The organism is Paenibacillus diazotrophicus (assembly GCF_042610465.1).
On sequence record NZ_JBGJZN010000010.1, the window covers coordinates 57,672 to 115,342 of the forward strand.

A 57,671-nucleotide genomic window follows, 5' to 3' on the forward strand; every position below is an offset into this window, starting at 1 on the left:
GACAAAATAATCCTGTCTTGTTCTAAGCGGCAAATATTTAGAACTCAGATAGTCTCCTGGTTCTCTCTTTCGTCCCAATCCCATAATGCTAAATGTAATACATGAGCTAATAATTACCAAAATTAAGGAATGAATATGGTGCTTAAATAGATCAGGAATAATCTTATTGTAGGCTTCGATGTTTGGTGAAAAGGTGAACTGACCTATTATTCTTGTAGCAGCAAAAGCATCTGCGTCCATCTCGAGTACTTGACTCTCTAAAGGAGGTAATTGATTTTCACTTGAATTCAGGAAAAGGGATAATCCCTGGGCTCCTGTTTTAAAAGTCTGATAATAATCTAAGTGGCCATTATAAATATGGCCTAATTCGTGGAAAATGATTAATCTTGTCGAGATTGCATGCATTAAATCTAAATATAAGTTTGCTTTTTCACTGTTATATGTCTTTTCACCGCCAGAGATGATCCTATAGAAATTAATGTTCTCTTTGTACAATAATGTGTTTAAGATATGAAATGTTTTCTCGAAGACCTCAGAATTCATTTTCAATTTATAAGTTTTATCATCAAATACGCTACTATTCGCGTTAAATTCCATACTATCAATAATGGAATAGTCTATGCTTAGCTCGTTCCCCTTAAAAACCTTTAAATCTCCATTACAATAATGAACTGAACCTTCAATATGTTCATAACAATTTTCCTTATACTTTTCAGAAAGCATACAATTTATCTCCCTCTAACTATTTAAATGAAACGATACACACTTTGTGTCTTTAGACTACTTTTCAGGGATATTATTCTTAATTGATAAATTTCGGCATTTATCTCTATAAGTCCTCCAAGAACTACATTTGGGGAATGGTCAGAGACATATATTGATACACATAGCAGAAACCGCGACAGCAATAGCTGTCACGGTTTCTATCATCCTTATGCGAAATTCTTACTTATTATACAGTCTGTAGAGGAACACTGCAGCTTCTGCTTTGGTTGTGTTTCCAGTCGGATTGACTTTGTTGCCGCTGCCTTCGATCAACCCTTCCTTAACCATCGCAGCTACGCTGTTCACCGCATAGGAGGCAACTTCGGACTTGTCGGAGAATCTCTCCAAATCCGCAGCCTCACCCTGGTTATTCAACTTCTTCTCAAGTTTCAAGGCTCTTTCGGTCAACACCATCATGTCCTGTCTTGTGATCTTAGAGGTGCTGCCGAATCTGTCATTGTCTATGCCATTCGTAATACCAAGAGCTTTGGCAATTGCAATTTCATTATAGTAATAAGTACTCTTCTGTACATCGCTGAAATTCCCATTTACTCTTGCAGTCAAGTCAAGTGCTCTGACAAGGGAGTACAGGAAATCTGCCCTTGTGATATCGGTTGACGGATTGAATACATGACCCTCTGTCTTGAGAATATCCTTTGACACAAGTACTTCGGCCGCGTTCTTGGCCCATACAGCCGTTCCGAGATCTGTAAATGTCCTGGACACGTAAGCTACTGCGTAGTTGCTGAAATGAGTTGTTGTGAAGGTAACCATACCGGTCTTGGGAGCATAACGTCCACTCGGTACTGTTAGAACATCCCCGCTTCCGTCAATGCACCAGACAACAATCATTTCGGGATTCTTCAATTCATCCGCAGACGGCATGTAAGGAACGGATACGGTTACAGGTGCACTGGGATTGCTCCAGACCGTTTCTTTTCCATCCACCTTAAGACTAAGCTGTATGATCGGCCTATCGCCAAGAGCCGCCTTCACTTCCGCAGGGAGCTTGGACTTGTCGCCTTTTCCAATCTCCAGCGCTACTTCCTTGCTGCTGCTTTCAGTTGTGCCCGTCAACATGTTACCGGGTATTACTACCTTACCCAGCACAGTGGAAATCGTGAGTTTGTCATCCTTAGTTCCGCTTGTCAGTGCTGCAGTTGGCAAGCCTACCGAGTATGAATTCACTCCTTGCGCCACTGGTATGTCTAGGGTAACATTTTTCTCCATAAATTCCTTTACTTTCGCCTGATCCAGCGCCTTAACAAATGCGGTTCCATTCTCCACCGTTGTCTGCATGGTTACTTTTTGATCCTGAACAACTGGTGCTACAGGTGCAGGCGTTGAAGATGGTGTTACGGAACCGGGGGTGGACGGAGTCTCTGTCTTGCTATTGGTTACTTTTAGGGTGTATGTCTTGACCCTGCCGTCTGCACCTGTTACCTCAACCTTTATATCCGTTCTTGTACCTGGTGTAAGCGCTATAGCTCCGGAAGCTGTACCGCTGGCAACCCCCGTGCCGTTCACTTTGATGGATGATCTGCTGTCTGCCGCCGCCGCTGTCACGGTAATGCTGCCAGCATCCTGCAGGGAAACATCGTATTCGGTGGTTGCTGCGTTGAACGCCGGCTGGAGTGTTCCCGCACTCAGAGTCAAGCTGCTGAGGTCCGCATTCACACTGCCGGGTCTATAGACTCCAAGATCGCCAAGGTCAATGGCATCGTTCCGGATTGTCTCATATTCGCCTGCAAAGTAACCATCCAGATACGAATGTCCAAGAATGAATCTGTCCGGATTCATAGCGCCATAGTAGCCGGCATTAGCATTGCTCTGACCGTCAAACAGGACATAGCTTCCCTGCCATCCTGAACCTGATACGCCCCAACTGATGATGTGATCGATATACGGGGCGAACTTGTTGAACATTTTGTACAGCAGCGCGTACTCATAACCAAGAGCATCCGACTGTCTGACATTAAGCACAGCAGGAGCGGTCGCGCCTCCTCCGGGAGCATCAGTCGGCACCTTAAGGTCAAGCTCAGAATAGGTAATACCAGATAGCAGGCCCCGGTCAATGAGAGAGGCATAGAGGGCCATCGCATATTGGTTATCGCTTGCAAGAGTCTTACCCACCGCGTCATGTCCCTGGATACCGATGTCTTCGATCAGGGGTCTTCCGTCATACAGCGGATCGGAGCGCCATGCGGTATTTAATTCGAGAACCATGTTGTAGACGGTCCTCGCTTTACTGCGGGTCGCGAGTCCGTAATCGTTGTAGGTCAGCTTCGGAGGATTGTCAACGATGTAAGCGTCAATACTGCCGTTGTTGTCGTGCCCGTCGAGCTTCATGTACTCTGGAAGGTTCGCGTAATTGGCCTTGTAAGCTGCTGCCATCTTGGCGTTGGGAGCAGCGATGTGTGCGTTTTTGAAGAGCAGGTATACGTAATGCTCCGTGATGTCGCCGCCAATTTGATCATCCGACATTGCAGCAAGCCAGTTGGTGTGTTTCAGGCTCGTTCTCCAGCTGTTCGCATTCGTGGGGATGAGTTCGCTGTGGCGGCTTTCGTGAACCTCTTCGTTGAGTACATCCCATGAATTGAAGGGGATGACTCCACGGGATACGCTTGAGCCGTACTTCGTATCTGTGGTCAGGAAGTGCCGCATCACATACATGGTGTGGTTAAACTGCACTCTTCTCGCCATTTCTTTGTCTACCTTAACTGTAGTTGTAACGCCGTTGCCCAGTCCGTAGAAATCGGTCGAGCCATTATACCCGGAGGAAAGGTTCGCGGGAATAATCTGCGTCATCCATCCAGGGGCCTGATTGTACCATGCCAGAACATGGCCGTGAGACTTGTACTGTCCGGGAGTTCCGGAATCCCTGATCGCCTGATAAGCGTTGGTCGGGAAGCTGTATTCCGCTAAGCCAGGGGTAGTAGTTGCGCCGCTCAGGGCCTCGCCGTTAACGCTTTTCAGCCATTCGGGGCCCCGGGGATGCGTTCCATCGGCCTTCAGATTGTTGCCGTCGACAAAGATTTCATAGTGATTGGCTCTGGTTCCGGTTACGGCTCCGGTTCCGATCGCACCGACCATGAACAGGCCATTCTCCTTATTGTATACACTCTTTAGAGGCGCTACGGCACTCTGGTGTTCCTTGTTGACTACGTCGGGAAGCGCAATGCCGTTAGGATCAGGTGCAGTAATCTGGATGTTGGCGACAAGCAGCATTCCGGTTTCCGCAGGACGGGCATTCTCGCCATGAAGCTCAAGAATAAAGTTCGAGGAATTGCCCGTTGAGGCGGTAATGCTGTGATGAGCCTTCAACCAGGATTCACCGTTGTAGCTGCCAACCCAGTCAGGATTCAGGTTGTTGTACTGGTAATCCCTGAGGTAGGTATCGAGGTTAGTGTTAGTATTTCTGATTCTCCACCTCATGTATTTGCCCTGCGCGCTCTTGGGATAGTAGACATCGAATTCAATCGTTGAACCCTCTGTGATATTTACGGCCGGGGACAACGGAGATTCAATACTTATGCCGCCGAACGTGCTTTTTCCGCTATGGGCGTAATTAATCTGGAGCACTTCAGCTTTGCCCTGGGAATCTGCAAAAGGATACGGAATCATTTTGAATGTGCCACCGGCAAAGTCGGCGGGGACACGATTGTCAAGCGGAGTTCTTGCAGTCCAGTTATTAGTGGGCGAAGTAACTTTCACAGGAACTTTACCAGGACCCGGATCAAGACGGAAATAGGGATCGGAACCGTCTGATTTGATCTTTCCAGTAAAAACCACGATTGCTTCTTTAAGAATCGCTATAGCTTCGGCGGTGGGAGTGTCCGCTTTGCGCGCGAACTCCAGAGCATTATTAAGAGCTTGGAGTTCGTCGACATGCACCCAAGGAAAAGCTCGGTTCACATCGGAACCATAGACGGATCCATAGACAGACTGACTGACTTGGAGCGGGAATTCCTGATTGCCGGTTTTTAACGCTTCGGCTTGAGCAATGAGGTCGTTCAGTTCAACTGACAGTTCGTCTCCGGCCGCAGCAGCTGGGACGGGAGCATATGTGAATACGGAGAACAACATGATGACGATGAGGAGGCGGGAGATGTTGATTACACATTTTCGACTGTTCATCTTAGTTTGACTCCTTTTCTTAAGGAAACCTCTAAAGTCTCGTTTTAGAGTCACCCCAATTAATATGTTGTTTTGGATGAAGATATCGTATTTCCTAATATTCACTCCTCTGGTTACGTCAGGTCTGGCTTAACGGTCAATACAAACACCTCCCTCCGAATATAAATGGCAGACAAGGTTTGAAAACGCATTCACAATAGCGGACGGGTAGAAGACCTCGATTATTTACAGCCGTGACATTTGATGCAGCCTTGCATCTGCTGACCACACTAATCCGCCAATTACTTGCTGTAACAGCTTTCATAATAACAACAGGAAGGGAAAGTCTAAATATGGGTAATGCACGAATGATTTTAATATAATACGAAAATAGACAACTTCTCATCTGATCCTACATATCCGGCCGATTTCACATGAGGTCATTCCCCGGCCATTTGATTAATCAACAAAGCTACATACTCCACATATGTGGAATAAGCAACGTCAACACATCTTGCCTATTTAATGGAATCCCTGATGGGCAATCATAGCAAAAAATTATTCAGCATTACAAAGTGGCAATTAGGGATTGTGTATATATGTGGAAGTATATTGTCAATATTTGTTTCTTGATAAGCAGCTCGGGGGTAATATATAGAGCGGCATCCGCATACATAACGGTCTGTTATTGGCATAAAGGACAATACGGTTGTCCTCCTGTGGATGATAAGCGCAATTATTACAGAATAGGAGAACATAAATGAATAATCAAACCCAGGATACATATCGTTTTCAGGTCAACTTAAGCGGTATGATCAACATTTTGTCTAACCATTTGTATAGCAGCCCGAAGGTATTCTTGAGGGAGCTGCTGCAAAATGGCGTAGACGCGATTACTGCACGGCAGGCTTATTCTCAGGGTGGATACGATGGCAGGATTCATGTCGAGGTAAGCGAGACTTCAACCGGGGCGACCTTATTAGTAGAAGATAACGGGATAGGATTAGACGAGTCGGAAATTCATGAGTTCCTGGCTATGATCGGACAATCCTCCAAGCGGGGCGAGGACTTTCTCCAGACCAACACCTCTTTTATCGGGCGGTTTGGCATCGGGCTCTTGTCTTGCTTTATGGTGAGTGACGATATCGTCATGGTTACACAATCCGCCAAGGGCGGACCTGCACTGGAATGGCGCGGGAAGCCGGATGGAACCTATACGATCCGCAAGCTCGAAGGGATACATGCTCCGGGAACCAAAGTTTTTTTGCGTTGCAAAGAAGGCTCCGAACCGTACTTCAAGGAAGGCAATCTTCAAGAATGGCTGTTCCATTATGGAGCCCTGCTGCCTTATCCCATCCAATTGGTGTCCAATCACACCACTCGCTTGATTAATCCGCCTTCCCCGCCTTGGGTCAAAGATCCGCAGCTGGCCCGGAAGCATCGCAGCGAGGTGCTGGCCTTTGGTAAGCAGGTGCTTGGGGAGACGTTCCGGGATTTCATTCCTCTGCATACCTCCTCCGGCCGGACGGGAGGCATCGCCTTCATCCTGCCGCATGCAGTGAACTTGGGCGCCAAACGCAATCACCGGGTGTACTTGAAGCACATGCTGGTCTCCGAAGCCGCCGATAATGTCCTGCCGGACTGGGCGTTCTTCGTCAAATGCATGATCTGGACCGATGATCTACAGCCGACCGCTTCCCGGGAGCATTTCTATGAGAACGTCCAGCTGGAGCAGGTGCGTGAAGAGCTGGGGAACACCATTCGTCAGGAATTGATGCGGATGGCAGAGTATGATCCGGATCGCCTGCAATCCATCATTTCCCTGCATGCCTTATCCATGAAGGCCCTCGCGGTGGAAGATTCGTCCTTCTACTCGATTATTCACGAGTGGCTCCCGTTTGAGAGCACGTTTGGCACGAAGCCGCTTGGCGAGCTGAAGCAGCAATCCCCTCTTTACTTTACTGCTACGCTGGACGAGTACCGCCAGATTACCCATGTGGCTGCGGCCCAATCCATGCTGGTGGTGAATGGCGGGTATATTTATGATGCCGAGCTGCTGTCCCTGCTGCCCCTAATTGATCCGGACGTGCAGACAGAACGGCTACTGCCGGAGGAGGTGTCGTTATCTTTTACCGATATTACACCCCAAGAGCGGCTTGACTACTATGAATCCGTAAGATTGGCAGATAGTGTGCTGCAGAAATTCCGCTGCCAGGTGCAGCTTCGCCGCTTCAAGCCAGAGGAGATTCCTGTACTCTACACGCTGTCTCAGGAGTCCGCTCAATGGCGGGTTATGGAGGCAACCAAAGAAGTGAGCACCGACGCTCTGTCCTCCGTTCTGGGCAGCCTGGGCGCTTCGTTAAAAGATACAGCGTACGCAACGCTTTATTTTAACCTGAACAATCCTGTCATTGAGCGGGCATTTCATCCGGCACACAAGGCAATGCTGCCTTCCATTATCGAGATGCTGTACTGTAATGCGCTGATGATGGGACATTATCCGATGAACCGCCTAGAGACAATGCTTCTGAACAAAGGCATTATTCAATTTATTGATTGGGGTATGACGGCCAGTCATTCAACAGGAGGAGACGAATAGATGAACCTTACCGGGATGAGTTTTGAAGAGCTGATAGACGAAGCCTATGACATGCCAGGCGGAAAGGCTAAGCTGGAACTGCTGGAGCAGGCGGTACGGGTGGCAGATGCCGCAGGAGATCTCGATCAGGGTTTTGAGGCACGCAGCGAAATCGTAGAGACGGGCAGCTTCTACGGTTATCCAATGAAGGCGCTGGTCGCCTTTTCCTGGCAATTGGGACAGTATGACAAAAATCCGGACCAGTTTGATAGCTTCACCCTGCTGTGGTCCTACAAGTGGGTTCTGGATCGCATCACCTCTTTTGCAGATATTAGCCGTGTTCAGATCGAGAACCTGCTGGAGGACATGAAGATACGTTTTGCAGCCGAAGGCTATAGCAGCCGTTCCTATCACTACTACCGGGCGCACATCTTCGCGGAGTTTGGAGAACTGGACCATTCTCAGGCAGAATGGGATATCGTGCAAGCCATGGATCGGGATGAGATGAGCGATTGTCCGGCCTGTGAGCAAAACCGCCTTGTCGAGTTTCTGGCGAAGCGGGGAGACGACGAAGGAACCGTGAAGGCGGCCGAACCGATTCTCAAAGGTAAAATGAGCTGCGGCGAGGTGCCTCATGTGACCATCACGAAGGTGCTGTTCCCTCTCCTGCGGCTGGGCCGTCAGCAGGAAGCAGATAAGCTTCAGAAGAAAGGCTTACAATTGGTAAGGGGTAACCGCGATTTTCTGTATCATCAGGGAGAGCACATCGGTTACCTGACCTTGACTGATCCAATCAAGGCGCTGGAGGTCTTTGAAGAGTATATTGCCTCCTCTCTCGATCATGAGAACCCGGTCGACCGGATGATATTCAACGCCTATTCGGCCAAGCTGTTCCGCCAGCTGGCGGGAGAATCCATCCGGTTCCAGGTCAAGCTTCCGGCAGGACACCCGTGTGAACACCAGTCCGGGGAGGTAACGCTGCTTGCGAAGCACTTCCAGCAAGACGCTCTCGCCACAGCGGAAAAACTGGATAACCGAAACGGTAACGATTACTATACCGCACTCCTGCAACGATTGTAGACTATGTTCCTGTTCCAGTTTCACACTTTTATTATAGGCACAGTGTTAGACGCGATGATGCCTTATCCTAACCGTTGATGCGCTTATCGTAGCGCTTGCTGTCCAATAAAAACAATAGACCGCACTGCCGGCAAAGGCATGCGGTCTATTTGATTCCGGTACTCAAAAATCCTTATAAATTAAGGAGCAAACAGCCTCTACATGGGGTGAGTGCTGGTCACTGTAATCGGGTTTGTCTCCGTTCGCATGATACTTGATCGTAAAGTCGTCAATAACCTCCGACTTCTTCTCCTTGACACCGTTTGATGGTTCAGGTCGCAATTATCGGTTTCCATTGACGCTCCTGCTCTCACACATGCAGCACAGCATACTCATGGCAAAAAACGATAGACGTCCCGATGACTCCTTCCGCAAAAGCCGGCTTTCTGGGCTCTCCGTTACCGTGTGGAGGCAGCGTGTCCTTGTATTTGTTGAAAGTTATCGAATGGGCGGCCGCGTTTGATGTAATCTCGATCCGAAGCTCGTCTTCCGTAAGCGAAACTCCCGTGATGACGCTTCCTTTTAAAATGCCGGAAAGATCGTCCCACTGGTTCTTTTCACTTTCGCCGGCCCATTGAGAAATCCAGGGATGGTACGCCTCGTTATAGTTAATATGACACTCGATGACCCGATCGTCGATCGTAATGTACTCCCCCGACGCCCATACCGTGTAGACCAGATATTCCCGAGCTCCGTCTCTTTCCATCAGCAAACCGAAAAATCCCGGACCGCCCATGCCGTACGAACCCAGATGGGACGAGAAATCGAGGATCGTTTTGCCTACCAGGCTGTCCGGCTCGATATCGAGGAGGGTCGCAGGCTTACCGAGCAGCACCGTTTCGCCAGCTTCCGCGTAGTACTCGAAATCCGTAAACGACTTATCCTCGACCCATCCTTTATTCGTCCATTCCGCTAGTTCCTCTTCGGGGACGATCATCAAATATTCTTTGATTAGGCTCATGTTGAATCTCCTTTCTGGAAGGAAATCGATAGAACTTTTAACCATATGTATTATTATATGGATCTTTGAATAAATGCTCAAATTAACGGGTGGACCCTGCTTTTAAATGAAACTGTGGGATTCTCTTCGGCATGATCGGCTTCCGCAAGCTCCAATACATTCCGGGCAAACCCAATAATCATATGCTGGAAGCCTCCGCAAGTGCCCAGAAAAGGCAAACTGCTTTCCCGTGCAAATCGGATACCGTTTAACGCGCCCCGCATATCCGTGGAAGAGCCAAAAAACCGGGGCCAAAAACTGTAGTTTTCAGCCCCGGTTTTTGTTCAATTCCGTTCCAAAAACCACAATATTTTGTGGTCTAACCTCTAATTGTCTTATCTAAACCACAATACGTCATCATTACCACCGACTCCACATGGGGTGCGTGCTGGTCACTAGAATAGAAAATGACCTTATTTTACTAGTACTTATCCGATAGGTAGAACCTCTTGAACCTTTGTCCTTTGAAAACAGAAAAATTAATACTACTACGATGGAGTCCTATCCTCACGACATTATTCTTCTTCAAAATTGATCTTATGTACATCCGATAAAGGAAGCCAATGGGGGTCACGCACATCATCGTCATTGGGTTTCCTAACAAACTGTATGCAACGTTCTTCGCATGCCCCGAACTCTATAAAGTTTTTCTGCCCTTGTCTTAATGATACTTTATTTGCCCCACCCTCATAGTCTGGATCGTCAAACTGCACACCATCATCTTCCCAAAAACAAATTTTACATATTTCATAAGTACCAGTTGGCTGTTCATCTAAAGTCATGTATCCACAACAAGGACAAGTATACTTTTTCATCTCATCACCCTATTTTACAGTCTTCATCTTGTTCCAGTCCCTATAGACCCCTACTCTTATTAAGCCACTCTTCGATATTCCACACTACAGTCTTTGCTCCTACCGATTGAATTTGTAACTGTAGATCGTTGGAATGCAAAAATGCCATTCTGAACAAGTAGTCTCCAAGAATTATTTTGGATAATGTCTACCACATGGTATGCAGTGTCTTTATCTCGTTCATTGAATTTGTCGAAGTTTTTGAAGACTAATACAAAGCCTTCATTATTAGGAATAATATCGGAAAGGCAATCATTAAATGCATCTAGGTTTTTACCATAGTAATCTGGGAACTCAAGAGTATTACCTAATTCCAAAAGACAAGTGTTCTTATCCCATGACTCACAATCAAAGAGATATACGTCAAATCCTTCTTCTCTTATATTTTCAATATACTTCTCTAATATGCTTTGTCTCCAAAACATAACAATAGAACCGTTCATCATCAACGACTTCCATAATACTTCTCGCTCCATTTATTTAACCCCCAGACAGCTTTCATCATAACAATAACCTAAACCTATTGTACCGTATATTGGTATTCATCTCTTCGTATCGTTAAATTTCTTGGTCTGGTTGCTGAGAAGCTGTGTACTACCCAATATTGAGAACAGAGACATTCAATTAGCTGTAAACCACTCCCGAGTGTTCGATAGCATCCAATTTCCGCTTCCTTGTGAAGCCAAAAAAATACCCTCTCAATGAAGAGAGGGCAATCCCACATTAACTTCTCATTCGTTATTTCCGTTCCAAACCAATAGTGAACAGCACTCCACATGCACCGTATGCGGGAACATGTGGGAGTTGTTTGTATTCTGTATTAGTTGGTTAAAACCTTTGATTTATAAGGATTTTAACCAATTGAAATTGTCCCTTTCGTTTGCGTTTTATTGCTTGTTGACGATGTTCGTCAACAATGTGTCAACAATTTATGTTTTCCCTTCAAAGCTAAGTTAGTGGAAGAGTGCGTAGTTTGGTTGTAATCAGTAATACTTTGCTAAAGTTTGTCATGAAAGTATCCGCAATAATTGTTAGTCCAAATCAATTGCAAAGGACCTACAATTCCATTTAAAGTGGAAAAGCAGGCCTTTTTGAATATGAAACATTAACTTTAAGTGAGACGAAAAATCATACATAGAGTTACAAGTCAGCCTCTTCTCACCCATCGTTTGTGCTGTTTGTATTTTTTTAATCTAAATTGTCAATCAACCTTAAAATAACTACTCATTATTTCTAATGTATATTGTATTTGCAACATAGTTAATTGTCTGAGCTGTTTCACTGTAAGGGAAACAAGCAGCTAAACCAATAATTCTCTGATCCAAACTTTTAATTGCCGGTTTCTTCCCATCAACTGCAAATTTATCTGTAATTATTAATGGATATACTAACAATAACGCATTAGTTACTGGTCTCAACGCCCTTAAAGTTTTTATTTTTCTTGATGCTTCTTGTTGAATATCAATGTCAAGAAACTCATCTCCTTGACTTAACAGTGTACCTATTGATATTATTCCATCAATTCTGTTGAGGTATTGCCGGCTTGCCGGATTACAAATAAGATTGCTAGTAACTTTGAAACTATGCTCGTTTTCTTGCTGATTGGACATCAAAGCAACAGTCCAATTAGTTAATTCATTCTGCTGTAATTGCTCTTTTATGTAATCTGACCATAAATTGGTTTTCACAGTTAATGCATTTTCAGGAGTAGAAAACTTATTTAAATACTCAAGTACAGTTTCTGGTTTTACATGCCACAGATAATTCCCATTCTTTGGGTCTTGGGGCTTTCCTAACTCATTAATAAATGATTGGGTGGCATAGTAATTCCCCTCAATGATCTCCTTTTTCTCTTCAAAAACAACAGTCTGTGAGGTCGAGCCTGAAAAAGATAATGATTCGGCAATTTCAACCGCATCCTTCATTTTAAGCAGACTGGTGACCTGTAGATCAGGATGTGATAAAATCTTCAAACCAAAACTAGTAGGTGCCTTTCCCCATACTTCCATTAGCTTAAGATTTTCCCTTAACTCATTGCTTGCTTTCGCAATATATCGATAGTTTTCAATGAGAATAGGTGACGTATAAATTCTACACAGATCAACATACCCATCTCTATACCCAAACCATCTACCCATTTGCATTAGCGTATCATACATATTACTCGATCTTAAATAATAACTAGTTGTAAGTCCTTCTAAAGTCAATCCCCTTGAAAGCTTATCGCCACCAATTGCTATTACATATAGTCCGTTTTCAACATTTTCTTTATAATTTAAACTATCAGTAGATTGGCCATTTATCATTTGAATAGTAATTTTTTGAATTACTTCATGTAGTATTTGGTTGATATCACCCCAATTATTCTCGTTATTCGATCCACAAATTGTTGTTGTCGTCTTTATAAAGTCATCTTCCCATAAACCTTTCAACTCATCAATTATTCTATCCTTTTGTTCTTTATTGTCATCATATTTAAAGTAAATTTTAATCTGTTCTAACTCCTCGTGAACCAGCCTAGTCAGAACCTTTTGGAAATTAACTGATCGATTTATATGTACCAACATTGAATTATGTTCATAGGTTTGTCCACGCAAAACTCTTATTGCTGTTGATAAAACAAACGATTTCAAAGCCTTTTGCAAAGAGTTTGGCAAACTGGTAGGCAGACCTTCTTCATTCATATTAAATTGTATCTCATCCTTAGTTTCCCTAAGAATTGGATACCCATCAATCCCAAATATAGTATTTGGCCCAACATAATTCGGTGGTGTTATCAGAGAAACAATAAAATCCTTGGGGAATAAATCAGGTCCATACTTGTCATGTGATAATTGATGATCGATCAGCACATTTGCAAAAGGAGTCGCCGTATACCCTGTATAAACTCTCTGTTTAAACTGCATCAAAATTTCACGTATTAAAGCATTGATAGTAGTAGGGTTATATTCCTCATTCTCAGTGCTTTCTGGGTTATTTGTGTCAATCGACGCCTGATCAGCCTCGTCATCTATCATTAGCATTGAAATACCGGAAGTTTTATTCTTAAAATAGTCTCTTATTGCTTCTAGTATATACTTGTTCTTTTTAACAACTAAGATAAGCGGATTTCCTTCAGTTGGATAAACACCTACCCGACTTAATAAGTTGCTGTTTACATCTCCTCCTTCATCACGTGATGTTAAGCACTGGATTTGTAGTTCTTCAATAAGTCCGACGCCAATTAAGCCCTTACTTTGCTCTCCCGATTTTCTACCTATCACTTCTTCATCAAGCCTAATTTGTGTCTGACTTCTAAGATCATCATGAATACCTGTTAATACTATAACTAAGTTATAACCTAGATCTAGAGACTTACAAATCAATCCCGTATAATTTGACGTCTTACCCGATTGTACTTCCCCTACCACAAGACCCCTTATACCAAAATCCTCTTTAAATTTAGGGTGTTCAAATCTTCTTAAAATTCCCTCTGTAGAAATATCAAGTCCGTCAACTGTTCTACTATCCCACTTTTTTGTTTCTAACAAATATTTTCTATATCTATTCCAAAACTTCCAAGTAATATTGCTATATTCTGAGGTATACCACGGTGTCGGCTCTGAATCCTTGTTTTTGATTATTACATTGCTGCTAGTACTTGAAGAATTATAGTAGTCAAGCATACGTTCTTGCACTTTGATAAAATCAACTTTTGAAAATTTGGGTATAGATTTCAAAACTTCTACAGCTTCATTTATCCCGAAAACAGCACCATACTTTATTACATGATCTTCGTCAATTAAATTTTCTGCAGCTCCTATTGCCTTTTTGAATAACTCAGTATTGACTTCAGCCTCTTGAGTGTTTAGGTCATTTTTCAATATTGTATATATTTTCTCAACCCATTCTAATGGTGATAGCTTTATAGCTGGAAAGTTTATGAAGACATTGTTTAATATAAATTGCTCTTTTTGTTCCGAGGTCCAGTCAGCCACTTTGAAAGCCTCAAGAGAATTAACAACAATATTTTTATAAGATATATCATTATTTTCAACAAAAGTGTCTAAAGCCTCTTTTATAGACCCCATATCTTGATTGAAATAAGACAAAAGAAAGTCTTGCAATTCCTCATACCAATCAATTTGCTCCATTTAAATACTCCTTTACCAAGTAGGATACCCTGTATAAATAAAACCATCATTCCCCGTACGACGTAACACTACCAATATATTATTCAAACTATCAAATGACGTGTTTCCTCGCAAAATTCCCCGACCATTTATATCTGTAGCTCTATGCACAATAGTTGTTTGAAATTTCCCTGGTCTGTTTTTTAACCAATTTTCTATTTTTTGCTGGTTTGATATCAATAATTCTCTAACTACGTTTTCTGCCGTATTTAGATCATTAAATCGAGAAGCACCACTAATTTCAGGTTCATCAGTTAGTCTCTGAGTTAAGTCTAAATCTGTTACACTGACGTGCTTCTTTATCAAATGACCCCCCATATCTTCGTGCTCTTGAAGCCCTTTCGGTAATGGAATAGTTGTGTTTGAATATAAAGCCATTAAGTATCACCCCTAAAAAATGTGCTGACAAGCAAAATATATGTAGAATATGTACATTATTTTATTTCAAATTCGTTTTTTATTAATTGAATCAAAAACAACGCTGTTTCCTCATCAAACTGCAGTGACTGACTTATTTTGTTTGGTATTTCCCTGTCATCCGAGCCATAAGTATCTATCTGAAAATACTTTCCACCGCAACTATCTCTGAAAACCGAATACGTCCCCCGAACAGTCTGATGAATGCTGATTTTTGTTTTATCTATTTTAGTCATTTGTTTATGACATAATAGAGCCATATCATCACCTACCAAATTAGTATAAAAGTCCCCCATACACTCAGTATTCTACATCAATTTCCCATTTCCTTCTTTTTCCTCCTGTGGAAGATTACAAATATATTGTATATAGGCATGAGAAAAGGAGGTTCTTTTTTGTGAGCACAAAAAGAACCTCCCTACGTTCGTGAATGCTCATACTCTCCAACTGAAGTCCAAGTCACGATATAAATTTTAGACAGTACTCGGATAATGGGCACTCTCTTATATGTGGATTTTTAGCGGTGCATATTAGGCCTGCAAGGTCGAGCACTGCTAAATTAGCTTCTCTTGTGCTTTCCATACCTTCGAAATGAGCTCTTATTTTAGATGCTAACTCTTTATCCATTGGAGGTCTAGAACTTTTCGATGTATAACCAAAATACCTTGTAAAAAGCCGAATAACATTCGTATCAATTGGAACGACCGGCTGGTCAAAAGCATAGCAAAGTATAGCATTTGCAATATAATCGCCAATTCCAGGCAGCTGTCTTAACTTATTATAATCATTCGGAACCTTACCATCATGATGGTTGCAGATCATCTCAGCTGTTTTTATTAATCATGATGCACGGTATATTAGTCCAATTGGGGCTATGATTGCTTCCAATGATATAATACTCGCCTTCGCTAATTCGCTTATATTGGGGTAATTAATCAACAGCTGTTCATATACTTCTTCGACTTTGCGTACATGGGTCTGCTGTAGCAGAAACTCAGCTATCAACACATGATAAGGGTCTTTTGTATTACGCCAAGGAAATTGATGATGCCCATACTCGGTATACCATGTTAACAGTTCGGCCCAAAAGTAAGAATCTTTACTCATCCCATCACCCATTTAATGTTCTCTGTATTCTTATATTCTTACCCTTTTAGCCGGCATACATAATTTTCAGCTAATAAATCAACTCGTTTGCAGATCCCTTCGCAAATAAAAAACACTCAATACCCGCCTATTAGAACGGTAGTTGAATGTTTTAATTAATAAAGCAGTAAGCCCTTCTAATCATAATTAGATGATATTACTCAACTGCTTCGTATACCCATCCTTGAACTGCACCCAACATGCTTCCTGTTTAGCCCATTGGGTTACGTTTCTATCGCCTGCAGATTCACGAAGGAAGTACAATGCCTTGTTAGCAATAACCATTATCGCTTCATCCCATTTATCAGATAATGCTTGACGATTCCATACATCAATTAAATCTATTTTGTTTCCATAAATATGATGAAGCATAGCCACTGTATAATAAATTACATTTGCTCTATACCCCTGCAGTCTCATGGATTCCACAATATTAGTCACATGGAAATTAATAATCGTCCTTGCTATTAGTTGTTGATAGACTTCAAGGGTGACTTCACTCAGTGGAATGACTTCATCATTATCATCCTTATCGTATTTCCAATATTGTTTGTTTTGCTCCATAAACCGCTTAAAGGCTTCTTCTCCACCTTTACTTGAAACGTGAGGAAAACCTTCACATGACATGAAATATTTAGCTAAGTCAACTTTGATAATAGCCTTTTCAGATGGGTAGTGCTTTTTAAATTCATTCTGTTCCTTACCACGTTTTCGTCTATTTAAATCGACTGCATATTGACCTCTCGCACGTTCAAAATACCATTTACTCTCTGATTTTCTCCCATCATTTGATGGAATCCATGTATTCCTCGACAACTTTTCTAGTTCGGACATAAATCTAGAATTGGCCAACAAGTCAGACTTGTTAATTTTATTCTGAGTATTGGCATACTCCGAAATACTTGATACCATCTCATCTTCAAGAAGCTGCTGATCCTTTTCTTGGTTTGCTTCAACATGCAGAATAGTCAATTTAGCCTGAACATACACATCCGTTAAATCTACATTACTCTTATATGCCTGGTGAATGGATGCTGTCGTCTGTCCACCATTCACAATTTGCCATCCAGTCAACCCTTTAATACGGTAAAGGTTAACATTCCCATTTATTCTCTCGATGTCACCTGAACGGGCCACACTAGAGACTCCATTATTATAACTGACAAACATGCGCCGTTCTTTCGGGTCCTTTAGAGTCTTCAGTATCCCCTTATTAGTTCCACCTTTAGCCTGCAGGAAGGATCTTACATTTCGCTCAACGAGTTTGGAACCCCATTGGTCATAAGCTTTTGCCAATAAGCCTGCAGGTATAAATCCTACATAACATGTAAAATAACTCTGTTCGCCTTCATATTGAGAACCGGGGACAAACATCATATCAAACGACTGTCCCAAATCCTGCTCAAAATCAATATGGATCGTTTGGACTCCTTGTTCAGCCAAAATGATTTGAAGTATGCGATCTATGTCCCACACCTGAACATTTACCGTTTCTATTCCAGGGATCGATAGCTCAATTGGTTTATTAGCATTATAGAACATATTGGTCAGCACAAAAATATTTACTTCATCGATAGCATTAATATTTTCTGATATCAATACAGCCAATTCTCTAGCTTGCAGAGATTGATCAATAGTGTGAGCTAATGTTTTAGCATTCGTAATAAAGCGTTTAGCTTGATTGGCTAATTCCGTCAGCATCGTCATATTTATTGAAAGTAAATCCCGTTCATTTTGTTCAAAGTTATAATCAGCTACATATAGATCAAGAACGTGCTGACTTTCGTCATATGTGTAAGCATTCACAGCAATTTTTTTTGAGGTATCTATATATGGAGGAATTAATATATCGGGATCATCATCCCTTTCCATATACTGAAGCATCTTTTCAAGAAAAGGGACCCGATATACCCCTGTTTTTGCCGCTTTTTCTTCTACTTCTTCAAGAAATTCCTTCAGGAATTCACTTCTCTGTCTATTCTCTAACATTTAAATGATCCCCCATTACAAATCAAATACCTCATCAACTTCTCTTTTGAATTCCATACAATGTGTAAGATCTATGCTGTAACTAACATGAGAAATCCCTTTTGGCAAATCCTCCTGCAAAATCCTTGGGAAGTTCGTCGCGGCTTCGTATACCTCTACTTTATCTACAAAAAAGAAATCATCCGTATAATGTTCTTCTTTAAATCTTAAATCCTCTAACAGATCATTAAACTTTAATAGCATTCGGTCGGAACGACTTGCAATATGGTTTCGAACCTCGTTTACAAGTGCTTGTAAAGAAACACCATGAGTCTTACTTGATTCTATAAAGCATACATAGAGATAAATACTCGATACTGCATTTGTAAGCCTTAACTGATTTTCATTTGAAATTTTAATTGTTTTGGTTAACTTATTTATTGCCGTCTTAATCTCTACGCCGCGATTAGAATGCTTAAAATCAATTCGCCCACTGGTTGGTCCTTCCCACTGTTCTATAATAAGTGGGGGAACCGTGGGAAAACGATTAAGCCAGTCTTGTATATACCACAATTCGCCGAAAAGTCCCCGCTGCTGTTCCTCAGTTAGTTTACGGTAACCACCTTTTTGAAAAAACACGCGCCATCTGTCAAGTACCTTGTATACTACTGTAAATACCGATTCATTCTGTTCCCTGGCTATCAAATGATCCACAACATTCTGCAGTACAACCTCAAAAATATCTGTACCATGTTCTGACTCTTGTCGTAAAACCAGATAATAATGCCCTTTAAGTAATGCCAGTTTTTCATAATACTCAATTTTGATAGATAAACCTCGCCACTTTGGAAGTGCCTTAAGCTGGTCCGGTTCCCAAGGTTCAAATCCCAAATCGATATACAGTTGCCTATTCATATTCACAGTATCTATTCCTGCAAAAAGAATGGGACTTTCCGCCGTAAGAACCCTCAGTTTATAAACTTCTTGCTGAGACTGGCTATTTAATTCTTTAATCATTTGCTCGAATTCTAATTTAAGATTCAACATATATTCCTCACTCTATTTAGAATACTTATTTTATTGTTTTGTTCACTTCATAAATTTTAGAATCATCTAACACTGAGTCCGGGAATGAGATCGCAATACCAATTGGGACCATTTTCTCGCTAAAGGTAAAACTAAGGGATTCGAATACTTTTACTTTAGGATGAAGCGGGTAGATTAGAAGCATGCCTTTTTCTTTTGGCCGCAGCTTTCGAATATCTTGTTTGTCCTTCATATTCTTTATTGCGGCTTGATCGAGATCTATGAATTCCTGCCGCGAAGCAACTATAGCGCGTATATCAATTTTAGCCTGCCCTTGGTTGTTATACTCTTCAGCCTTAACCCCACGTACCACTGCAGAATCAATCTTAAATGTCCCGAATTGTACTGGGAATTTCTCAAAACCACTTTTATCTCTTGGCTCTCCTTCAACCACTGCTACTGTCCAATGTAAAAGCTCTCCATTTTCATTAACCTGCCGAATATAATTTACAATTTTGCTGCTATCAACCTTATCAGCGCCTTGGCTGGTCTTGTATTCAGACAGAAAATTCAATACTGTATTTGCTTCCACTTCCGGAACCATATAATAACCAGTTTTACCTGATCCAATATGCGTTTTCGTAAATTGAGAGGAGAGTTTATCAATAAAGTTCTCAGTCACTTTCATGTTGTGAGAAAAAAAAGTTTCCTTGTTCTCATATATACGAGTTTGCTGCAGGGTTAACCGGTAAATAACATTTGTTATAGCAGCATTTTTCATTTTTAATGGACTCGTTAAGGTCATAGTTGGATGACTTAACATTTTTACAGCGTATTCCAATGGAGTCTTATTCGCTAGTGCTAGCCTGTCAAATTCTTTTCGCAGTTCAATCATTGCAATAGCTAGGTGTTCAAAATTCGAAGCAATTTCTGCAGTTGTGTATATTCTGCACAAGTCCATATATCCTTTCCGATATCCAAACCAGCGCCCCATCTGCATTAAAGTGTCATACATCAACGTATTTCTAAAATAGTAAGTTATACTAAGTCCCTCGAGTGTGAGTCCCCGTGACAGCTTATCTCCACCTACTGCAATTACGTTTAAACCATCCTCTTTATATTGATGATAGTCTAGAGCATCTTTGCTATTTCCATTAATTTCAAAAACACGGACCTTTTTCGAACTCTCTCTTAGCTCCTGATAAACATCTTCCCAACTAAATTCCTGAATATCCTCAGGCCATGCCCTGCTTGTTGGAATAACATCTTCCTCATAAATCCATTTAATTGCTTCTACAATTTCACTATTTTTGTTATATTGGATCTGTTTTGTAATTTCCTTAAATACTTTATCCACACCGTCTTTTACACTTGATTGAACATCTTTAAAACGAGAGGTATGAATAAGCATCGAGTTATGCTTGTTCCTCTGGCCTCGAAGATTTCTTACAGCAATAGTTAAAAGAAATACCAAGATGGACTCTTCCATCTGTGGAGGGACCTCTTCAAATTTCCCCGCATCACCTTTTGTTTTAATTCCAGTAAAGACTTCTATATCTGGATCCCTCAAAGGACGAATTAAACTTGGGCGTGGATCGTCCGACTCTTCTTCAACATTAAAGAATTCTTCCGGACCACAATATTCTTTAGGCTTCAGGAGACCGACAAGAAAATCTTTAGGGTACAGATCCTTACCTTCCTCTTCTGTTTTAGCTTCTGCACTAATTAATAAATTTGCAAAAGGGGTTGCTGTATAGCCTACATAACACCTTCTATTAAATACTTCTAAAATTTGACGTATTAACTTATTAATTGTCTTTGGATCTTCATCCTGTTTAGAGGTGTCAACAGATGCCTGATCTGCTTCATCATCAACTATTAAAACAGGAATATCTAATTTAAATAAATTCTTTTGATACTCAAGTTGATTTTTCAGAGATTCTAAGACAATACTATTCTTTTTAACAACCATAAGAGTTCTTTGATTTAAGTTAAAGATACCACTCGGTTCAGATGAAATGTCACGTTCAACTGTAGTCCATGTTGAAATAATATGATTAGGCGTATTAGCATAGATTTGGGCTACTCCAACTGGTTTGCCCTCCCTATCGACCCTGCTGCCAATCACTTCTTCATCCAATCTAAGCTGTGTCTGCGCTCTAAGATCATTATGAACACCTGATAGTACAATCACTAATTTATATCCAACGTCGTAAGCTTTATTAATGAGACCTGTGAAGTTAGCGGTCTTTCCGGACTGCACGTACCCTAATACAAGACCCCGTTTATCAAAAGGGGTGTTTTCGTTTGGGTTGCCCAAAGACCGCATGATTTCATTTGTTGAATCATCAATGGAGTCAACAGCCGCTTGGTCCCAATGTTTGACTCTTATTAGATAATCTCTGTATCGGGTCCAGAAAAACACCCCTAAAAGTAGTTTGGGGCTATACCAATCGCCCGCTTCTTCTTGACGTAATACGGGAGTTTTTATAATGTCAAAATTAACATTATATTTTAAGTACATTTCCAACGACCATTGCTCAATCAGAATCGTCTCTACTTTTTGTCCCTGTATTACTAGCTTTGCTAGATCTAGAGCTTGCTCAGCTGCCTTTTCTTGGCTGGGCAAGAATGACTTTAAGTTCATATAATTAGTTGCAAATGTTTGTTCAAATAGCCCTCTTGCCTCATTCATAGCTGATATTCACCTCTTCCAAAATTGATTTCAACGTTATGCGATTTAGACCATCAAAGGCAGGTTGAGTAATAAGTGCATCTAATAGCTGTTGTTGATTTTGAACAACATGAAGCTTAGTTAAGGTTGAAGCGAATTGGACCACTAACTCCTTCATAGCGTCAGTGACCATTTGAATGACTTCTTCCGCCACTTTGGGTGAATCAATAATATTACTGGGTGATCCCAACTGAACGAACCTTAAATACATATTAAGCAGTTTTGAGGTTTCGTCATCTATTCTGTTCTGAATTTCTGATAAAATAGGATGATTTCTATTTAAAATAAATTGCTGCCCTTCGTCACTTCCCGACAACTCCCATGTATTGAGACTCCCTTTAAAGGTTTGGTTAGAATGAGAGCCTTGAGTCCTAAAGTAAAAGATATCGCGAGAAATTTTGCGAACAAATTTCGCTATTGATTCCATCCTTGTTTTTGCGTTATCCGGTGGAATCACAGCTGACTTTTTTATATCTACCTGCCAATCATCATCAGCCGTATTTGGTAGGTCTATGCGAATTCTTGCTAGCTGGGATGAAGAATCCTTTTGAAACATACCCAACCAATCACCGTAATGCAGAAGTCTGTTCTCGCGATATATATAAAAACCTTGATGGTCTCGCCACCCTCTATTGCCTCCGGCTCTTTTATATTCTTGTTCATTTAAAAATGAGGCATGAGGCAGTACATAATATTTAACTTTTATTCTGTTTCCATTGATGTTTAAAACCTGTATCTCACCTTCCAGAGTAGAAGGATGTTTAATCATAAAAGGATCCCATGGATCAAGAACATTTCCGTTTAAGATAATCTGGACTTTGCCATATTCAATAATTGAGTGAAATACAAACTCTAAGTGATTATGTATCCGCCGAACTTTGGTGAAAAAACTGCTTTCATGTATGGTATTTGCAGTCCCCGCTCCCATGAAACGATCCAGCTTGTCTATACAAATAACTGTGCCGGTATCTCCCTCAATCCTCATTAATTCCCTAACTTCGTCTGGGATTTTCGTGAACAGCTGCCACTCATTACATTGGGACACATGATCAAGATCCCAACACCGTTGTGCATAAACTCCCTTATGTTTAGTAAGAACACTTAACCGCTTACCAAGAGAAAATGAGGCAGTCTTGAGTCCCATACCAAATCTTCCGAGTTCACTGGGTTGTCTATTTACACGTGGGTCTTTCGAGCCTATGTTCATAGCTATTTGGAGCATATCTTCATCCATACCAGAACCGTTATCTGCAATTATTATTGTCCCGTCGTTTCCTAACCACTTAAATTCGAGTGTGATTTTAGTTGCTTTTGCATCAATGCTATTGTCCACCAAATCCGCTATTGCGGTACCAGCGTTATATCCTAATGAACGAAGTGCTTGGATAACGGGTGTAGCAGATGGCTGAGTTACAACTATATTCATAATGAGTACTCCCATTAAAAAGTATTTATTGTCGAAAAAAATAAGCAGTTGGTTATGATAACCACTTTGTTAGCATGAAAAAAATCGGAATATGTAAGAGCCTTTCCGACTATTGTATACTGCAATATTCGACACATGGGACTTATATCCTTCCTAAAACATGGTTATCCATTTTTTCAAAATAAAAAGAGCCTCCTACTCGAATCGAGTAGAGACTCATAACCTAAATTTTTGTAACTGTTTCCTGGCGAATTATTATATCTTTTAGTTTATCTTGTACAGATATCCCTAGATAGTTTAATACTTGTTCAGCAACTGCCCTCCCCAAAAGCGGTGGAACGGCGTTTCCAATTTGTTGATACTGAGAATCTTTAGAACCCTCAAAAATAAAGTCATCCGGAAAAGTTTGAAGTCGCGCTGCTTCCCTAATACTTATTGCTCTATTTTTACGTGGATGGATCCACATTGACTTCCTAACGTTCAAAACAGTCCCGGATGGAGTTTTGTAATTAAGCCTTAGATATACAGTATTTTGAGTTCTACCAGGATCAGAATATGTTTGTTTGTGAGAATCATCAAGATCATGAAAGTTCTGCCCTGGCTGCAATACTTTAAATCTCTCTAAAGCCGTATTAGTTGTTTCGGTCATAACATGGTTTTGTAGTTTATCATTAGCTCCACGTAAATATTGAAGAAGCGGGTTATTGCTTTTAGTTGGTGGTTTATCAATTGGTTGATCTGCTTCCATTGTTGTAAATGGTTCAATTTCCTCAAGATCTCCAATGGCATCTTCCACTTTATAAAACTGACTTGGTTCCTTAACAACAGAATCTGGTAGTACTACAGGATTATCTCCTACAAACTCTTTTTTGACTCCAATAAGAACAAGGCGTTCTCGTAGCTGGGGTGCACCGAAATGCGCTGCATTTATGATATGTTCTTCATTTATTGTATAACCAAGGTTCTTAAATTTGGAGGTTAAGTAACTCATTACACCGTATGTCTGCACATTAATACAAATATTTTTATGATCAGGTAAAATATCAACTATCTCAATGTCGTTGGCTTGAATTTCTTTCATTTTCATCAAAATCTTTTGAACTTCAATGATTTGATTTAAAGTATTAAATAAATCTTTTCGGGATGAATCTGTTAGATCTTTATTCATTATCAAATCCCCAAGCTTCATCCATTGTTCTTGGTAATAAATACTCCAATAACTATTATGCTGTTCCTTCCAGTTCGAGAGAGCTTTATGTAAAGCATTTTGGGCTTTTTCAATATATATATGAGCTTCTTTCTCTTTTCTACTGATATGACTTATTTTAGAAAATAAATTCTTATCATTTATTATGAATGGAGATAGATTAATCTTCCGCTGAATGCAATCTCTAAGAAAACTGACTAGTTCATCGGTTAAACTATTCTCACTTCCTAAAATAACCTTATCCGGTATTAGTTGTATCCCCAATGCTTCCACTACCTCTTGTTGGTCATTTGATGAGTAGAAGAATTTATGCTTGTCCGATTTCATAGCTTTAACATTTTCCATTACAAATGCGTCTGGATTTAACTCTTTAATAGCTCTTACATATTCTTTGACCAACTGGTTATTGGTTGAAATGAGCTCTGACTTCTGCCGGTTTGCATTCGAAAAGCCCTGACAAGGTGGTCCACCAAAAACAAGATCTATCTTTTGACACTCATCTATTATCTCTTGATAGTTAACTTTTCTAATATCGTTGAAGTATCTAATATTTCTATCATCATTCTCATAATTGTAAAGATCATGATTTCTTCTATAGGTTTTTTGGGCAGACTCATTGTTTTCCACCGCGGCTGCAATTTTCACTTGACCCGTTTGCAAAAAACCTAAACTCAACCCCCCAGCTCCAGAAAACAAATCAACCGCTAACAGCTTTTTATTTTTCATTATATACCCACCCCTTGCTCACGAACATCCGTTCCGTATATAAGCAGCTTAACATTTCGAAGATTATTTTTCAAGTGGTAACTCGTAAATTATTAGAATACAATATTTCAAGAAAACATGCTATACAAAATAATAATCCCACCTATTTTGGTAGGGTAGGATTATTATTAAGCCAACGTTTCGATCTTCTCTCTAACAAGTTCCTCTAGATCTTCTCGATCCAAGGTATCTAAAATTGTAACACCTCCAAGCTGATTAATGTACATCATCAGGCTTCTAAAATTTTCTCTCTCGATAAATGAAGACTCCAGCTCTTTTTGATTTAATACTGAGAGAACAGCTTTCGTTATATCAGGGTTTCTTGAAAAACTACGTTCAAGAAGACTCTGGGCTATATCTAATTTAGAAAGGAGCACCTTGGTAAGTTCGAAAGGGTCTTCTCTATTTTCATCATAAGAAACATAGCCGTACCACCATAATCGAGCAATACCGTTTCGGATTAACGCCCTATCCCGATTAGCCATGAAGAAATAGCGTTCTTTAATTGCTTCTTCCGGTTTATCTTTATCTAAATACGACTCCACAGGCCACCTTTTTCTCATGTAATTCCAAAAGATAGTGTGCGTCAAATAAACCCATAATCTCTCATCTGTTGCTTGTATAACTGAAAGACCTTTTAAGGAAGTATAGATTTTTTTGGTATTTTCAAAATCAAAATGGATTGTACTGCTCTGAGGCATATGTAAATCAATATTCTCAATTCTAATCTTCGACGGGAAATCCCACGCAGTTCCTCCAAAGAATCGATCAACCCAAATCTCATTTGACGTATACTTTTCGAGATTGCTTAAAATATTAACTTTTAATTCCTCAAGTAAACTGTCACTAATATAATTTAGTTCCAAAATCCGACACCTCAGTTTTCGTCTTCAAAATTAACAAGAGTCAATAGCGATATATTTAACGGGTCCCCGATAAGTTTTTGAGCAACAGCTAGAGTAGAGTCAGAAAAAGCACTTTCATTTTCAAGATCAATTCCTAACTCTTTAAGCCTGTTTTTAATTACTCGATACCATCTGTATTCTTCAAGATCAAAATCTTGATCTTCCCCATTTTTAATTATTTCTAATACGGATACTAACACAGGCATAATAATTAACGAGGACAGCAAGGACTGTAGATTTTGATTTAGTGAAATCGTCTTGTAGTGCTCAAAATTATCTTCAGAAAGCTTAATGATAATTTTATGACCAGAAGAATCCATGTCAAAAGGCAGCACATTATGACCACGATTAGGCTGAACAGAAAAAATAGAAGGTATCCTTTTTAGGGGGTCAAACTCCTTTTCAGCAAAGAATGTCCTCTCTGAGTCTATCGCTAAAACGTCGCCCTTTTTTATAAAAAAGGTGTGTCCTTCATAATCTGGGTGAAACTCTGATAATGAGTAATGATCTATATTCACTGCAGCCAAAATAAAAGAACATATCTGTACTTTTCCCTCAATAGAATCAGCAGGCAGCTGAAAGGTAAAATTAGATTCAAATGATGTAAATACTTTACGAAAGCGAGTTGTCGAGCATTCAAAATGAAAAGCAAAGCGGGCCTTTTTCTCTGCTATAAGCTGGTTGATCCCATCACAGCTAGTTACACAGTAGGCCTCAAATATATAAGTATTTTGGGTTTTACTGCTTTTCAGTGAGGCCTGAAAATCACTTTCAATAACATCATCAGCGAAATATGATAGAACCGGATGTGGGTACTGACGAAAGTTAATTTGCATGAATCGCTACCTCCAAAGCACACCGAAGCGAATCATTCAGCGTGACGACTAAATCACATTTTTTATCTTTGTAAAAAGATATCGGTCCGATCTTTCCATTTTTTCCAAGACATACACTTTCTCCTGTTTGATATACAACAACGGATTGAATAGGAGCTGCTTCTCCCCCTACTTCTCCTATGACTTTAATCCCGACGTAACCAGCACCATCTGCATCTGTTTGCACAGATACTTTGTAAGTTCCAGCTGCAGGATCTATACAGAATATACGCGAGCGTACCAATCGCAAATTTTTGCTTGGTGTAGGGGTATTATTACCTTCGGTCAAATTCCCTTCCCCCGAACCAGTTTGATCGTTCTTATCATTTCTGTTTGATGTTTTATTACTTTCTCCGCCAGATCCCATTTCGTTCCCTTCAGCACCATCATCTTCACTTCCTTGTGAAAACTCCTCATCTTCTGATCGAGCTGCAGTTTCCTGATAAGCAGCAAAGCCTTCATTATTTACAACAAATGTTGTGTGCTTCATTCTTCTATGATTAATTTCAATTTCAATATCCTTAGGAACCGTCTTTTCCCCTTTTGAACCGTTTTGAACGAGCTCCTGCTGGGCTTGAACTTCTAATGAAGAAGCACCATCATTGTCGGGTAGATATTGGCTTAACCCCTCTACGTCCAATTCTTCTTCATTACTAGTTATTGTAATTGATCGAACTTCTTCATTTATCCAAGCGTAGAGTCTTCTTATAATACCCTTTGCGTCTTCCGGATTTTCATGCCGATCAGGTTCCCAGGCATTATGCGTTGGTGGCTCAATTTTCCTTAAGAAATCATTTAACTTTTCACCTTTTGCAATCATAACACCTACAAATTTAAAAGGTGTGCGGAAACTGCCTTTATCATAAATTTTCATGCCCGTCCCTCTCACCATAGCTACTCGTTTAGGTAGGTCTTTTCCTGGAAGAATAAATAAATCTATCTCGCCCAGACCTAAAAAGTTCTTCTTAGGGAAGTGGTGTCGACTCGATAGGGTATAGGCTTCATAGTAATGATATGAGAGGCATTCCGGGTCATTTTTTGTGTACTTCTCTAACAAACCCGATAATGAATTAGCGTTAATTGTTGTTTCTCCCACTTTGACAATTAATTTTTCATTCAATATAGCAATAAAGAAATTTTCAAGAACAGATTTAATTACTTTTTCTTCCCATCCGGCTTTCTCATTAAAACCAGCAATAAATATGTCTGTACCAACATCCGCTCTTTTGAAGAGATCATACGTATCATCAATTGCAACAATCGGTTTATTTTTCTCAATTATCCCGAAATATCCAGTCCCCTGCGTCGGTTCCCCATATTCATTGAGATGAGTTACCAGCTTAGCCACACCTTGAAAAGCCTCTGTTCCGCTTCCTACTTCTTTTGTGCCGTAAAAAACGGTCCTTAGATCAGAACATGCAAAAGGAGCGTGTTTACCGATTCCGAAGGACCCCCCAGATTGGGAGTCCTTATCTGAAGAGCCAACTGATTTTATAAGGTTGTGCCAGCCACCTCTATGTCCATCATTAACCCCAGTTAGCCCTGTTGTATTATAATCACTAATTTTCAGAAAGGGGATCTGTTCTAGCTCCATTATCGAAAGCGCATTTTCAAAAAAACGAGCAGTTTTGATATTATCCTTCCAATACTCCCGGCAGGATTTAAGTATATTTTTAAATTCATTTATTTGGGGAAAATGTATGGAAGGAACATCAAACAAACTAAAATGGACCTCTACCGGTCCAGGATTATTAGTATCCTTTGCGTCGCATGAATTTTGGTTAATTTCTCTTGCCAATGAATCCAAAGGATTCCCACGAAAAGTTTCTATTCCAGCATCATTTAAACCCGTTACTTGACCATAATTATTAGATGGGAAATTCCAATTAATCATAACGTTCTCCTCATTTTTGTAAACTCTCTAATTTATTCAGACATTCTGCTGCTAATTTTTGCACAAGTTCAACCGTAACAGCATTACCAATTTGTTTATACTGTTTCGCTTTTGACATACCTTCTGGAAATGATAACTGATGATCTTTAAAACCTTGGAGACGGACACATTCTCTGGGTGTTAGTTTTCTAATTCCCCAGTCATCCTGTATAACAGGCACGTTATGCCCACCTTCACCCATATTCGCCGTAAGAGTGAAAGTACAATCTTTTTTATTCTCCCTTACGTAGGCTCTCCTTAACAAATAAACGGAATCTTTATTTCCATTTGCTATTTTTTCTGCAAACAACTTACCGTACTTAGAATTTTCATCGAAATAAAAAGCAGGATCAGTCTTAGAATCAAGATTTAAAAACCCCCTAACGTCTTTCAAACCTGCTTCATTTCTTAAAGGAAACTTAAAGTTATTGTTTTTAAAATAATCATTCGAAAAGGCAACCATATAGAGCCGTTCTCTATTTTGAGGTATATTTGTGTGCTCTCTGGTATTAAGTATCATTGCATTACTGAATTGTGATCTTAGGTTTCCTTTTTCATCTACGGGTGCCCTGAACCAATAACCAGCTCTCTGAATTTCCTCTTCAATTCTCCTAAATGTTTGATTATTATTGTGGGATAGTAGGTTTTTTACATTTTCAAGAACAAGTATCTTAGGCCTATCTTTTCCGAACTGTTTTATTAGTCTTATTATTTCAAAAAATAGTTTACCTCTCGGATCTTCAAAACCGAGTTTATTTCCTGCCAGAGAAAAAGATTGGCAAGGAAACCCTGCAGTGAGGACATCAACTGGTTCCAGTCCATCGCTAATAACCGATAAGTCTTCAATAGATTTCTCATAAAGTTTAGTTTCAGGATAATTATACTTATATGTCTGACAAGCATGAGGATCTAATTCATTTGCCCATATCACATTAAATCCTTCGTTTTTAAAGGCTCTACAAAAACCACCAATACCAGCAAATAAACTTCCAACTTTATATGTGTGTTGCTTAATATCCTGTTCCAATTCATCCAACTCCGTAAGCTTAAAATTTCAATTTAAACAAAGTTTTTTCTGTATATAATTCGACGAAATCTGACTGACTCCTTCATGTTCCTCATTAGTAGAGTGAAGCTGATTCAACTTATTTCTTTAAAAAGGGGGTATCTCAAAACGAAGCGCTTCCTCCGGATCAAGTGGCTCTATACCAATTCATATAGAAAAGGATCTAGGTCCAAGATAGTTGTTTTCCTGTCAAAACATTTATTAATATAAACTCACTCTAACTGTTAATGAAATTTCTGAACTTCTTGGTGTCTCAGCGGATTGTATCAATTCAATGGTCCGTGAGAAACAAATACCTCAAATCAGAATAAGAATGAGAATCTTATTCTATCAGGAGTCGATAAAAGATTGGCTGATAAAAGGATGCTCTTAGTTAGCCTGACTTCGACTGAAAAAATAGATTACTTAGATAACCATTCTGAAAGTTCATCATAGTCCTCCAGACTACCTATGCGTCGCAAGTAATCATGCCCTCAGTCAACACCAACTTTACCACATGAACAAAAACTAACATCATGAGTAGTCATTGATTCGATTACAGCAAGGTACAGCGCACAGCATTACGGATAATTCTTTTCTTCTTCATATGACTTCTCCTTCAAACAAATAGATCAATTTCTCTATAAAATAAAAGAGATTCCTTGAAGTAGCTCAGTCTACTCAAAGGAATCCCTTTTGTCCGTCAACAGGATAAAACATTTCTCCGTGTTTGTTCCCGTAAACAAAATTGAAATCCAAAGGCTGATTCAGTATTAAAGCACGTATGATATCATTCAGCAGTCTTTTTCTCACTTCGTTAGCTTTTGCGTTGTCCCTACCTTGCGCATAATCACGTTGGATTATTGGAATACGAACCTCAAAACTTTCGAGCAGACTATATAAGGTATTGCATTTCTCCATATCATTTTGCAAGTCATTGTTCATAATGTTCAACTCCGTCAAAAAATTGGACCATGGTGCGTGTGAAGTCCTGGAAATAGGCAAGCCGGCTTTCGGGTAGCCATTGTGCGGCAGTATTCAAGCTCCTAGTATACAAATCGGTAAACACGAGTACTGTACCAAGAGGAATGAAGCTACCTTGTTTGAATTTCTGATAAACTCCATCACGTTTTTCTTAATAAGACTTGTTTTTCACCACTGAGTTGACGCTTCCGGAAAGCAACGTCAAGTTTCCCAAGGAATGATCGTTCAATAACCTTGTGTAGTCATTTTTGAAAAACAAGTCGATATTTTGAGCTAGGTCTTTTAAATGGTTGTCAATCGCAATCATAATAAACTCAATATCTTGTTCCGTGAGCTCAAATTTCTGTTTCAGTCCTTCGATAGTATGAAATGATTCAGAAGAGTCTAATTGTGATATCTCTTCGTCATCCAGCTCATCCCTCCATGCCTCTTCATCGACACCAGGTAGTTCGTCATCAGAAGCAAAGGTCCCTGTACTGTTCCCTTTTTTGCGCAAATCTAAATAGAGTTTCAGTGCATCTTGAAGAGTTACTCTCCTATCGCAATACTCGTAAAATTTGTTTTTGTCTTCTATATCGAACCCAAGTGTTTCTTTTAGTTTCTTGACATACCTAGTGGCAATGGCTTTATTGACGGCACCAATCTTGTTAATTTTAATCTTTGCATTTTCGTCCGTGCTCTCCATCCAACCTCTGAATACAGCTTTCGCATACCCAAGTTCACTAACATTAGTTACGAATTCTTCAAACGGATTGCTACGCATCGTTTCAGGATTAATTTGCAATTTATCCGATACCATCTGATTGAACTGCTCTTGATCGAAAACAAATGTATCCTGTTCCTGCTTGATAAAGCTTTCAGGCTCTTTACCAATCAATTTGAAGACATCGAAGACGATATTTTAAAAAAGAATCTGTTATCGCTTCTGTAAGTGAGAATAGTCTCGATGAGCTCATCTTTGGATCGCCGAGAGGGGACTTTCTTAAAATGTTCATGGCTTTCTCGAATGCGGTTGGCCGTATCCAGCCAGTCATTCATATCAAGCACATTTTTCGCTCGCCTCCGTGTACGTAACGCACCCACATACTCCCTATGATACCCTGTTGAGCTTTCATAGCGGTCTATGAAAGCGGACACGGCTGCCGCGTCGACTGGAATCGGATTTATGTCATTGTCCTTAAGCGGGCAATGGTCCTTCGAATGTCCATTTTTAATATTAATATATTGCATGAGACTGTTTACTTTCAGTCCTGTCTCAATATCCAAGTAGTCATGCCCTTTCGCTAACGAACGAAGAGCTGCTTTTCGTTCATCCACCAAATTGCTGTCATGCAAATAATCCTCCTCCTGCGCGAAAATATGCTCTCGCTACCAAGTCATCATTGCATAGCTAGAGAAATGGAATCGGTTTCCAACCCCCCCCGAGGCATTAAGTAGCGCAATGTTGTAAAGTAGAAGAAGGATTGCGATCGGACTGTTATTCTTATCATAGCTGATTTCCCGAAGAAACACTGGTATTTCTTTACCCTTTTGGATACCGAGTAGCTCTTTGATCTCTTCTTTCACAAGTTTTTCACGAGTATTTCTATGTGTCTGGGCCAACAAGTTCAGAAATCCAAATATGGAGAGGTAGACATATTTACCCACATCGTTGATGACATTGTTGTTCTTATAACTTGTATAGAATGTACCGTCTCCCTTACGGGTATTACATGCATAAATATAGAATCCGATTAAATTATACTGCTTGCTGGAATTTTCCGAATTCCTCCCATCGTCGTCATAAAATTCCCTGATGCTTGTATAAATTTCCCTTACTTCATTCCAATACTTGTCCATCACATCCCGCTTCGCCTCAGGCGATGTTGCACCAAATAGCTCAGTTTCAATCCACTTCTCTATCTGATTGAAAGTATGGTATGGATCGAGAGAAGCCTGTTTATATTGTTGTATGTAATGGCTAATGTCGTTCCTGTAATTTCCTGACCGATTCTTTCCCAACCACTTTCGCATTACAAGGAAATCAAAGATGATGTCAATACGAGTTTCCTTATACTGGATTAAATTACCGGTATAGTCATATTGACCTGGATGCGGAACAAAGCTCCAGAAATCCGGATGATGAAGTGCAGTTTCTATAGCATCCCATTTCTCCGCGATTACAATCTGACGGTCACTGATCTTGCCACCTTCCCCATAATTGGAGGGGTTCATGAACATTGCCTTGATCAATTCGGCATTCGTTAGAGGAAGTTTTCCTGTATTGAAGTTAGCAAATATTTTTCGTTCATTAATTGAGACTTGCTCTGAGTAATCCGGATCTGCTATGTACCAGATGACCTCCGTGCATTTCAATAAAACGAATTGGAGATAGTCAATGTACTCCATTAGTCGGCTTTTCCCAAACTCCTGTCTAAAGTCTTGCATGATGGCAAGAAAGAAATCTACCGACTCCCTGAACGCATTAATTATATGGTCGAAATCGATATTTCTCTTAAAATCATTTCTTTTACGAAATTCATCCCATATCCATTCATGAAAGTCGTTCTGATTAAAATATTTGATTTCTTCTTCAGACTTGTCAGCTTCCATGTCCCATAAGAACTGAAGGAGATCCTTGCTGCCAGGCCTTGATGCGTAACTAATTTGTATCGGAATTTTCTGTTGTTCTGTACTGCCGTAAATAGATTTGCATAATTTCAGTGCAGACAAGATAATCGTGATTGTTGTAATACGTTGCTGACCATCAACTACATCATAAACATTCCGTCTACCCTTGCGCATAACAACAAGTGGCTGTATACAATACTTGTACTTTTCTTTTATCTTCTTGTTCTCTTCAACATGCTCTTTAAGATACTGGAAGTCTACTTCATCTGTAATTTTAGTAATAATTTCCCGGCTCATGTCTTTTAACTGTTTTCCCTCATAGAGATCTTTTAACAATTTCTCGACATGCGTGCTGTCCCATCTGTATCCCCGCTGATAGGTCGGATCAGATATTCGCCCTTAAGGATCTCTTCAATTTTTTTATGTCCTGGTGCGTCACTGATAAGGTCGTATGTCTCGGTTTCATCCGGAACTTCACAGTAAAAACTTTTTTCAACCCAATAATGGCCACCTTTATCATGGGTGAAACAATAGAAATGCTCTGAGCTTTCTTCCTTACTGTATTTAAATAGCATATTTTCCCCCTATCAAACCACAATGTTATTTGGTTGGAATTTTTTTCTTATATTTTATCATAATATCATTTTCTCTGAGTTGGATGATAGAACTCCTAAAGCTTGCCCATAAAAATACAGTAAATATTCTTCCAACATGCCCCTTCTCATGCACGACAGTCTTTGTATGAATCTGTATTTATTTACTCAAATCTCGCAGAGCGAAAATCGGCTTGAATCTTTGCAAGAGGTGGTTTACAAGAATTAAATAAACTTCTTGTGATATAGAAAAATAGAAATTTTCTACCGGAACAGAATGGAATTAAAAACGTACAAGGGGATGTTGGGTTTGAGTAATCCTGAATTGGACTGATCTCATTTTTGCCTCTGAAATAGGAAAACCCCGCTCCAAGAGCGGGGTTAGCATGGAGCTATGGGGAGTCGAATCCCTATCCTAATAATTGAAAATGCTCGACTCAAGAATCAAGGAGCTCCTTATTAATCTATTAATTTCGTCAACAATCAGTCAACTCTATTATTTTTGATCTTCTATATCACATTTTAATCTCATCTGTACTACTCTCCAAACCCGCGCCACCATTGTCTTTCAGCAATCTGTTTAATTCCTCACCAACAAAGCCACCGACTCCACATGCAACGTATGCGGGAACATATCCACCGGAGTCACTTCGACGGTGGTGTACCCGCCATCCTCAAGCACCCGCAAATCCCTCGCTAGTGTCGACGGATTACACGACACATACACCACCCGTTCCGGTTTCATCGCAAGGATTGTCTCTAATAACCTAGGATCGCAGCCCTTACGGGGCGGATCGACAACGATTACGTCTGGTGTGACGCCCTGCTCTTTCCAGTTCGGGATCACGTCTTCGGACGCGCCTACCTCGAACACTACATTCTTCATCCCATTCAACTTAGCATTAGAACGTGCATCCTCGATAGCTTCAGGCACAATCTCTACACCGTACACTTTAGCCGCATGCTGGGCCAGGAACAGCGAGATCGTCCCGATGCCGCAGTAGGCATCGATCACCGTTTCGTTGCCAGTCAGTCCGGCATATTCTACGGTTTTGCCGTATAGTACCTCAGTCTGTACCGGGTTCACCTGATAGAACGAACGGGCGGAGATGGCGAACTGCACATCGCCAATATAATCGTAGATGACATCTCTGCCCCACAGTACGCGGGTTTCATTGCCAAAGATCACGTTGGTCCGCTGGGTGTTCACGTTCTGGCAGATGCTGACTACATCTGGGAGCTGTTCGCGGATGCTGCCGATCCAAGCGTCCAGATGCGGAATGTCGCGGCCGTTAGTCACAAGCACCAGCATCATTTCGCCGGTGCGGAAGGCTTTCTTCACCACGACGTGGCGCAGCAGTCCGTGTCCGGTTTCTTCATCGTAGGCAGAGATGCCCAGCTCTCTGCCGATTCGCTTCACCGCAGCTACGACATCATCGTTATGCTCGTGCTGGATCAGGCAGGTCTCCATGTCGATGATTCGGTGGCTGCCGCGTGCATAGAAGCCGCCGACCAGCCCGCCTTCGGTGACGCCGATAGGCACCTGAGCCTTGTTACGATAGCGCCAAGGCTCGTCCATACCCAGGGTAGGCCGGACGATGATTCTCTCAACTGGAGAATCTGCGGCATTTGTACTTGCTACTTTAGAACCTTCAGCCGAAGAATCCGCAGCACCTGTACTCGCCCCATTGCGGATATCATCTGCCGCCTCCGCGCCTGATGAGTCAGCATCACCTTCAGCACTGCTGTTCCCAGCGCCTCTATCTGACGCGCCCGCCACCTGTAGCTTCCCAATCCGCTGCAGGTTGTCCACCACCAGCTGGCGTTTCCACGCCAGCTGGGCGGTGTAATCCATATGCTGCAGCTGGCAGCCGCCGCATTGATCATAGATCGGGCATGGCGGCTGGGTCCGGTCGCTACTGGGCCGTACAAGCTCTAGCAGCTTGGCATAGCCATACTGCTTCTTGGTCTTGAGCACCTTGGCCCGGACCTTCTCACCGGGAAGAGCGCCCTGCACAAAAAGGGTAAAGCCCTCGACCCGGCCTACCCCTTCACCTTCATGGGTCATGCCGATGATATCGAGCAGGACCTCATCATTCTTATTCACTGGCAGTCCGGCGACAGAGGCCGGTCCAGGTTCAGGGCGGCTTGCGCTGCGTCCACTGCGGTGTTTACTCATGTGTATAGGTTCACTTCTTTCATTATCTTCACGATTCATCTTGTTATGGCCAAGCCTTGTAATCTAGCTTGTGTACAATTGACTCTCGCCCGGAATAAGAGCCTCTCAGTCCGTTACCAACTGGCGATCCCTCCCGATCGGGAGATCGTTGCGATATCATCGTAATCTGATGACCCCGCGGCCGATTATCTCCCAATTCGGACCCGGACAACCCTCTAGTTATTCTGCGCAAAAATCCGCAAATGCTGCGGAAGGATCTGGAACTTGCCTGGCAACGTGCCGCCGAGTTCCCCGTCCAGATTAAGCTGAACGTATCCCGGGGAGGTGACCTCCATCGCATCGGTACGGAAGTACACGACCTTCTTGTCCTGCAGATGCTCACCGCGGATCGCCAGGCTAACCAGGCGGATGAACTCGGCCAGATTGCATTTCTTAACGGCAATCACATCGAACAGCCCATCGTCGATCCGGGCATCCGGAGCAAGCTTCTCGAAGCCGCCTACAGAATTGGTATTGGCGATGAGGAATAACATGAACTCATCATGAATCAGTTCCTGGCCATTGGCACGGATGTACAGCTCCTGCGGTGACAGGCTGGCCATTTTTTCAATACCCTTCAGGTAGTAGGCAAGCTGGCCCATCATAGTCTTCAGCCTGCTGGGAACCTCGTATGTCAGCTCGGTCAGTCTTCCGCCGCCGGCTATATTAATGAAATAACGGTCGTTAGCTTTGCCGAGGTCAATCAGGCGCGATTCCTGACGGAGAATCAGATCAACAGAATCCTCCCAGTTCTTAGGAATGCCCATCGCCCGGGCAAAATCATTAGTTGTACCCAGTGGCAATACACCGAGCGGGGGAAGATTCGGCTTCTCAGCCATGCCGTTAATCACCTCGTTCAGCGTACCATCGCCGCCCGCCGCAATAATCAGATCATAACACCCGCGCTCGACAGCCTCCGCTGCCGCTGCCGTAGCATCTCCCTCTCCGCTTGTTGCATGGCACGAGGCTTCAATGCCGCCAATATCCAGCCGGTCCAGAATATCGGCGAGCCGTTTCTTCATTTCTTCCCGACCGGAAGTGGGATTATAGATCAATCTCGCAGTTTTCATTACCGGAACGCCACCTGTTTATATAATAGATAACCTTACTGATTATACCCAATTCGGAACCCTACAAGCAATGTCGGTAAGCAGAAGCGGCTTCGCCATCCTGGTATAAGGGACTCTGCAAACGAAGAAATCTTACTCTCTATCGCTTTCAGGTGCCGTTTCAACGAGAAGGGTTTCCTCAGCAGTAAGCATATATCAGTGTATGCGGCAGGAGGTGTAATAAATACCGGAAGCGCTATCTTTTGCAGCACAATATTCTTAACAGCTTTGCCGGATCCGCTCCAGCATAACCTTTACCTGCTGCTCTATCCAGTGCGGCAGTAAGGGATGCGGCAGCAGCGTCTGCCCCGAATAGGCATACTCCAGACCGAGGAGCCGCTCGGGAATCACACGCTTGGTGAAATAGCCTTCACTCAAAAAAAGCGGAGCCACCAGCACGTCATGCCCCTGCTCCCGCCAATATTCCACCTTGCTCCGGACATTGTCCGGGTTCAGCAGACCGTAGTCCGCCGCTGCGGCTCCGCTAATCTGGCGGACACGCTCTGCCAGCGAGGAGATTCCCTGCTGCCAGCGCTGCCGGAAGCCCTCATGGACGCTGCCATGGCCTACGAGCAGAATCGTCTCCCGCTCCGGGTGCTTAGACAGTTCACGCAGCTTGTCCCAGATCATAACAGCAATATCCGGATCGTCATCGACCGGGTAACCATAATGCACCTTGGCCTTGACGTCAAAAGGCTCAAGATCCGTCTCCTTCTCCGGCGCAGGCTTGGCGCCCAGCGCATACTCTATTTCATCGACATGCGTACTGCCAGAAGAAACAAACAAGGGGATCACAATAATATCTGTGACCCCTTCATATTCCAGACTATCTATACCATCTTGTATTAACCGGCCTTCGACCAGCTCCAGAAAAGAAACCGCAACGGGCATCTCCTCCTCCAGCACCAAATGGCTTACAGCTTCCTCGACAATCGACACCCAGGCTTTGTCGCGGGAGCCATGACTAATAATCAGTACGCCCGTCTTCATGGTTTATCGTCCCAGACGTTCCAGCGTTAATTTGTATCCGTCATTTCCGTAGTTCAGGCAGCGCTTCACACGCGAAATTGTCGCCGTGCTGGCTCCGGTCTCCGCTTCGATCTGATTGTATGTAGACCCTTTGCCCAGCATACGTGCGACTTCCAGACGCTGCGAAAGGGATTGAATCTCATTCACCGTGCACAAATCATCAAAGAAAACATAGCACTCTTCCATATCTTTTAATGTTAAAATGGCTTCAAATAATTGGTCTATACTTTTATCGTTTAGCTTCTTAAGCTGCATCGATTATCATCCCCTAAAGTTTGGTCAGTGCTGATATCACTGATAAGATATCCTTCAAAAAAAAGAGTTCAAAAGCTTAAATGTAATGACTATCTTGCCTCTACTATATTGTACTGGAGCACATTTTTCAAGCATTAACGATTTCACGCTGTAATGAGCGAAAATGACGGACAAACGTCCACCCCACGTGTACAAATTTAAACCTGCTCACAAGCTTCTGCTCAGAATCCATAAGAATTTACTGCCTTAACTATAGTACTACATAAGTGCCGAAAATCAAGCATGGTCACGGTTTCTTCACTTCCTGCACCGGCAGGTGGGCATCCGCCCTTTTCCGCTGCTATCCCGGTAAACCGGGCGTTCGTCTATACCTTATGTTCGCCTATGACATACAGTATAGCAAACCACTAACGAAGGAATGTGATGTTATGCCTGATCATTACTATAATCATTCCCGCCGGGGCGGGCGTTCACTGGCCGAGCCGTATCCTTCATCGCCGTATCCCGGGATCAGTTCATATGCCTACCCTCCCGTCTACGGGCAACCCGGAATGCTACCTGCCGTAGGTGTAGAGGCAGCCGAAGAGACCGCACTCGCAATACCCGCTGCCGCTGCCGAAGCCGCTACTGCCAAACCCGGCGGGCTGCTTGGAGGACTGGGCAATCTCGGGAATCTCGCCAACATGGAACAGATCAAGGGGATTGTTGACCGGCTGGGCGGCGTCGACGGCATCGTCAATTCTATGGGCAAGGTGCAGAAGGTTATGCAGGGATTTCAGCAGATGGCCCCGATGGTGAAGCTGGTCATGGGCAGCTTTGGCAAGAAGAAGGGCTCGGGTGCAGGTGAGCTTGCAGCTGAAGAAGATGCAGCACTCTACAGCCCCAAACGGCGCAAGAAGAGACGCCAAGGATTACAGCCACGCAAAAAAACAGTGCCGAAGAGCCGGCGCAAATCCTCCCCCGCCTCTGTTAAACGCCGCCGGAAGTAGGCGGCTTTTTTGATGCTTTTTGACGGGTAGCTGTCAAGGGTTCCGTAGTGCAGTGCATCACTTCGCTGCCCCGCTCCATGCTTAGAACACCACAAAAAAAAGCGTACCTCTCAGGGTACGCTTCAGGCAAACCTGGCGCTAGCTTCATACTTTTCTCAGCACTTTACTTAAACCAGCCACTGCGCCGGAACCAGCGGAACATGCCCACACCGAGCACCAGCATCAGCATCAGCACCCCAAAATAGCCATATTTCCAGTCCAGCTCCGGCATGATCCGGAAATTCATCCCGTAAATTCCGGCGATCAGGGTCAGCGGCATGAAGACGGTCGTAATCACCGTCAGGGTCTTCATGATCGAGTTCATCCGGTTCGAGTTGAGCGAGATGTAGCTGTCGCGCAGATCGGCGGTCATTTCCCGGTCCACTTCAATCATGTCCGTCAGCTTCAGCAGATGATCGTAAATATCGCCAAAATAGATCCGTTCCTCCCCGTTGCTCTGCACATGCTGCGAATTCACGATCCGGTACATCAAGTCACGCATCGGCACGATCGTCCGGCGCAGCTTAAGCAGCCGTCCGCGCACATTAAAAACCTGGCTCATGAGGTCTTCTACAGACTCGCTGCCGCCCTGGCTCTCCAGATCAGCAAGCTCATCCTCTAAAGCGTACAAGCTTGGAAAATACCGGTCTACCAGCTTATCCATCACGGTGTACGCAGCAGCCATCGGACCGCCGGACCAGCCTTTGCGGCTATGAATTTCTGCCTTTACCATCTGCCAGGCTTCATCCATCTCTGGTTTCTCCTGATGGTGATAGGATACGAGAAAGCCTTTGCTGAGGAACAGGTCAATCTCCTCGGCCTCCAGCGTCCGTTCATTCAGCGCATGCAGTACAAAAAACTGCACGTTCTCATAATAATCCAGCTTCGGGCGCTGCAGAATATGCATGCAGTCTTCAATCGCCAAGGGGTGAAAATGAAAATAAGTATCCAGCAGCAGGGTCTCCTCCGCTGTAGGGGTGGAGAAATCCGCCCAAATCCAGGCATAGTCTGCCAGGGTAATGTCCTGAAGCGGCAGATCCGTCAGCACCTCACCCTTATGTGTAACTGCAAGCGTTCGTATCATATAAGTCCTCCGTCTATTACATCTTCCCATCACTCTTTATTGCACGTAACCATTGTACAGCAAGAACTGCTTTCACCCCAAATGGTCTGCCGCCGCTCCCCGCCCAACAAAAAAAGATGTCCGCAGCCATCCGTGGCTTCCGTGACATCTTGATAAGCAGCAATGCTGCTTAGAATATGATTTTGAATATAATCCCTGCCAACACAGCGCTGATTGGAATGGTAATAAACCAGGTGATCACAATTCGTCCAGCGACTCCCCATTTCACAGCAGAGAAGCGTTTGGCTGAACCTACACCGAGAATGGACGATGTAATGGCGTGTGTCGTACTTACCGGCAAGTGCAGCAGTGTAGCCGAGAAAATAACAGAAGCGGCGGAAATATCTGCAGCGAAACCGTTAATAGGCTCAATCTTGAAAATCTTCGTTCCCATAGTCTTAATAATCTTCCAGCCGCCAATCGACGTGCCCAGTGCCATGGACGTTGCTGCAGCGATTTTTACCCATAAAGGAACTTCCATAGTCTCCAGACGTCCGGAGGTAACGAGTGCAAAAGTGATAATCCCCATCGCCTTCTGCGCATCATTGGTACCGTGTGTGAAGGATTGAAGCGCCGCCGTAATAACCTGCATGGAGCGGAAGCCCTTATTCACGGTATGCGGACTGCGTTTGGCGAAGATCCATTTCAGAATCGTCATGACGATGTAACCAATGACAAAAGCAATCAGCGGGGAGAATACGAGCCCCTCGACAATTTCAATAAAGCCATGCCATTTGATATGCTCCGTACCGGCACCTACGTAGACCGCTCCAGCAAGCGCACCGATAAGCGCATGGGAAGAGGAGGAAGGAATCCCCAGCCACCAGGTTACCAGATTCCAGATAATCGCAGCGATCAGTGTCGCTATGACGATGTCTATCCCGTTATCCAGCAGGGCCGGATCGGTGATGCTGCCCCCGATTTTTTTGGCTACACCCGTAAACATCAGTGCCCCGATAAAGTTCATCGAAGCCGCCATCAGAATAGCGGTCCGGGGACGAAGCGCCCGTGTGGAGACCGAAGTGGCAATCGCATTAGCGGTATCGTGGAACCCGTTGATGAAATCGAATGCAAGCGCTAGAAAAATAACAAAACCTAGTACAAATATTGATGTTTCCATTTTTCCAGGCCCCTTATGAGTTGCGCATGATGATCGATTCCAGCATGTTCGCTACATCTTCGCATTTATCGGTTGTAGTTTCTAGCCGCTCGTACAGCTCTTTGCGCTTAATCAGCTCAATCGGGTCTTTTACCGTTTCAAACAAGGCTTTGGTACAGATGCGGAGCACTTCGTCGCCCTGGTTCTCCAGATCGTTCAGACGGATAGTGTACTCACGGATCGCCAGCAGCTTCTTCTGGGAGAGCAAATGAACCGCTTTTTGAATTTCATAGGCGGACTGGCGGAGAATCTCTGCGAATTGCACGATATATTCGTCCGGCTCCAGCAGATTGTACATATAGAAACGTGAAGCTGAAGCTTCCAGACCGTCAATAACATCATCCATACTGGTGATGAGGTCCATAATATCGTCGCGTTCCAGCGGTGTGATAAACGTCTTGTTCAATTCCTTGATAACGGTGTGCGTGTACGTGTCGCATTGGGATTCATATTTCTTCATCACCGCTGCGAAATTCTCGACATTCTCCCGCAGAGTCGTAATATTCTGAGCGAAATAATCTGCCGCCTGGACAATGGTATCAGCCATGTTTTCCAGCGTCTCAAAGAATATGTCCTTTTTTCTCAACTTCATTAGTTTAAACCCCTTTACATAAAATGCAGCCATTCATATGTAAACAGCATGAAAATGAATGACAACCCTTGTTATCTTATCATATCAATAGGAGGGATAGAAGTAAAAGAAACGAACTTTTTTACACTATAATAACAATTCCCTGTAATCGTAAAAATAATCATCCGAACCGCATGTTTTGGCGTCTCTACCCGTTAGGCACTGGAGTCGGTGCATATTGAATATGACTGCTGAAGGAAGGAGCGTTCGGCACTATCAGAATATGAGTGATTCCGGGATACATCAGCGCCTCTGTGCCATCATTCTTCACAAAGCGGATCACATCTCCCGGCTTGCGTGACCATCTGCCCTTCTGTACTTGTCCACGCTGAAACAGCACAGCCTCCCCTCCCAGCTCGATATCGATCTGCAGTCTTCCCACGTCATCGAGCACTTTATGATCAGCCCCCATCACCATCACATTGGCCGCCTCTACCGGATTGCCGTTATTCAGGTCCAGATGCGGCTTACCGTTCACCCAGCGTTGATAGGTCTCACGTTCATTGCTGTATTTGTACCCCACATTATAGCTTTTCAGCAGAAAATTGACTGTGAACTCTGCCGCAGGCTTCCCCTCAACCGGCACATAATTGGGATCTGTGAAAAGATACCCGGGAACCTCCACTGTTCCGGCGTATCCGAGCTTGTCCGCACCCTCGCGCAGCTTGGCGGCATTGCTGTACAGATTATGCGGCGCTTTGCGCGCCTTGTCGCGCCAGAAGTAAGCTCCGGCTCTGCCGATCTCGTCCATGTCATCCTTTTTCTCCTTCTGGAGAATGGCATACGCTGCCTGGCTGCCCCCAGCATGTACCGTTACACCGCCGTAGCTTTCACCGATGTCGATGAGATACGGGCGGATGCTGCGGATCGGTCCGATTTTGACCACGCCGGTATGACTCTGGAAAATCCCGATCAGCCGTGTAATTCCGCCCTCGGCCAGCACCTCGTACAGAATATCCGCTTCGCTGATTCCTGACTGCGGCCGTGCAGCAGGTGCGTTGTTGATCATCACCGCCAAAGGGCGGGGCAGAACGCTCTCTTCCAGCGGAAGTCCGGTCAGCCCGGAGGTGACTCGCCCAATGACAGGCTCGACCGCTGGTGATGGCTCCGCAGATGTGACTGGAGACGGAGCAAGGGTTGGTGCTGCCGAAGGTGAAGGCGCAGTCACTATTTCCGCTTCCTTTTCCCCGCAAGCAGAGAGCAGCAGGGCCGCAAGCACACAGCCGGTGATCAGGCAGGAAGAATATCGGCTTAGGGTCATATGTGTTTTTCCTCCTAAAAGTTTTATGGAGCCTTACTTCGTGATCTTTATGTAAGCTATCTCCCATTTAATCATAGCGGAGTTCATTTGTCTTGATTCCCTCACGAAAAAAAGATACAACCCCTCTTCAGGCTGTATCCCTCATGTATCGTATGTGTGATTTAGTCCAACATCCAGCAGTTCAGGCTAAGTGTCCCGTATTGATAAGCTTGAATCATAAGCTGCGCGCTTCTGCCTTCGTCCGCTGTTCCCATCACATAGAAGAGCGGCACAAAATGCTCCCGTCCATAGCTGGGAACCGCATCACGCACATGCGGCGCTTTCTTCTCGTAGGCGAACAGTGCAGGCAGATCCCATACTTCAAGGCCAGCCGCAATCCAGGCATCAAAGTCAAGGGCCCATTGCTCCGGCTGGTCGTCCTGCTTCAGCAGCCGCAGATTATGAACCAGCCCCCCGCTTCCGATCAGCAGAATACCCTCATCTCGCAGCGGAGCCAGCATCTTGCCGATATTATACTGCTCCTCCGGGGAGCGCAAGGAATCGACAGACAAGGCCACTACAGGGATATCAGCAGCCGGGAACATCTTCTTCAGAATGACCCAGGTTCCATGATCAAGCCCCCGTCCCAGCACCGGCTGGTGGGGAAGATTCTTGGCGGCAAAGAGTTCGGAGATTCGGCGACTGAGTGCAGGATCTCCCTTTGCGGGGTAGGTTAGCGAGTACATCTCGTCCGGGAATCCATAGAAATCATGCATGGTTTCGTGCTGTCCGTCCACCGTAATCAGCTGCTCAGGACTGTCCCAATGTGCTGAAAAGACAACGATCCCGCGGGGGGTGCCCAGATCAGCCCCCAGCCGCTCCAGAAAACGGGTATATTCGTTATCCTCAAGGGCAAGCAGCGGAGAACCATGTGCAATAAAAAATGCCGGTAATTTCATAGGGCGCCAACCTCCATAACCCAGTATATGGTCTGCATTTTTATTTTACCGCTTATTCTGAGTTATTGCGAGCGGAGGACACCCCCTATATCATCCAGTTCTGCCACTCTTCCTGCACATGCTCCTGCTGATTCATCCAATCCTTGGTCCGCTTCAGTAACTGAGCCTGCGCCGGGCCTGATGAGAAGGTATGATCCCCTTGAAAAATCACCTCTTTGTCGCAGCGCCCCTCAGGGCGTGTCCAGAACAGTTTCTGGTAGAGGAACGCATAATCCACAGGAATCACATCATCTGAGGTTCCGTGGATCACCAGTACATCACCGCTGAACTTGCCGGCTTCCTGAAACGGCTGATAAGCGGCAAGCGAGTTGAAATAGACTGGAGTAAAAGAATAGCCCGCAAAATCCGAAGAACCGCTCTTCACCGAACGGTCATAAGCTTCCCGGCCCACGATCTTCACAATATCATTGAATGGATAGCCTACCGCTGCCCACAAGACCAGATTCTTGACCCGGCGGTCCCGGACCCCGGTGAGCAGGGCCACTGCGCCGCCAAGGCTGTGCCCGATCAGCGTGACACGCTGAGGATCTACATCGGCAGAGCTGATACCATAATCGAGGACGGCCCGGGTCTGGGCTATCATCGATTCCATATCTTCACTGCCATAATTCCCGCTGCTCTCTCCGCAGCCCACATAATCAAAACGGATCACCATGTATCCGTCAGAAGCCAGCTCACGGGCAGCCTTGACAAATATACGGTCTACACCGATCCGGTTGCCGACGAATCCATGGCAGATCACCGCCAGTGGCACCCTATCCTTGCAACGTCCGGAGCTCCCCTTTTCCCTGGATGGATAATGGATGCTTGCCGTTAATTCTTCCCCGTTATGACGAATAGTAATATTCCGTTCCATTGCTGAACCCCTCCTTGAAAAGGCAATCTATTTCAAATTGTAATTATCCCGATTAAATTAGTCAGATTAATATCTTCATTATACGTTTTGCGTGTCTCTTGTCAATAATAAGCAGGAATAAATAGGCAGTACCGGCGAATAAAAAAGCCCCTTCTGCTCCTCATGGAGCAAAAGAGGCCCAGCACAGGAGGAACCGTGCTTCAATTACGCATTATTCATAGCTTTCATGAAACATATCATGCGTCTGCCGTCTGCCCTGCCAGCCTTCCAGGCCATTGTCGGGCGTATCCGATTCAGAATCCCATAAGCTTAAGCCATCGGAATTGCCCCAATCTCCCACTTCACCCGCAAGCGGAGGCGCGAAGCCATCACCCACGAATTTGCCTGGCTCTTCTCTGTTATCAGTCTCCATAACGCTCCCTGCCTTCCTTGTAGCCGTAGTAGTGAAGCAGAAACGTTACTAGTGTTCACTCTTCCAAACGGATTATTCATCCCGGACCGGAAATGCTTGTCCTTGCACACAACCGCCACCCAAACGTATACTCTAGGTTAAAGGCCTATTCCGACCCACTACTGGAGGTTTATATTTTTACTATGAAAGTCAAAGCTATGATGAAGCAAAATAACGTGCTGCGTGAGCAGATGACACCGTTCAACCGCTCTTATTATGAAGATATGCTGCTGGGGCTCCGTGCCAGCAAAGTAGACCCGGTCCGCACCGAAGAGTTGCTGCTTGAGGCGGCTGCACTTCTGCTGGAGGGCCAAAGCAAGGGTAAAAACGCCAAACAGATTTTTGGCGATCATCCCGAGGACTACTTCAAAGAGATTACCTGCAAAACTTCTGTCCCCAAGGAACGCAGCAAGCTGAACCACTATCTGATGATTTCCTGCGCTGCACTGACTGGACTATTCAGCGTGTATGCCATTGCAGGTCTGCTTCTGTCATGGAGTACCGGGGAACCGGGCATGTTCGGTCAGATCAGTATATTTACCATCCTTGCTGTGGGTGCAGGGGCCATCGTCCTTATAGAGATGATCATGAGATGGATGTCCTCCTTGTCCGAGGATGATGCTCCACAGCCCAAGGCATTCGATATCAAGGCACTCGGAATTTATGTAGGTATTGCTATCCTGGTGGTCTTCCTTGGCGTGTTTCTTGACAATCTGTTTCCGGTCATTTCCATCTCTCCTTGGGTAAGTCTGGTTCTCGCCGTGACCGGCGGGCTCGGGCTAAAGTATTTCTTTTTCAGATCATAGATGTCAGGATTCTCAGGTCAACTCAAACAGGGGGAAATGTCCATGAAAATGAAAACAATTCTTCTATCTGCCGCTATAGCTGCCGTTCTGGGACTGCCGTCCGGGATTAACGGACATGTGCTTGCCAAGAGTTCATCCACCGGAACCGAGGGACTTTCTGCCCCTGGTAGCAAGGTAACCGCAGAGGCGGGCAACAGTCATGCTGAGGCGGTGTACAAGGCGGCTCTGCCGCTGCTGGCCTCTTCCTCCAGATTACCGGAAGCATTACGATTCTTGAACAACAATATATATGCCGTCAGTCCTTATCAGGCCACCGTCTTAATCCTGAAGCTGGAGAATCTCCATAAGGCCACCATGAAGACCTGGGAGAGCAAATTCAGCAGCAGCAGTGTTCAGCGGAAGCTGACCTCAGTCTACAAAGCAGGGATCAGCATGACCAAGCTGGCCGAGATTACGGAGGATGCTTCTCTGCGGGACCTGCTGAAGAGTGCAGGGGAAAGCGGCTATAAGCTGGAGACTGCTGAAGGCTCCTTTTTTCCGGTAATCGATTATGCGGCTTACCGCAAATACAAAGTTTACGTTATGAATGATATCCGTGATTATATTTCCATTATGGCCACCGAAGCAGATCTGCCTTCTTCAAAAGATAACGGGCTGGTCATTTCCTGGGGGGATGTGGCCGCCCGGGCGCTGGCCCAGGAGGAATTCATCCAGAGCCATCCCAAATCGAACCGCATTTCGGCGGTGAAGGCCTTATATTCCACCTATGTAATCAATACCTTTTATGGGCAGAATAACACCCCGCTTTTCCACTATGACAATCTGGAGATGGATCTGGAGGCGCAAAAGGCCTACAGCAGCATTCTCAGCAAGAACAACGGCAGCAGCCCTTTTCTACTGAAATTGGAGGACTTCATGAAGCTCTTGAAGGCGAATGGCTATAAGCTGGATGATGGCATTACCGAATATCTGAAGACAGAGGTTCCCCAGTCGTAATCCCTAGATTGTAAAAAAAGGCCTGCCCCCTAACTTCCTGGGGCGGGCCTTTTCGTCTGTTTTTAATGAAAGATTAGATCAGCATATTAAACAAGTTCGGATCTTTATTAATTTCCAGATAATCCACACCTTTTTGCTGCATCCGTTCGATGAGCGGGGTGTAGTCCTCTTTATGCTGAAGCTCGATTCCGACCAGCGCCGGGCCGTTTTCCTTCTCATTCTTCTTCGTGTATTCGAAACGGGTGATATCATCCCCGGGTCCAAGCACCTCAGCGAGGAACTCGCGCAGGGCACCGGCGCGCTGCGGAAAGTTAACCATGAAGTAATGCTTAAGACCTTCATAGATCAGCGAACGTTCCTTGATCTCCTGCATCCGGTCGATGTCATTGTTGCCGCCGCTGATTATGCAGACCACCGTTTTGCCGCGGATCTGGTCACGGTACAGATCAAGTGCTGCGATAGGCAGCGATCCTGCAGGCTCCACAACAATCGCATTCTCATTGTACAGTTCCAGAATGGTCGTACAGGCCTTGCCCTCCGGAACCTTAACCACATCGTCAAGCCGGCGGGAGCAGATATCATATGTCAATCCGCCCACCCGTTTCACGGCAGCTCCATCGACAAATTTATTAATCTCTTCCAGGGTGATCACTTCTCCGCGCTTTAGCGCTTCGCTCATAGAAGCCGCTCCGGAAGGCTCAACACCAATTACTTTTGTAGAAGGGCTCACCGTCTTCACATAGGTGGCCACACCTGCTGCCAGACCGCCGCCGCCAATAGTAACAAACACAAAGTCGGCAGGCTTGTCCAGGCTCTCCATGACCTCCATCGCAATCGTGCCGTTTCCAGCGATAATCCGTGGTTCATCAAAAGGATGAATCAGAGTCATACTATGATCAATGCATGCCTGAAGCGCCTCCTCGTACGCATCATCAAAGGTGTCACCTTTTAGAATAACCTCAACGTACTCGCCGCCGAACTTCCGGACCTGCTTAATCTTTTGATTTGGGGTGGTGCTTGGCATATAAATCTTCCCTTTAATACCCAGAGCCTTGCAGGAATAGGCTACGCCTTGAGCATGGTTCCCTGCACTTGCACAGACAATGCCCTTGGCCCTGTCCTCAGCAGACAAGCTGCGGATCATATTATAGGCCCCCCTGATCTTGAAGGAGCGGACAATCTGCAGATCCTCACGTTTCAAATACACATTACAGCCGTATCTGGCCGACAGCACCGCATCGAGCTGCAAAGGGGTACGGACGATAACCTCCCGAAGCACATGATGTGCACGTACAATATCTTCCATTCCTACGATCCGGTCTTCGCCTTCTCTCATTATTCCTCGCCTCACTGTCTCTAACTAATCAAATTGCTTCTTGTAACATACTCTTCCGGGAACTTTTTTTCAAGCATTGTCCCCTCCCTGGCAATTACGCCTTGAACCTGAATACGCTATTCAGCAGTTTCTCCAGGCTTCCAGTAGCTGTTCGGAGATCCCAGGACTCCAAGCTGTGAATAAATTGTTACGGTGTAAGGTATTTTGCAAAAATAACGTAACTAAACAAGCATTCACCTATGTAAATGCCTGATTAAGAGGCTGATTATTATAAGAGGGGATTCGAGGCGTTATACTACCGCAGGCATTGTTATAGTATTTAATCAAATTAAAAGCCTGCGGCGTACACGACCTGCTGTTCCATTCGAGCATATTCAAGGATGCTGGTGCAGCTGAGAGAGAATGACTACGAAGGTGTAGTGCGTAGAGTACTTCCACGCATTGTTTTAGGACGCGGAGTTTGCGGTACGATAGATCTGTGCATGCGTTGGCCATAGCTCTTCAGCTGCCAGCCGGTTTCCTGCTGCACCCGATCTTTTTTTCACTTGGGCGACGTTGCTTCGGGTGTACTGATTGATTAGCTCGTCGAGTACCATCGATTGATGAAGCACGGCTGGATGGTCCAGGTCGTACTGATATTGCAGATTATTCAAATCTTGCCGGGCTTGTTCCAGTACTTTTTTCAAACCATCTTCTTCTCTCACTCTTATCCCTCCTTTTTTAGTATTTTAGAGGGCTATGTCTTTTTTCGGGTGAAAATTTTTTCAGATAATTTTTGTATAGAATTGGAAAAAGACCAGCCGAGGACTGGTCCCTTTCCCACTATATTATGAACTCCAGAATAATTACTATAATTTAACCGCCATGAGGTTCATAAAGAATACCAAAAGAATGACCTGACGCTGCAGAAATTGGAGTTGCCAGCACCAGAGCAAAACTAACTACGACCAACAGGAATGCCAATTTTCTTTTCATGTTCTTCTTCCTCCTCTTGTAATAGATTTTGATATTTATTTTGTATTTCGTGGGATGCCAGAGTTCTATATTTCTCAAATAATCTCACACAAGCGAGAATACGGGTTTCATTGTTGATCAAAGATGATGTGGACAGACTTGCCAATAAGTAGTCAAATCCCTTCTGGTACAACTCTTTCCTCAAATAATACTGGGCAACCCCATACAGAAAACGGGCGTGCTGCTCAGATACAACTTGCTTCGTATATACACCCACAGCACCTTGATGTTTGATCTGCATGTAGCTTTTGATTTCGGAATCAAAATAATCTAGGATGTTATCCACATTAAGATCGAATAGGTTGGCAGCAGTTGTTATGTTTAACAATCCAACCAGAAGCTCATCCTTGTTCTGTTCGATATATTCTACATAATCGGCAAGCATGCTCTCATCGCCATTCATCAGCTTGGATACGCAAGTATTGGCCTGTGCCCAGCCTTTATAAAGTTTCAGCCAGTGCAACGTATCCTCATCGGTTTCCTTGACCCAGCTCAAATCTTGATAGGCGTATGTGAATTGCATCTCTTGCTCATAATCGCCTCTGGCATTACAGACATTTCCTTGAAGCAGATAAGAGAAGGCCAAGTATACAAACATAGGTTTCTTCGGCTTTTTACGTTGTTCGTGTCTTGCTTTCGCCGGTTGAAGAGGAGTAAAGAGTTGAATATGGGCCAAGCGCTCCATTTCCTGAGCGATCCGCTCCACTTTGTCCCAACGCCTCAGCGAACGGTACGTATTCGCCAGGTCTCTTAACGCATCAAGCTGATCTATCTCGTCAAGTCTGTCCACAAAAGGCTCAAACTGAAGCGCACTTTGAAGATTGTCCTCCTGATCATCACTTAGCCGAAGCGTAAACAAGCGATATTGGCAAAAAGCCAGCCGTTCGGAATGTTGCCTCCTCTCACTGAGGGCAACACTTTCATAGAGAAGAGCTGCCGCAGCATGCCTTCCCTCGGAGAAGAACTCCTCCGCTGTCTCAAACAGCAAGGGAGAATACGTCAGATTATCCAAAAGCAGCGGCAGGATTCTCTTGATGCAATCCAGCTTGTCCAGCTCCGCACAGCGGTACAGAAAGGGTCTGACTCTGCGCCAGTTCGGTACGGCTTCAACCATACATTCCTGAATATACTGCTCGTAAAAGTGTCCTTTGGGCAAGCCTAGGACAGCAGTCATCCGGTCCAGCTGATCCACGCCCATAATCCGGTTACCCTTCATAATAGAGCTCACGGTACCTGCATTAAGCCCCGCAAGCTTTCCCAACTGGCTGAAGCTCAGCGCTTCACGTTCGATAAAACTCTCCAGCTCGGTGCGAATCGTGGTTGCATGGTTCAAACAAACCACCCCTTAGAAACGCTTCACAATGGCGAAATCCCCCGCTGCAACTTCGCTAACATTTGATAATATTTTCTAATATATTGCAAATATAACCATGTTTTTTAACCCCGTCAATTCTTTTTTTTGCATTCTACTTTTTTCTGCAGCATGTTATATAATGCGCCCTTTTTCGCGTAAAATTATGACATATAAAAACAAAAAAATCACAGCCATATCCGGCTGTGATTCGTATTACAGTATCCATCCTTGTTCATCCTTACTGCTTCAGCATCCACTTCAGCAGATCAGGTACACTCGCCCATAGACGGGAGTGCATGATGACATATTCAATCGCTTCATTGGAATCGCCCATTCCGACAAAATCAGGGAGGTTATGCGGCAGCCGCTTCACACCCAGCAGGTAATCAGGCACATGCTTGTTCACACCCCGTGCCACGCGGTACAGCATTTTGAGCTGGGAGGTGATTCCGTTCTTCTTGTATTCCAGAATGATGCGGTCATAGGCAAAAGCGGCAGCGGCATCATCCTTGCCGTACTTCTCCAGCACCTGCTCCGCCTGCTTCAATTGGTTGCTGTATAGGTATACCGCTGCAAGCAGGTAGCGCGCTCCGGTATTATCTTCCGTATTGAGCTCCAGAATATGCTCGAGGATTTGTGCAGCTTCTTTGGCATTTCCGCCAAACCAGCAGGACTCGGCGTAGCTTTTACAAATCCGGATGTATGGACGGGTCTCATGAAGCCCCCAGAAATATCCTTTATTCTTCTCAAAAAACAGTTCGCCCAGCTCTCGTTCCCCAGCAGCGATCCCCGCCTTGAGGTGAGCCCGTGCTTCATGCTCATTCTCCGATTCCTCCGCCAGGATCAGATAAGCGTCCGAGCTGTCGGGATACATCTCAAGCGCTGTCTGCGCCAGCTGTATTCTCCGTTTGGACGAGGTCGCCTCCATAGCTTTATACAGCAGGGCCTGCGCTTTATCCTTAGGTGTGCCCGGGCCATTCAATGCCAAAAGCTCATCTGCCTCACCGCCCATGCCATACTCCTCGATGTAGTTAAGCATTTCTTTGATCTTGCGTGAGATTGTAGCCGTTGTGACCTCATATTTGACCGCGAGATCCGCCTGTGAAATATTGAACCCGTATTCCTCAGACAGCAGATATTCGATCGCTGCACAGAAGGAGCCTGTCTTCTTCACAGCAGGTTTGGTCTGGCGGGAATAGCCGTTCCACAGAACCAGTGCTTCAAAAATCAGCTCCCGCTCGTATTGATTTCTCATGCTCTCGATAAGCTGCAAAGCCAGCTGTTCGTGAGCCGGATGCTCCCAGTTCAGCTCACGCGTCACCATCTTCTTCAGCTTCGTCAAGGTAAGTTTGTTCTCCGGCTGAATCGCGGTTTCCTGGACCGACTCTTCCATTACAGGCGTAGTGGTATCAGCATCCTGCGCAGCCGCTTCTTCTCTAGTCACCAGCCGAAGTATGGATTCTACCGCAGAGGATTCCTTATCCAGGCAGCATCTTTTATATTTTTTCCCGCTTCCGCACGGGCATAGCTCATTTCTTCCAACCTTACTCAAAAGTAATTCCCCCTTAAATCTGTAACTAACCATTCGCATAGCATATTGCTGCTTTTGCACTACAGGTATCATTTCCCGGCACGAGGCAATCTATATGACTTGCATTTCTGATGATTTAAAAAAGGCCTTTCCTGAAAGGAAAGACCCTTTATCTGTATATATCCGCACATTTTTCCCCCGTACGAGTTGTATTATAGCACTTCTTCTACTACTTGTCAGTCCTTTTTTGGGACTAATAGCGCAAAAGGTTGCTCTAATACAGTTCTTTGTCCTCAGACCAATGCCTTCATCGCGATGTCGGTGCGGCTGTGCATTCCTGGAAATGAAATCTTTGAGGCGCTGGCATATGCTGCAGTACGCGCTTCAGCTATACTCGCTCCCAGGCCAACCACCCCCAGCACCCGCCCGCCATTGGTTACCCATGTCCCATCTTCCGTGCGCGCAGTTCCGGCATGAAAAACCAGCTCATTCGAGCGGCTCTCCAGCCCTGAGATCGGCACACCCTTAGGATAAGGACCCGGATATCCTTCAGAAGCCAGGACTACGCACACCGCAGCTTCTTCACTCCATTCAATCTCGACATCCGCAAGTCTCCCCTCGGTTACAGCAAGGAAAATCTCCAGCAGATCACTCTTCAACCTCGGAAGCACAACCTGTGTCTCTGGATCGCCAAAGCGTGCGTTGAATTCAATCGTCTTCGGTCTGCCATCCGGTGAGATCATCAGACCGGCGAACAAGACACCGCTGAATGGACGGCCTTCCGCTACCATTGCCCGTGCAGTCGGCTTGATAATCGTCTCTACGGCTTCCTGAATAATTGCTTCGTCAATATGAGGAAGAGGTGAATAGGTGCCCATTCCGCCTGTATTGGGACCTTTGTCGCCGTCAAAAACAGGCTTGTGGTCCTGTGCAGCGGCCATCGGACGCACGGTTTCTCCATCCACAAAAGCAAGAATCGACATTTCCTGCCCGGCCAAAAACTCCTCAATGACCACATGTGCACCAGCTTCTCCAAACACCTTAGTCACCATGATATCCCGTAAGGCTAGCTCCGCTTCCTCGTGTGAATAGGCTACAGTTACGCCTTTACCAGCCGCAAGCCCGTCCGCCTTAATGACGATTGGCAAGCCCTGGCTGCGTAAGTAGGCGAGTGCTGCCTCATACTCACTGAACTTCTCATAAGCTGCGGTAGGAATGCTGTATTTATGCAACAGATCCTTCATAAAGGTCTTGCTGCCTTCAATTTCAGCTGCATTCTTGCGCGGGCCGAATACCGGAATATCTTGCGCTTCAAATGCATCGACAATGCCTGCGGCAAGCGGGTCATCCGGTCCGATAACAACATAGTCAATGTTATTGTCTTTGGCAAAAGCGGTCAGCTTATCGAACTCGAAGACATTGATCGGCACACATTCCGCAAGCTGCGCAATCCCGGCATTGCCGGGCGCGCAGTAGATTTTATCGGCTTTGGCGCTGCGGGATAAGCTCCAGATGATTGCATGCTCCCGGCCGCCCCCGCCCACTACTAAGATATCCATATGAAATGAGTCCTCCCAGCGTTCTAGTGTTTGAAATGGCGAACGCCTGTGAAGACCATGGCAATACCATATTCATTTGCAACTTTAATGGACTCCTCGTCCTTGATGGAACCGCCTGGTTGGATGACTGCGGTTATCCCTGCTTTTGCTGCCATTTCAAGCGTATCACCCATGGGGAAAAAGGCGTCGGATGCGAGTATGGAGCCCTTGGCCTTCTCACCAGCTTGCTCAATAGCAATCTTCGCTGCACCCACACGGTTCATCTGACCTGCGCCAACGCCGACTGTCATATCGTCTGCCGCCAGCACGATAGCGTTAGACTTCACATGCTTAACGACCTTCCAGCCGAACAGAAGCTGCTTCAATTCTTCCTCTGTTGGCTTACGGGTAGTCACTACCTGTAGCTCCTCAGGATTGACGGAATGCACATCGCTCTCCTGAACGACCATACCGCCTTCAATAGAGGTCACCACAAAGCTCGATTTCCGTGCAGCAGCCGTGCTGAGATTACCCAGTTTGAGCAGCCGGATATTCTTTTTCTTGGTGAGAATTTCGAGGGCTTCGTCCGTAAAGCCTGGAGCCAGCACGATTTCCAGAAAAATATCCTTCAGCATATTGGCCGTATCGGCGTCGATAATCCGGTTCGCGGCTACAATCCCGCCAAAGATGGAGGTTGGATCGGCATTGTAGGCTTTTTGATAAGCTTCATATACGCTCTCCCCTACGCCTACACCACAAGGATTCATGTGCTTAACTGCCACAACTGCAGGCTCTTCGAACTCCTTCACAATCTGCAGAGCCGCATTGGCATCATTGATATTGTTATAGGAGAGCTCTTTGCCGTGTAGTTGCTCAGCAGCCGTTAGTGTATCCTGAGCAGCCAGAGGTTTGCGGTAGAACGCAGCTTTCTGATGCGGATTCTCCCCGTAACGCAGATCCTGGATCTTTTCGTAAGTTACCGTATAGCGCTCCGGCAGCGGTTCACCGGTCACATTCGCCAAATAATCGGATATCAGGGCATCGTAAGCCGCCGTATGGCGGAACACTTTTGCCGCAAGACGTTTGCGGGTCTCCAGAGTCGTATCTCCGCCTGCTCGTACTTCTTCAAGCACAGTAGCATAATCGGCCGCATCCACTACCACACTGACAAAAGCGTGGTTCTTCGCTGCCGAACGCAGCATCGTCGGTCCGCCGATATCGATGTTCTCGATCGCTTCCTCATAGGACACATCCGGTTTGGCAATCGTCTCTGCAAACGGATAGAGATTTACCACGACCAGATCGATGTAGTCCAGACCCAACTCCTGCATTTGCCGCGTATGCTCCTCGTTGTCACGAACCGCCAGCAGGCCGCTGTGTACAGCCGGATGCAGTGTTTTGACGCGTCCGTCCATAATTTCAGGGAACCCCGTGACATCGGAAATGCCGATGACTGGTACGCCTTCTTTAGCCAAAAGGGTGCTCGTGCCTCCTGTGGAGATAATTTCTACGCCCAATGCAGACAACTCGCGGCAAAAATCCACGATGCCCTGTTTGTCCGATACGCTGACCAGCGCTCTTTTGATACTCACTTTGAATAGTCCTCCTCCGGATGATGCTGAATTTAGTTACAGGTCAATCGGTACTGAAGCACTGCTATATGAAAATGACTTTATCAAAATTCCATGTCTGGCAAAAATCCGCGTTATTCGCCTTCATCCTCTGTGCAATTAAGAACAAAATCCCCCTACATCCGGGCAATTGCTCACTGCCCATGCAATATTTCCCGAGAAATATCAGAACAAGTCGGGCTTGTCTGAGCAAGTCGACTTATGTGTGTATGACTGATGATGACGTAAGAATCCTCAAGTAAGATAACCATTTCTCAGGAACATTTCATCCTGATTATTGAGACTTTGAGGCTTCGTTTGAACTTACTATGACTGTTAAGCTGTTATTAGCGGATAAGGGTTTGTCTACCTTCCAGCGAAACCTTCCCCTCAGCCAGTGCACGCACAACCTCGGGATACAGTTCATATTCGATCTTATGGATCCGTTCAGCAAGCGATTCCGGAGTATCTCCTGGTTCCACAGCCACACTGCGCTGGGCGATAACCGGACCGGTATCCATCCCTCCGTCGACAAAATGAACTGTCACTCCCGTCAGCTTGACGCCGTAATCCAGCGCCTGGCCAATTGCATCTTTCCCGGCAAAGGCCGGCAGAAGCGAAGGATGAATGTTAATAATCCGTCCTGCATAAGGTTCAAGCAGAACCGGCGTAATCAGACGCATATATCCGGCCAACACGACAAGTCCGATGTCCCGGCGCTGCAACTCCGCCACAATCTCGGCCTCATATAGTTCCCGGCTCGCAAAATCCTTCGGCCGCAGCAGGAGGGCGGGAATGCCCGCCGCTTCTGCACGCTGTGCTACAGGCGCTTCCGGCCTGTCAGACACCAGCAGCTCAATGCGTCCTCCGCCAAGCAGCCCTGCCCGTTCCGCTTCTGCCAACACGGCAAAATTGCTGCCCTGCCCAGAAGCAAAGACAGCGATCCGGCTCCACTGCATCAGACTTCAGCTCCCGTAAAGGTAACGATACGTTCCCCTTCCGTTACTGTGCCAATCCGGTAAGCTTCTTCCCCGGCAGCCTTCAGCAGTTCCAGTGCACGCTCTCCATCGGCTTCAGCTACAACGATCACCAGACCTACCCCCATATTAAAGGTGGTGAACATATCACGG

At 44.4% G+C, this 57,671-nt stretch carries 48 protein-coding genes and 2 pseudogenes (2 of these 50 cut by a window edge); 6 read left to right on the plus strand and 44 right to left on the minus strand.

Annotated features, from left to right (window positions below):
• Both ACAN54_RS27255 and ACAN54_RS27260 read right to left on the minus strand, forming a co-directional pair.
• A protein-coding gene (locus tag ACAN54_RS27255) for a hypothetical protein (RefSeq protein ID WP_379163176.1) crosses the window boundary here: on the minus strand, positions 1-723 show its 5' portion. Its footprint begins 291 nt before the window's first position; only the first 723 of its 1,014 coding nucleotides appear in the window; its start codon is at positions 721-723; its stop codon lies off the left edge, out of view.
• 222 nt (positions 724-945) lie between these two features.
• A complete protein-coding gene (locus ACAN54_RS27260) occupies positions 946-4,902 on the minus strand; it encodes an S-layer homology domain-containing protein (RefSeq protein ID WP_379163179.1) in 3,957 nt (1,318 codons plus the stop codon).
• A 739-nt stretch (positions 4,903-5,641) separates the two neighbouring features.
• Between ACAN54_RS27260 and ACAN54_RS27265 the strand changes: the two genes are divergently transcribed.
• Together ACAN54_RS27265 and ACAN54_RS27270 are read left to right on the plus strand one after the other, a co-directional pair.
• On the plus strand, positions 5,642-7,480 hold the full coding sequence (locus ACAN54_RS27265; protein WP_379163182.1) for an HSP90 family protein: 1,839 nt from the start codon (positions 5,642-5,644) through the stop codon (positions 7,478-7,480).
• Complete coding sequence (locus ACAN54_RS27270) at positions 7,481-8,539, plus strand: hypothetical protein (protein WP_379163185.1); 1,059 nt, start codon at positions 7,481-7,483, stop codon at positions 8,537-8,539.
• Positions 8,540-8,888: 349 nt separating this feature from the next.
• Here ACAN54_RS27270 and ACAN54_RS27275 read toward each other — a convergent pair whose 3' ends face one another.
• The 17 genes and pseudogenes from ACAN54_RS27275 to ACAN54_RS27355 form a co-directional block, all read right to left on the minus strand.
• Positions 8,889-9,539, minus strand: a complete 651-nt coding sequence (locus ACAN54_RS27275; protein ID WP_379163188.1) for a hypothetical protein — start codon at positions 9,537-9,539, stop codon at positions 8,889-8,891.
• A gap of 77 nt (positions 9,540-9,616) precedes the next feature.
• Positions 9,617-9,808 (minus strand): annotated as a pseudogene (locus ACAN54_RS27280) (glutamine amidotransferase-related protein); the annotation flags it as partial.
• A 285-nt stretch (positions 9,809-10,093) separates the two neighbouring features.
• Positions 10,094-10,393, minus strand: a complete 300-nt coding sequence (locus ACAN54_RS27285) for a CPCC family cysteine-rich protein (RefSeq protein WP_379163191.1) — start codon at positions 10,391-10,393, stop codon at positions 10,094-10,096.
• 59 nt (positions 10,394-10,452) lie between these two features.
• Positions 10,453-10,908 (minus strand): barstar family protein, encoded by a 456-nt coding sequence (locus ACAN54_RS27290; RefSeq protein ID WP_379163194.1) that lies wholly within the window; start codon positions 10,906-10,908, stop codon positions 10,453-10,455.
• 744 nt (positions 10,909-11,652) lie between these two features.
• A complete protein-coding gene (locus ACAN54_RS27295; RefSeq protein ID WP_379163197.1) occupies positions 11,653-14,565 on the minus strand; it encodes a contact-dependent growth inhibition system immunity protein in 2,913 nt (970 codons plus the stop codon).
• Positions 14,566-14,577: 12 nt separating this feature from the next.
• The gene (locus ACAN54_RS27300; protein WP_379163199.1) at positions 14,578-14,982 is read right to left on the minus strand and encodes an RNase A-like domain-containing protein; all 405 of its coding nucleotides are present in this window, start codon (positions 14,980-14,982) and stop codon (positions 14,578-14,580) included.
• Positions 14,983-15,038: 56 nt separating this feature from the next.
• Positions 15,039-15,257 (minus strand): hypothetical protein, encoded by a 219-nt coding sequence (locus ACAN54_RS27305; RefSeq protein WP_379163202.1) that lies wholly within the window; start codon positions 15,255-15,257, stop codon positions 15,039-15,041.
• Positions 15,258-15,480: 223 nt separating this feature from the next.
• On the minus strand, positions 15,481-15,843 hold the full coding sequence (locus tag ACAN54_RS27310; protein ID WP_379163205.1) for an HhH-GPD family protein: 363 nt from the start codon (positions 15,841-15,843) through the stop codon (positions 15,481-15,483).
• 471 nt (positions 15,844-16,314) lie between these two features.
• Complete coding sequence (locus tag ACAN54_RS27315; protein WP_379163208.1) at positions 16,315-18,156, minus strand: AIPR family protein; 1,842 nt, start codon at positions 18,154-18,156, stop codon at positions 16,315-16,317.
• A 15-nt stretch (positions 18,157-18,171) separates the two neighbouring features.
• A complete protein-coding gene (locus ACAN54_RS27320; RefSeq protein ID WP_379163211.1) occupies positions 18,172-19,182 on the minus strand; it encodes a PD-(D/E)XK motif protein in 1,011 nt (336 codons plus the stop codon).
• Between the two features lie 25 nt (positions 19,183-19,207).
• Positions 19,208-21,856, minus strand: a complete 2,649-nt coding sequence (locus ACAN54_RS27325; protein ID WP_379163214.1) for a Z1 domain-containing protein — start codon at positions 21,854-21,856, stop codon at positions 19,208-19,210.
• On the minus strand, positions 21,849-23,321 hold the full coding sequence (locus tag ACAN54_RS27330; RefSeq protein WP_379163217.1) for an ATP-binding protein: 1,473 nt from the start codon (positions 23,319-23,321) through the stop codon (positions 21,849-21,851). The genes ACAN54_RS27325 and ACAN54_RS27330 overlap by 8 nt, the downstream gene beginning before the upstream one ends.
• Before the next feature lie 223 nt (positions 23,322-23,544).
• The gene (locus ACAN54_RS27335; RefSeq protein ID WP_379163220.1) at positions 23,545-25,254 is read right to left on the minus strand and encodes a DNA cytosine methyltransferase; all 1,710 of its coding nucleotides are present in this window, start codon (positions 25,252-25,254) and stop codon (positions 23,545-23,547) included.
• 167 nt (positions 25,255-25,421) lie between these two features.
• Entirely contained in the window at positions 25,422-26,159 is a 738-nt protein-coding gene (locus tag ACAN54_RS27340) for a DUF6339 family protein (RefSeq protein ID WP_379163223.1), read from the minus strand.
• A gap of 11 nt (positions 26,160-26,170) precedes the next feature.
• Positions 26,171-27,034 (minus strand): hypothetical protein, encoded by an 864-nt coding sequence (locus ACAN54_RS27345; RefSeq protein WP_379163226.1) that lies wholly within the window; start codon positions 27,032-27,034, stop codon positions 26,171-26,173.
• Entirely contained in the window at positions 27,024-28,967 is a 1,944-nt protein-coding gene (locus ACAN54_RS27350) for a hypothetical protein (RefSeq protein ID WP_379163229.1), read from the minus strand. The genes ACAN54_RS27345 and ACAN54_RS27350 overlap by 11 nt, the downstream gene beginning before the upstream one ends.
• Before the next feature lie 10 nt (positions 28,968-28,977).
• Positions 28,978-30,033 carry a DNA cytosine methyltransferase gene (locus ACAN54_RS27355; protein ID WP_379163232.1) on the minus strand — a complete coding sequence of 352 codons (1,056 nt, stop codon included), beginning with the start codon at positions 30,031-30,033 and terminating at the stop codon, positions 28,978-28,980.
• A 265-nt stretch (positions 30,034-30,298) separates the two neighbouring features.
• On the opposite strand from ACAN54_RS27355, the pseudogene ACAN54_RS27360 reads away from it, so the two are divergent.
• Positions 30,299-30,445: pseudogene (locus ACAN54_RS27360) on the plus strand (helix-turn-helix domain-containing protein); the annotation flags it as partial.
• A gap of 100 nt (positions 30,446-30,545) precedes the next feature.
• On the opposite strand, the gene ACAN54_RS29935 reads toward ACAN54_RS27360, so the two are convergent.
• From ACAN54_RS29935 to ACAN54_RS27405, 10 genes are all read right to left on the minus strand, one after another.
• Complete coding sequence (locus ACAN54_RS29935; RefSeq protein ID WP_489685754.1) at positions 30,546-30,623, minus strand: DUF7695 domain-containing protein; 78 nt, start codon at positions 30,621-30,623, stop codon at positions 30,546-30,548.
• 109 nt (positions 30,624-30,732) lie between these two features.
• The gene (locus ACAN54_RS27365; protein WP_379163235.1) at positions 30,733-30,996 is read right to left on the minus strand and encodes a hypothetical protein; all 264 of its coding nucleotides are present in this window, start codon (positions 30,994-30,996) and stop codon (positions 30,733-30,735) included.
• Positions 30,997-31,186: 190 nt separating this feature from the next.
• The gene (locus ACAN54_RS27370) at positions 31,187-31,912 is read right to left on the minus strand and encodes a hypothetical protein (protein WP_379163238.1); all 726 of its coding nucleotides are present in this window, start codon (positions 31,910-31,912) and stop codon (positions 31,187-31,189) included.
• Positions 31,909-32,370, minus strand: coding sequence for a hypothetical protein (locus tag ACAN54_RS27375; RefSeq protein WP_379163241.1), 462 nt, complete (start codon positions 32,368-32,370; stop codon positions 31,909-31,911). Before ACAN54_RS27375 ends, ACAN54_RS27370 begins: the two co-directional genes overlap by 4 nt.
• 33 nt (positions 32,371-32,403) lie before the next feature.
• On the minus strand, positions 32,404-33,981 hold the full coding sequence (locus ACAN54_RS27380; protein ID WP_379163244.1) for a DUF262 domain-containing protein: 1,578 nt from the start codon (positions 33,979-33,981) through the stop codon (positions 32,404-32,406).
• The gene (locus ACAN54_RS27385) at positions 33,975-34,220 is read right to left on the minus strand and encodes a hypothetical protein (protein ID WP_379163247.1); all 246 of its coding nucleotides are present in this window, start codon (positions 34,218-34,220) and stop codon (positions 33,975-33,977) included. The genes ACAN54_RS27380 and ACAN54_RS27385 overlap by 7 nt, the downstream gene beginning before the upstream one ends.
• 598 nt (positions 34,221-34,818) lie before the next feature.
• Positions 34,819-36,417, minus strand: a complete 1,599-nt coding sequence (gene rlmD / locus ACAN54_RS27390) for a 23S rRNA (uracil(1939)-C(5))-methyltransferase RlmD (protein ID WP_379163250.1) — start codon at positions 36,415-36,417, stop codon at positions 34,819-34,821.
• Between the two features lie 215 nt (positions 36,418-36,632).
• A complete protein-coding gene (locus tag ACAN54_RS27395; RefSeq protein WP_379163253.1) occupies positions 36,633-37,526 on the minus strand; it encodes a diacylglycerol kinase in 894 nt (297 codons plus the stop codon).
• A 258-nt stretch (positions 37,527-37,784) separates the two neighbouring features.
• Positions 37,785-38,555, minus strand: coding sequence for a sirohydrochlorin chelatase (locus ACAN54_RS27400; protein ID WP_379163256.1), 771 nt, complete (start codon positions 38,553-38,555; stop codon positions 37,785-37,787).
• Between the two features lie 3 nt (positions 38,556-38,558).
• Positions 38,559-38,849, minus strand: coding sequence for a YerC/YecD family TrpR-related protein (locus tag ACAN54_RS27405; RefSeq protein ID WP_020428424.1), 291 nt, complete (start codon positions 38,847-38,849; stop codon positions 38,559-38,561).
• A gap of 428 nt (positions 38,850-39,277) precedes the next feature.
• Between ACAN54_RS27405 and ACAN54_RS27410 the strand changes: the two genes are divergently transcribed.
• Positions 39,278-39,838, plus strand: coding sequence for a tyrosine protein kinase (locus ACAN54_RS27410; RefSeq protein WP_379163260.1), 561 nt, complete (start codon positions 39,278-39,280; stop codon positions 39,836-39,838).
• A 163-nt stretch (positions 39,839-40,001) separates the two neighbouring features.
• On the opposite strand, the gene corA is transcribed toward ACAN54_RS27410, so the two are convergent.
• From corA to ACAN54_RS27445, 7 genes are all read right to left on the minus strand, one after another.
• Positions 40,002-40,961, minus strand: a complete 960-nt coding sequence (gene corA, locus ACAN54_RS27415) for a magnesium/cobalt transporter CorA (protein WP_379163263.1) — start codon at positions 40,959-40,961, stop codon at positions 40,002-40,004.
• Between the two features lie 169 nt (positions 40,962-41,130).
• Complete coding sequence (locus tag ACAN54_RS27420; protein WP_379163266.1) at positions 41,131-42,120, minus strand: inorganic phosphate transporter; 990 nt, start codon at positions 42,118-42,120, stop codon at positions 41,131-41,133.
• Between the two features lie 13 nt (positions 42,121-42,133).
• On the minus strand, positions 42,134-42,751 hold the full coding sequence (locus tag ACAN54_RS27425) for a DUF47 domain-containing protein (RefSeq protein WP_379163269.1): 618 nt from the start codon (positions 42,749-42,751) through the stop codon (positions 42,134-42,136).
• Between the two features lie 187 nt (positions 42,752-42,938).
• Positions 42,939-44,051, minus strand: coding sequence for a DUF3048 domain-containing protein (locus ACAN54_RS27430; RefSeq protein ID WP_379163272.1), 1,113 nt, complete (start codon positions 44,049-44,051; stop codon positions 42,939-42,941).
• 161 nt (positions 44,052-44,212) lie between these two features.
• Entirely contained in the window at positions 44,213-44,989 is a 777-nt protein-coding gene (locus tag ACAN54_RS27435; protein ID WP_379163274.1) for a DODA-type extradiol aromatic ring-opening family dioxygenase, read from the minus strand.
• A gap of 85 nt (positions 44,990-45,074) precedes the next feature.
• Positions 45,075-45,905 carry an alpha/beta hydrolase family protein gene (locus ACAN54_RS27440; RefSeq protein ID WP_379163277.1) on the minus strand — a complete coding sequence of 277 codons (831 nt, stop codon included), beginning with the start codon at positions 45,903-45,905 and terminating at the stop codon, positions 45,075-45,077.
• A gap of 211 nt (positions 45,906-46,116) precedes the next feature.
• Positions 46,117-46,317 (minus strand): hypothetical protein, encoded by a 201-nt coding sequence (locus ACAN54_RS27445; RefSeq protein ID WP_379163280.1) that lies wholly within the window; start codon positions 46,315-46,317, stop codon positions 46,117-46,119.
• Between the two features lie 182 nt (positions 46,318-46,499).
• On the opposite strand from ACAN54_RS27445, the gene ACAN54_RS27450 reads away from it, so the two are divergent.
• Positions 46,500-47,162 (plus strand): DUF1129 family protein, encoded by a 663-nt coding sequence (locus tag ACAN54_RS27450; protein ID WP_379163282.1) that lies wholly within the window; start codon positions 46,500-46,502, stop codon positions 47,160-47,162.
• Positions 47,163-47,204: 42 nt separating this feature from the next.
• The gene (locus tag ACAN54_RS27455; protein WP_379163285.1) at positions 47,205-48,158 is read left to right on the plus strand and encodes a hypothetical protein; all 954 of its coding nucleotides are present in this window, start codon (positions 47,205-47,207) and stop codon (positions 48,156-48,158) included.
• Positions 48,159-48,231: 73 nt separating this feature from the next.
• Here the strand turns inward: ACAN54_RS27455 and ilvA are convergent, their stop codons facing one another.
• The 8 genes from ilvA to purM all read right to left on the minus strand — a co-directional run.
• Entirely contained in the window at positions 48,232-49,494 is a 1,263-nt protein-coding gene (ilvA, locus tag ACAN54_RS27460; protein WP_379163288.1) for a threonine ammonia-lyase IlvA, read from the minus strand.
• A 446-nt stretch (positions 49,495-49,940) separates the two neighbouring features.
• Positions 49,941-50,198 carry an aspartyl-phosphate phosphatase Spo0E family protein gene (locus ACAN54_RS27465; RefSeq protein WP_379163291.1) on the minus strand — a complete coding sequence of 86 codons (258 nt, stop codon included), beginning with the start codon at positions 50,196-50,198 and terminating at the stop codon, positions 49,941-49,943.
• 233 nt (positions 50,199-50,431) lie between these two features.
• Positions 50,432-51,841 carry a transcriptional regulator gene (locus tag ACAN54_RS27470; RefSeq protein WP_379163294.1) on the minus strand — a complete coding sequence of 470 codons (1,410 nt, stop codon included), beginning with the start codon at positions 51,839-51,841 and terminating at the stop codon, positions 50,432-50,434.
• Positions 51,842-52,100: 259 nt separating this feature from the next.
• Complete coding sequence (locus ACAN54_RS27475) at positions 52,101-53,414, minus strand: SEC-C metal-binding domain-containing protein (protein ID WP_379163297.1); 1,314 nt, start codon at positions 53,412-53,414, stop codon at positions 52,101-52,103.
• A gap of 272 nt (positions 53,415-53,686) precedes the next feature.
• Positions 53,687-54,952 carry a phosphoribosylamine--glycine ligase gene (gene purD, locus ACAN54_RS27480; RefSeq protein ID WP_379163300.1) on the minus strand — a complete coding sequence of 422 codons (1,266 nt, stop codon included), beginning with the start codon at positions 54,950-54,952 and terminating at the stop codon, positions 53,687-53,689.
• Between the two features lie 23 nt (positions 54,953-54,975).
• Positions 54,976-56,523, minus strand: coding sequence for a bifunctional phosphoribosylaminoimidazolecarboxamide formyltransferase/IMP cyclohydrolase (gene purH, locus ACAN54_RS27485; RefSeq protein WP_379163303.1), 1,548 nt, complete (start codon positions 56,521-56,523; stop codon positions 54,976-54,978).
• Positions 56,524-56,888: 365 nt separating this feature from the next.
• The gene (gene purN, locus ACAN54_RS27490) at positions 56,889-57,500 is read right to left on the minus strand and encodes a phosphoribosylglycinamide formyltransferase (protein ID WP_379163306.1); all 612 of its coding nucleotides are present in this window, start codon (positions 57,498-57,500) and stop codon (positions 56,889-56,891) included.
• Positions 57,500-57,671, minus strand: the final stretch of a protein-coding gene (gene purM / locus ACAN54_RS27495) for a phosphoribosylformylglycinamidine cyclo-ligase (RefSeq protein WP_379163309.1). The gene runs 869 nt beyond the window's last position; only the last 172 of its 1,041 coding nucleotides appear in the window; its start codon lies off the right edge, out of view — the gene reads right to left on this strand; its stop codon occupies positions 57,500-57,502. The genes purN and purM overlap by 1 nt, the downstream gene beginning before the upstream one ends.

Excerpts from the sequence above, each read along its gene's own strand:
- ACAN54_RS27260 (WP_379163179.1), bottom strand. The coding sequence starts at position 4,902 with ATGAACAGTCGAAAATGTGTAATCAACATCTCCCGCCTCCTCATCGTC.
- ACAN54_RS27265 (WP_379163182.1), top strand. The coding sequence starts at position 5,642 with ATGAATAATCAAACCCAGGATACATATCGTTTTCAGGTCAACTTAAGC.
- ACAN54_RS27270 (WP_379163185.1), top strand. The coding sequence starts at position 7,481 with ATGAACCTTACCGGGATGAGTTTTGAAGAGCTGATAGACGAAGCCTAT.
- ACAN54_RS27275 (WP_379163188.1), bottom strand. The coding sequence starts at position 9,539 with ATGAGCCTAATCAAAGAATATTTGATGATCGTCCCCGAAGAGGAACTA.
- ACAN54_RS27285 (WP_379163191.1), bottom strand. The coding sequence starts at position 10,393 with ATGAAAAAGTATACTTGTCCTTGTTGTGGATACATGACTTTAGATGAA.
- ACAN54_RS27290 (WP_379163194.1), bottom strand. The coding sequence starts at position 10,908 with ATGGAGCGAGAAGTATTATGGAAGTCGTTGATGATGAACGGTTCTATT.
- ACAN54_RS27295 (WP_379163197.1), bottom strand. The coding sequence starts at position 14,565 with ATGGAGCAAATTGATTGGTATGAGGAATTGCAAGACTTTCTTTTGTCT.
- ACAN54_RS27300 (WP_379163199.1), bottom strand. The coding sequence starts at position 14,982 with ATGGCTTTATATTCAAACACAACTATTCCATTACCGAAAGGGCTTCAA.
- ACAN54_RS27305 (WP_379163202.1), bottom strand. The coding sequence starts at position 15,257 with ATGACTAAAATAGATAAAACAAAAATCAGCATTCATCAGACTGTTCGG.
- ACAN54_RS27310 (WP_379163205.1), bottom strand. The coding sequence starts at position 15,843 with ATGATCTGCAACCATCATGATGGTAAGGTTCCGAATGATTATAATAAG.
- ACAN54_RS27315 (WP_379163208.1), bottom strand. The coding sequence starts at position 18,156 with ATGTTAGAGAATAGACAGAGAAGTGAATTCCTGAAGGAATTTCTTGAA.
- ACAN54_RS27320 (WP_379163211.1), bottom strand. The coding sequence starts at position 19,182 with ATGTTGAATCTTAAATTAGAATTCGAGCAAATGATTAAAGAATTAAAT.
- ACAN54_RS27325 (WP_379163214.1), bottom strand. The coding sequence starts at position 21,856 with ATGAATGAGGCAAGAGGGCTATTTGAACAAACATTTGCAACTAATTAT.
- ACAN54_RS27330 (WP_379163217.1), bottom strand. The coding sequence starts at position 23,321 with ATGAATATAGTTGTAACTCAGCCATCTGCTACACCCGTTATCCAAGCA.
- ACAN54_RS27335 (WP_379163220.1), bottom strand. The coding sequence starts at position 25,254 with ATGAAAAATAAAAAGCTGTTAGCGGTTGATTTGTTTTCTGGAGCTGGG.
- ACAN54_RS27345 (WP_379163226.1), bottom strand. The coding sequence starts at position 27,034 with ATGCAAATTAACTTTCGTCAGTACCCACATCCGGTTCTATCATATTTC.
- ACAN54_RS27350 (WP_379163229.1), bottom strand. The coding sequence starts at position 28,967 with ATGATTAATTGGAATTTCCCATCTAATAATTATGGTCAAGTAACGGGT.
- ACAN54_RS27365 (WP_379163235.1), bottom strand. The coding sequence starts at position 30,996 with ATGAACAATGACTTGCAAAATGATATGGAGAAATGCAATACCTTATAT.
- ACAN54_RS27385 (WP_379163247.1), bottom strand. The coding sequence starts at position 34,220 with ATGCTATTTAAATACAGTAAGGAAGAAAGCTCAGAGCATTTCTATTGT.
- rlmD (WP_379163250.1), bottom strand. The coding sequence starts at position 36,417 with ATGAGTAAACACCGCAGTGGACGCAGCGCAAGCCGCCCTGAACCTGGA.
- ACAN54_RS27395 (WP_379163253.1), bottom strand. The coding sequence starts at position 37,526 with ATGAAAACTGCGAGATTGATCTATAATCCCACTTCCGGTCGGGAAGAA.
- ACAN54_RS27400 (WP_379163256.1), bottom strand. The coding sequence starts at position 38,555 with ATGAAGACGGGCGTACTGATTATTAGTCATGGCTCCCGCGACAAAGCC.
- ACAN54_RS27405 (WP_020428424.1), bottom strand. The coding sequence starts at position 38,849 with ATGCAGCTTAAGAAGCTAAACGATAAAAGTATAGACCAATTATTTGAA.
- ACAN54_RS27410 (WP_379163260.1), top strand. The coding sequence starts at position 39,278 with ATGCCTGATCATTACTATAATCATTCCCGCCGGGGCGGGCGTTCACTG.
- corA (WP_379163263.1), bottom strand. The coding sequence starts at position 40,961 with ATGATACGAACGCTTGCAGTTACACATAAGGGTGAGGTGCTGACGGAT.
- ACAN54_RS27420 (WP_379163266.1), bottom strand. The coding sequence starts at position 42,120 with ATGGAAACATCAATATTTGTACTAGGTTTTGTTATTTTTCTAGCGCTT.
- ACAN54_RS27425 (WP_379163269.1), bottom strand. The coding sequence starts at position 42,751 with ATGAAGTTGAGAAAAAAGGACATATTCTTTGAGACGCTGGAAAACATG.
- ACAN54_RS27430 (WP_379163272.1), bottom strand. The coding sequence starts at position 44,051 with ATGACCCTAAGCCGATATTCTTCCTGCCTGATCACCGGCTGTGTGCTT.
- ACAN54_RS27435 (WP_379163274.1), bottom strand. The coding sequence starts at position 44,989 with ATGAAATTACCGGCATTTTTTATTGCACATGGTTCTCCGCTGCTTGCC.
- ACAN54_RS27440 (WP_379163277.1), bottom strand. The coding sequence starts at position 45,905 with ATGGAACGGAATATTACTATTCGTCATAACGGGGAAGAATTAACGGCA.
- ACAN54_RS27445 (WP_379163280.1), bottom strand. The coding sequence starts at position 46,317 with ATGGAGACTGATAACAGAGAAGAGCCAGGCAAATTCGTGGGTGATGGC.
- ACAN54_RS27450 (WP_379163282.1), top strand. The coding sequence starts at position 46,500 with ATGAAAGTCAAAGCTATGATGAAGCAAAATAACGTGCTGCGTGAGCAG.
- ACAN54_RS27455 (WP_379163285.1), top strand. The coding sequence starts at position 47,205 with ATGAAAATGAAAACAATTCTTCTATCTGCCGCTATAGCTGCCGTTCTG.
- ilvA (WP_379163288.1), bottom strand. The coding sequence starts at position 49,494 with ATGAGAGAAGGCGAAGACCGGATCGTAGGAATGGAAGATATTGTACGT.
- purD (WP_379163300.1), bottom strand. The coding sequence starts at position 54,952 with ATGGATATCTTAGTAGTGGGCGGGGGCGGCCGGGAGCATGCAATCATC.
- purN (WP_379163306.1), bottom strand. The coding sequence starts at position 57,500 with ATGCAGTGGAGCCGGATCGCTGTCTTTGCTTCTGGGCAGGGCAGCAAT.